Annotated in this window: 50 protein-coding genes and 1 tRNA gene (2 of these 51 only partly in view); 26 read left to right on the forward strand and 25 right to left on the reverse strand. The window is 63.6% G+C overall.

Features of this window, described 5'->3' with window-relative positions; translation table 11 throughout:
* Together KO538_RS08095 and KO538_RS08100 are read right to left on the reverse strand one after the other, a co-directional pair.
* Positions 1–460, reverse strand: partial view of an MFS transporter gene (locus KO538_RS08095; protein ID WP_219327987.1) — the 5' end (the start) only. 881 nt of this gene lie to the left of the window's left edge; the window shows 460 of its 1,341 coding nt (coding positions 1–460); the start codon lies at positions 458–460; its stop codon lies beyond the left edge, outside the window.
* A 2-nt stretch (positions 461–462) separates the two neighbouring features.
* Positions 463–1,827 carry a KamA family radical SAM protein gene (locus tag KO538_RS08100; RefSeq protein ID WP_374106834.1) on the reverse strand — a complete coding sequence of 455 codons (1,365 nt, stop codon included), beginning with the start codon at positions 1,825–1,827 and terminating at the stop codon, positions 463–465.
* Positions 1,828–2,109: 282 nt separating this feature from the next.
* Here KO538_RS08100 and KO538_RS08105 point away from each other — a divergent pair, with 282 nt between their 5' ends.
* Positions 2,110–2,568: a cache domain-containing protein gene (locus tag KO538_RS08105; protein ID WP_034746316.1), complete on the forward strand. Its 459-nt coding sequence runs from the start codon at positions 2,110–2,112 to the stop codon at positions 2,566–2,568.
* A 68-nt stretch (positions 2,569–2,636) separates the two neighbouring features.
* Positions 2,637–4,331: a methyl-accepting chemotaxis protein gene (locus KO538_RS08110; RefSeq protein ID WP_219327988.1), complete on the forward strand. Its 1,695-nt coding sequence runs from the start codon at positions 2,637–2,639 to the stop codon at positions 4,329–4,331.
* On the opposite strand, the gene KO538_RS08115 is transcribed toward KO538_RS08110, so the two are convergent.
* On the reverse strand, positions 4,328–4,906 hold the full coding sequence (locus tag KO538_RS08115; RefSeq protein WP_219327989.1) for a DNA-3-methyladenine glycosylase: 579 nt from the start codon (positions 4,904–4,906) through the stop codon (positions 4,328–4,330). The two genes, KO538_RS08110 and KO538_RS08115, sit on opposite strands and share 4 nt — an antisense overlap.
* A gap of 289 nt (positions 4,907–5,195) precedes the next feature.
* Here KO538_RS08115 and KO538_RS08120 point away from each other — a divergent pair, with 289 nt between their 5' ends.
* Together KO538_RS08120 and KO538_RS08125 are read left to right on the forward strand one after the other, a co-directional pair.
* On the forward strand, positions 5,196–6,062 hold the full coding sequence (locus KO538_RS08120; protein ID WP_034746307.1) for an HDOD domain-containing protein: 867 nt from the start codon (positions 5,196–5,198) through the stop codon (positions 6,060–6,062).
* A gap of 107 nt (positions 6,063–6,169) precedes the next feature.
* Positions 6,170–7,378: a hypothetical protein gene (locus KO538_RS08125; protein ID WP_034747750.1), complete on the forward strand. Its 1,209-nt coding sequence runs from the start codon at positions 6,170–6,172 to the stop codon at positions 7,376–7,378.
* Positions 7,379–7,381: 3 nt separating this feature from the next.
* Here KO538_RS08125 and KO538_RS08130 read toward each other — a convergent pair whose 3' ends face one another.
* Positions 7,382–7,918: a DNA-deoxyinosine glycosylase gene (locus tag KO538_RS08130; RefSeq protein WP_257620222.1), complete on the reverse strand. Its 537-nt coding sequence runs from the start codon at positions 7,916–7,918 to the stop codon at positions 7,382–7,384.
* 93 nt (positions 7,919–8,011) lie between these two features.
* Here KO538_RS08130 and KO538_RS08135 point away from each other — a divergent pair, with 93 nt between their 5' ends.
* The 5 genes from KO538_RS08135 to KO538_RS08155 all read left to right on the forward strand — a co-directional run bounded on the left by KO538_RS08135 (position 8,012) and on the right by KO538_RS08155 (position 11,562).
* Positions 8,012–8,440, forward strand: coding sequence for a DUF962 domain-containing protein (locus tag KO538_RS08135; RefSeq protein WP_034746303.1), 429 nt, complete (start codon positions 8,012–8,014; stop codon positions 8,438–8,440).
* Between the two features lie 145 nt (positions 8,441–8,585).
* Positions 8,586–9,035, forward strand: coding sequence for a glycine zipper 2TM domain-containing protein (locus KO538_RS08140; protein ID WP_034780449.1), 450 nt, complete (start codon positions 8,586–8,588; stop codon positions 9,033–9,035).
* Positions 9,036–9,353: 318 nt separating this feature from the next.
* On the forward strand, positions 9,354–10,298 hold the full coding sequence (locus KO538_RS08145) for a DMT family transporter (RefSeq protein ID WP_219327990.1): 945 nt from the start codon (positions 9,354–9,356) through the stop codon (positions 10,296–10,298).
* Complete coding sequence (locus KO538_RS08150; RefSeq protein WP_219327991.1) at positions 10,295–10,801, forward strand: GNAT family N-acetyltransferase; 507 nt, start codon at positions 10,295–10,297, stop codon at positions 10,799–10,801. Before KO538_RS08145 ends, KO538_RS08150 begins: the two co-directional genes overlap by 4 nt.
* Before the next feature lie 581 nt (positions 10,802–11,382).
* Entirely contained in the window at positions 11,383–11,562 is a 180-nt protein-coding gene (locus KO538_RS08155; protein WP_034746290.1) for a hypothetical protein, read from the forward strand.
* A gap of 11 nt (positions 11,563–11,573) precedes the next feature.
* Here the strand turns inward: KO538_RS08155 and KO538_RS08160 are convergent, their stop codons facing one another.
* From KO538_RS08160 to ada, 12 genes are all read right to left on the reverse strand, one after another.
* Positions 11,574–13,073, reverse strand: coding sequence for a glycine betaine ABC transporter substrate-binding protein (locus KO538_RS08160; RefSeq protein WP_374106835.1), 1,500 nt, complete (start codon positions 13,071–13,073; stop codon positions 11,574–11,576).
* A 21-nt stretch (positions 13,074–13,094) separates the two neighbouring features.
* Positions 13,095–14,321 (reverse strand): imidazolonepropionase, encoded by a 1,227-nt coding sequence (gene hutI / locus KO538_RS08165; RefSeq protein ID WP_219327992.1) that lies wholly within the window; start codon positions 14,319–14,321, stop codon positions 13,095–13,097.
* A gap of 13 nt (positions 14,322–14,334) precedes the next feature.
* Positions 14,335–14,910 carry a HutD family protein gene (locus KO538_RS08170; RefSeq protein ID WP_219327993.1) on the reverse strand — a complete coding sequence of 192 codons (576 nt, stop codon included), beginning with the start codon at positions 14,908–14,910 and terminating at the stop codon, positions 14,335–14,337.
* The gene (locus KO538_RS08175) at positions 14,910–16,286 is read right to left on the reverse strand and encodes a formimidoylglutamate deiminase (RefSeq protein ID WP_219327994.1); all 1,377 of its coding nucleotides are present in this window, start codon (positions 16,284–16,286) and stop codon (positions 14,910–14,912) included. Before KO538_RS08175 ends, KO538_RS08170 begins: the two co-directional genes overlap by 1 nt.
* Complete coding sequence (gene hutG / locus KO538_RS08180) at positions 16,271–17,059, reverse strand: N-formylglutamate deformylase (RefSeq protein WP_219327995.1); 789 nt, start codon at positions 17,057–17,059, stop codon at positions 16,271–16,273. Before hutG ends, KO538_RS08175 begins: the two co-directional genes overlap by 16 nt.
* 20 nt (positions 17,060–17,079) lie before the next feature.
* A complete protein-coding gene (gene hutH / locus KO538_RS08185; RefSeq protein WP_219327996.1) occupies positions 17,080–18,639 on the reverse strand; it encodes a histidine ammonia-lyase in 1,560 nt (519 codons plus the stop codon).
* Positions 18,640–18,647: 8 nt separating this feature from the next.
* Positions 18,648–20,357: a urocanate hydratase gene (gene hutU / locus KO538_RS08190; RefSeq protein ID WP_034746271.1), complete on the reverse strand. Its 1,710-nt coding sequence runs from the start codon at positions 20,355–20,357 to the stop codon at positions 18,648–18,650.
* 112 nt (positions 20,358–20,469) lie between these two features.
* Positions 20,470–22,149 (reverse strand): amidohydrolase, encoded by a 1,680-nt coding sequence (locus KO538_RS08195; protein WP_219327997.1) that lies wholly within the window; start codon positions 22,147–22,149, stop codon positions 20,470–20,472.
* 52 nt (positions 22,150–22,201) lie between these two features.
* Entirely contained in the window at positions 22,202–22,828 is a 627-nt protein-coding gene (locus tag KO538_RS08200) for an N-acetyltransferase (RefSeq protein WP_219327998.1), read from the reverse strand.
* A 134-nt stretch (positions 22,829–22,962) separates the two neighbouring features.
* A complete protein-coding gene (locus KO538_RS08205) occupies positions 22,963–24,618 on the reverse strand; it encodes a mechanosensitive ion channel family protein (RefSeq protein WP_219327999.1) in 1,656 nt (551 codons plus the stop codon).
* A gap of 75 nt (positions 24,619–24,693) precedes the next feature.
* Positions 24,694–25,383 (reverse strand): 2OG-Fe(II) oxygenase, encoded by a 690-nt coding sequence (locus KO538_RS08210; RefSeq protein WP_219328000.1) that lies wholly within the window; start codon positions 25,381–25,383, stop codon positions 24,694–24,696.
* Positions 25,380–26,435, reverse strand: coding sequence for a bifunctional DNA-binding transcriptional regulator/O6-methylguanine-DNA methyltransferase Ada (gene ada / locus KO538_RS08215; protein WP_219328001.1), 1,056 nt, complete (start codon positions 26,433–26,435; stop codon positions 25,380–25,382). The genes KO538_RS08210 and ada overlap by 4 nt, the downstream gene beginning before the upstream one ends.
* Positions 26,436–26,664: 229 nt before the next feature.
* Here ada and hutC point away from each other — a divergent pair, with 229 nt between their 5' ends.
* The 8 genes from hutC to KO538_RS08255 all read left to right on the forward strand — a co-directional run bounded on the left by hutC (position 26,665) and on the right by KO538_RS08255 (position 37,259).
* Positions 26,665–27,384 carry a histidine utilization repressor gene (hutC, locus tag KO538_RS08220; RefSeq protein WP_070301100.1) on the forward strand — a complete coding sequence of 240 codons (720 nt, stop codon included), beginning with the start codon at positions 26,665–26,667 and terminating at the stop codon, positions 27,382–27,384.
* A 331-nt stretch (positions 27,385–27,715) separates the two neighbouring features.
* Positions 27,716–31,039 carry a PAS domain S-box protein gene (locus KO538_RS08225; RefSeq protein WP_219328002.1) on the forward strand — a complete coding sequence of 1,108 codons (3,324 nt, stop codon included), beginning with the start codon at positions 27,716–27,718 and terminating at the stop codon, positions 31,037–31,039.
* A 70-nt stretch (positions 31,040–31,109) separates the two neighbouring features.
* Positions 31,110–31,568 carry a response regulator gene (locus tag KO538_RS08230; RefSeq protein ID WP_051990864.1) on the forward strand — a complete coding sequence of 153 codons (459 nt, stop codon included), beginning with the start codon at positions 31,110–31,112 and terminating at the stop codon, positions 31,566–31,568.
* A gap of 314 nt (positions 31,569–31,882) precedes the next feature.
* Positions 31,883–32,209 (forward strand): thioredoxin TrxA, encoded by a 327-nt coding sequence (gene trxA, locus KO538_RS08235; RefSeq protein ID WP_034746251.1) that lies wholly within the window; start codon positions 31,883–31,885, stop codon positions 32,207–32,209.
* Between the two features lie 155 nt (positions 32,210–32,364).
* The gene (gene rho, locus KO538_RS08240) at positions 32,365–33,627 is read left to right on the forward strand and encodes a transcription termination factor Rho (protein ID WP_034746249.1); all 1,263 of its coding nucleotides are present in this window, start codon (positions 32,365–32,367) and stop codon (positions 33,625–33,627) included.
* A 306-nt stretch (positions 33,628–33,933) separates the two neighbouring features.
* The gene (locus KO538_RS08245) at positions 33,934–34,203 is read left to right on the forward strand and encodes a type B 50S ribosomal protein L31 (RefSeq protein ID WP_034746247.1); all 270 of its coding nucleotides are present in this window, start codon (positions 33,934–33,936) and stop codon (positions 34,201–34,203) included.
* Positions 34,204–34,354: 151 nt separating this feature from the next.
* A complete protein-coding gene (locus tag KO538_RS08250; protein ID WP_034746242.1) occupies positions 34,355–36,079 on the forward strand; it encodes a glycosyltransferase family 39 protein in 1,725 nt (574 codons plus the stop codon).
* Between the two features lie 199 nt (positions 36,080–36,278).
* The gene (locus tag KO538_RS08255) at positions 36,279–37,259 is read left to right on the forward strand and encodes a choice-of-anchor A family protein (RefSeq protein WP_034746239.1); all 981 of its coding nucleotides are present in this window, start codon (positions 36,279–36,281) and stop codon (positions 37,257–37,259) included.
* A gap of 75 nt (positions 37,260–37,334) precedes the next feature.
* Here the strand turns inward: KO538_RS08255 and KO538_RS08260 are convergent, their stop codons facing one another.
* On the reverse strand, positions 37,335–39,014 hold the full coding sequence (locus KO538_RS08260) for an AMP-binding protein (protein WP_219328003.1): 1,680 nt from the start codon (positions 39,012–39,014) through the stop codon (positions 37,335–37,337).
* 133 nt (positions 39,015–39,147) lie between these two features.
* Between KO538_RS08260 and KO538_RS08265 the strand changes: the two genes are divergently transcribed.
* Positions 39,148–41,505: a DNA polymerase II gene (locus KO538_RS08265; RefSeq protein ID WP_219328004.1), complete on the forward strand. Its 2,358-nt coding sequence runs from the start codon at positions 39,148–39,150 to the stop codon at positions 41,503–41,505.
* A 273-nt stretch (positions 41,506–41,778) separates the two neighbouring features.
* Positions 41,779–43,095: a hypothetical protein gene (locus KO538_RS08270; RefSeq protein WP_219328005.1), complete on the forward strand. Its 1,317-nt coding sequence runs from the start codon at positions 41,779–41,781 to the stop codon at positions 43,093–43,095.
* A 68-nt stretch (positions 43,096–43,163) separates the two neighbouring features.
* Here KO538_RS08270 and KO538_RS08275 read toward each other — a convergent pair whose 3' ends face one another.
* Entirely contained in the window at positions 43,164–43,928 is a 765-nt protein-coding gene (locus KO538_RS08275; protein WP_219328006.1) for an SDR family oxidoreductase, read from the reverse strand.
* A gap of 173 nt (positions 43,929–44,101) precedes the next feature.
* Here KO538_RS08275 and KO538_RS08280 point away from each other — a divergent pair.
* Positions 44,102–44,188, forward strand: a tRNA-Leu gene (locus tag KO538_RS08280).
* Between the two features lie 117 nt (positions 44,189–44,305).
* Here the strand turns inward: KO538_RS08280 and KO538_RS08285 are convergent.
* Entirely contained in the window at positions 44,306–44,698 is a 393-nt protein-coding gene (locus KO538_RS08285) for an Imm10 family immunity protein (RefSeq protein WP_219328007.1), read from the reverse strand.
* Between the two features lie 128 nt (positions 44,699–44,826).
* Here KO538_RS08285 and KO538_RS08290 point away from each other — a divergent pair, with 128 nt between their 5' ends.
* The 3 genes from KO538_RS08290 (at position 44,827) to KO538_RS08300 (ending at position 46,554) form a co-directional block, all read left to right on the forward strand.
* Positions 44,827–45,243, forward strand: coding sequence for a GNAT family N-acetyltransferase (locus tag KO538_RS08290; RefSeq protein WP_051990762.1), 417 nt, complete (start codon positions 44,827–44,829; stop codon positions 45,241–45,243).
* Positions 45,243–45,989, forward strand: a complete 747-nt coding sequence (locus KO538_RS08295) for a M56 family metallopeptidase (RefSeq protein ID WP_219328008.1) — start codon at positions 45,243–45,245, stop codon at positions 45,987–45,989. Before KO538_RS08290 ends, KO538_RS08295 begins: the two co-directional genes overlap by 1 nt.
* Positions 45,990–46,053: 64 nt before the next feature.
* Entirely contained in the window at positions 46,054–46,554 is a 501-nt protein-coding gene (locus KO538_RS08300; protein WP_219328009.1) for a hypothetical protein, read from the forward strand.
* Here the strand turns inward: KO538_RS08300 and KO538_RS08305 are convergent.
* Complete coding sequence (locus KO538_RS08305; RefSeq protein WP_219328010.1) at positions 46,551–47,354, reverse strand: class I SAM-dependent methyltransferase; 804 nt, start codon at positions 47,352–47,354, stop codon at positions 46,551–46,553. The two genes, KO538_RS08300 and KO538_RS08305, sit on opposite strands and share 4 nt — an antisense overlap.
* A 295-nt stretch (positions 47,355–47,649) precedes the next feature.
* On the opposite strand from KO538_RS08305, the gene KO538_RS08310 reads away from it, so the two are divergent.
* Positions 47,650–50,997, forward strand: a complete 3,348-nt coding sequence (locus KO538_RS08310) for an MHYT domain-containing protein (protein WP_219328156.1) — start codon at positions 47,650–47,652, stop codon at positions 50,995–50,997.
* Positions 50,994–52,007: a two-component system response regulator gene (locus KO538_RS08315; protein WP_219328011.1), complete on the forward strand. Its 1,014-nt coding sequence runs from the start codon at positions 50,994–50,996 to the stop codon at positions 52,005–52,007. Before KO538_RS08310 ends, KO538_RS08315 begins: the two co-directional genes overlap by 4 nt.
* A gap of 250 nt (positions 52,008–52,257) precedes the next feature.
* On the opposite strand, the gene KO538_RS08320 is transcribed toward KO538_RS08315, so the two are convergent.
* The 4 genes from KO538_RS08320 to KO538_RS08335 all read right to left on the reverse strand — a co-directional run bounded on the left by KO538_RS08320 (position 52,258) and on the right by KO538_RS08335 (position 56,948).
* Positions 52,258–54,576 (reverse strand): NADP-dependent malic enzyme, encoded by a 2,319-nt coding sequence (locus KO538_RS08320; RefSeq protein ID WP_034746204.1) that lies wholly within the window; start codon positions 54,574–54,576, stop codon positions 52,258–52,260.
* Positions 54,577–54,768: 192 nt separating this feature from the next.
* Entirely contained in the window at positions 54,769–55,128 is a 360-nt protein-coding gene (locus KO538_RS08325) for a hypothetical protein (RefSeq protein ID WP_200872972.1), read from the reverse strand.
* The gene (locus tag KO538_RS08330; protein WP_034746200.1) at positions 55,121–55,714 is read right to left on the reverse strand and encodes an SMI1/KNR4 family protein; all 594 of its coding nucleotides are present in this window, start codon (positions 55,712–55,714) and stop codon (positions 55,121–55,123) included. Before KO538_RS08330 ends, KO538_RS08325 begins: the two co-directional genes overlap by 8 nt.
* Before the next feature lie 40 nt (positions 55,715–55,754).
* Positions 55,755–56,948, reverse strand: coding sequence for an MFS transporter (locus KO538_RS08335; protein ID WP_219328012.1), 1,194 nt, complete (start codon positions 56,946–56,948; stop codon positions 55,755–55,757).
* A gap of 120 nt (positions 56,949–57,068) precedes the next feature.
* Here KO538_RS08335 and KO538_RS08340 point away from each other — a divergent pair, with 120 nt between their 5' ends.
* Positions 57,069–57,590, forward strand: coding sequence for a MarR family winged helix-turn-helix transcriptional regulator (locus tag KO538_RS08340; RefSeq protein ID WP_219328013.1), 522 nt, complete (start codon positions 57,069–57,071; stop codon positions 57,588–57,590).
* Here the strand turns inward: KO538_RS08340 and KO538_RS08345 are convergent.
* Positions 57,587–57,671, reverse strand: the 3' end of a protein-coding gene (locus tag KO538_RS08345; protein ID WP_219328014.1) for a hypothetical protein. Its footprint extends 521 nt past the window's final position; only the last 85 of its 606 coding nucleotides appear in the window; its start codon lies beyond the right edge, outside the window — the gene reads right to left on this strand; it ends in the stop codon at positions 57,587–57,589. The genes KO538_RS08340 and KO538_RS08345 overlap by 4 nt on opposite strands.

Raw genomic sequence — 57,671 nt, forward strand, 5'->3', positions numbered from 1 at the left:
CACCGAGGCCGCCCACGGCGATCAGATAGCCGTGCACGGACGGCAGGCGCGATGGGGCGATGGCGCACGAGACCGCTTTCACGGCGGCCATGAAACAGCCGCCCAAGCCCGCGCCCATCAAGGCACGCGCCCACATCAGCTCGGCAAAGCTGTGACCCCGGCTGAACAGCCACACGCCCAGGGCCGCCAGCGCCAGCAGCCACAGTTGCACCGTGCGGGGACCGTAGCGGTCGAGCGCCATACCGATCGGCAGTTGCACCAGCGCAAAGGCGAGAAAAAAAGCGCTGGTCAGCAGGCCCAGCTGGGCTGGTGTCAGGGCGATGGCGCCCAGCAACTCGGCCGTCAGCACGGCATTGACGCCGCGCAGCAGACACGACAGGTAATGCCCGAGCGCGAACGGCAGGAACACCAGGCAAAACACGGCCACGCCGGAGCGGGCAGGCGCAACGGCCGCGTGCATGCTCAGGCGGCCTGTGCCAGGCGGATGATTTTATGCGGCAACTGCGGCACGGGCTCATCCATTTCAAAGAAAAACTTGTCGTGGCCAAATGCGGGTTTCAAATGGTCCAGCCACGTCGCTTCCGCGTCGAACTTGGCATAAAACGGCCGGCGCACCCAGTCCGGGTTACGTGCCTGCAAAAATTGCAGGGCAAACAGTTTTTCGCCATTGATGGTGACGATGCCGTCGATGACGACCTTGCCGGGGAAGGCGCTCATGGACGGTCCGCGCACCGTGCGCGACAGGCCCGACACCATCTGGTAGGCGGCCTGGAAAATCTCGTGCGCCTTTGCCAAAGGCAACTCGAAATAGCCGCGCGGACCCGTGTCCCGTTCGACAAACATGTAATAGGGAATCGCCCCCAGACGCGTGCCCGTCTGCCACAGCTCGGCCCAGCTTGCCGGGTCTTCGTTGATGTGACGGATCAGCGGCCCCTGCATGCGCAAGGTGGCGCCCGTGGAGACGATGCGTTTTACGGCTTGCTGGGCAATGTTCTGGCGCAACTCGACGGCATGGCTGTAATGGCCCATCACGGCCAGGTTCTTGCCCGCCTTGACGATGCGCTCGAACAGGCGCATCAAGTCATCCGCATCGCGGTCGGACACGAAGCGCTGCGGCCAATACGCCACCGCCTTGGTGCCGATGCGAATGTTCTGGATATGTTCCAGGCCCGGCGCCAGCAGCGGCTCCAAGTAGGCGGCCAGTTGCCGCGTGTTCATGATCATCGGGTCGCCGCCCGTGATCAGCACGTCCGTCACTTCCGGATGCAGTTTCAGGTAAGCAACCAGCTCATGCGACTCGCGCGCATCGAACTTCATGTCGTCCATGCCGACGAACTGGGGCCAGCGGAAGCAGAAAGTGCAATACGCATGGCAGGTCTGCCCCGCGCTGGGGAAGAACAGCACCGTTTGTGCATATTTATGCTGCAGGCCGCGCACGGGCGCGTCGTTGACCCGGGGCACGTTATGCGTCATCTGTCCGGCAGGATGAGGATTCATGCCCAGGCGCAAGCCATGCACATAGGCATCAATGGCCGCCTTGTCGCGCTGCACCAGCACCAGGTCGCGCAGGTGCGCGTACTGCTCGGGTGGCAGCATGTCGCGGTGGGGAAAGACGAGACGGTAGATGGGGTCGTCAGGGATGTTGTTCCAGTCGATCAGTTGATCAAGCACATATTCATTGGTGCGAAACGGCAAGACGTGCGACACCACTTGCACGGCTTCGCGCTGCTCTTCCGGCAGCCATTCCCACTGCCGCGCCTGCTGAATGGTTTGCCGCGTATACGGCTTGAACTTGGGTGAAAACGGCTCGGTAATGAGTGCGGACACGATCGGCTCCTTGCCTGTAAATAGCGATAACTTTCATGAAATTGACCGTATATCGGCCAATCCCAGCCTTTTTCTCCCGCATGCCAGATCACCCAGGCATGCTGCAAAAGTCATCATAATTCTTGCCATTCGGAACCAAATTGCTGCATATCAACAAGCCGTCGAGACGTTGCATGCTGCCTACAAGCAACACCTTAGTTTGTTCCAACGCAAGCTGAGACGAACTTCGGCGACGTAAATTACGTCTTGGCAACACTTCCCTCGATATCACAAGGAGCTTTCATGAAACGCTTATTCACGGGCAGCCTGCTGTGCCTGGCATTTGCCGGCGGCAACGTCAGTGCCGCGGTCGAACCAACGGAAAAAGATGCGATCGCCATGGCCGAACGGGGCGCCGTCTTCATGAAGGCGCATGGCAAGGAAGAAATGATGAAGAAAATCACGGCGAAAGACCCGGACTTCGTGCAGGGTTCGCTGTATGTGGACATGCGCGACATCAAGACGGGCATCGTGCTGGCCCACCCCATCAATCCTTCCATCGTGGGCAAGGATTTGACGGATGTGCCCGATGCGAACGGCAAGAAATATCGCCGTGAAATCATTGAGCTGGCACAAAAGCAGGGCAAGGGCTGGGTCGATTACCAGTACAAGAATCCCGTCAGCGGCAAGATCGAGCCGAAGACCACCTACATTCTGCGCGTCAACGATGTGGTACTGGAAGCGGGCATCTACAAAAAATAAGACGGGGGCGGCGCGCACGCACGCCGTGCGCCGCCTGCGGTTTGAACAGCCATCGCCAGGAGTCAAGCATGCTCAATCAATTACGCATCGGACCAAAATTATTGCTGGCGCCCACCCTGGTCTTGCTGCTGCTGATACTCAGCTCGAGCGGCGCCTGGTATGGCATGGTGCGGCAAAATGCCTCGCTGGAAAACATGGTGCGGGTGCGCATCACGCATTTGAAGGCGGCCGCCGACGTACTAGGAGAGGCCAGGCAAGTACACGGCAATATGTACCAGTTGCTGTCGTGGACGAATGGCAGCTTCGCCAAGGCCCGCCTCGATACGCTGGAGCAACAGATCAAGGCGCGCCATGCAGCCATCGGCACCCAGCTGGCCACGCTGCGCACCACAGCCACGGGTGCCGAGCGCACCTTGGTCGATGCGGCCATCACGGCGCTGGCCGGCTATCGCAAGGCTGTGCTGGAAACCATGGAAATGGCGCAGATGGACCAGTCGATCGCCACCAATTCCATGCTCAAGGCGGAAACCCAATTCGTCCAGTTCAATACGCAGCTGGCGCAACTGTCGGCCCTGGAAACAAGCCTCAGCAGCGAGGCCCATGCGACGGCCAGCGCCGAGTTCCGCAGCCTGGGCTGGAGCTTGCTGCTGACGGTGCTGCTGTCTATCCTCGTTTCCATCGTCGCGACCATGCTGGTGCGGCGCGCCATGCTGCTGGAAATTCGCGGCATTGCCGACGCCGTGCAAGACCTGGCTGCGGGCAAGCTGACGGCCGGCGCGCCCAAGCAGGGCAATGACGAAATCGCCGCCACGTCGCGCGTGCTGGACCAGACCATCGCCCACCTGAACCAGACCTTGCGCACCATCATGAACGCCGTGCAATCGATCGACACGGCCTCGCGCGAAATTGCCACCGGCAATCTGGACTTATCGGCGCGCACGGAAATGCAGGCCAGTTCGCTGGAAGAAACGTCGAGCGCCATGGAAGCGCTGACGCAAGCCGTCAATGACAATGCCGACAACGCCCAGCTGGCCTGCGAGCTGGCGGGGCAAGCATCGACCCTGGCCGTGCAAGGAGGTGCGTCGATGCAGCAAGCGGTAACGACGATGGCGACAATACGCGCCAATTCGCGTCAGATCGTGGATATTATCGGCGTGATCGACGGCATCTCCTTCCAGACCAATATCCTCGCGCTGAACGCGGCCGTGGAAGCGGCGCGCGCGGGCGAACAGGGCCGCGGCTTTGCCGTCGTGGCGTCCGAAGTGCGCACCCTGGCGCAGCGCTCGGCCCAGGCGGCCAAAGAAATCAAGACCCTGATCGCCACCTCGGTCACCACCATCGACGGCGGCAGCGTGGCCGTGCAGCAAGCGGGCGACAACATGGGCGCCATCGTGGCCTCGGTGCAGCAAGTCAATGAAATCATCCAGCGCGTGAAAGAGGCCAGTGCGGAGCAGGCGTCGGGCATCACGGAAGTGAATCAGGCTGTCACGCAAATGGATGACGTCACCCAGCAAAATGCGGCCCTCGTGGAACAGGCGGCGGCAGCGGCGGCCAGTTTGCAGGACCAGGCCGTCAAATTGTCGGCGGCCGTGGCTGTGTTCACCCTCGACCCGCTGGCGCCCGCGCAGCCCGCCTCGCCGGACGAGGAAGCGTTCCGGCATCCAGCCAGTACGCAGCAGGAGCGGCGCGCACTGCATAGCCCGCTACGCGGCATGCCCGGCTTGCACGGCGCAAACACGACGCCACAGCGCCGGCGCAGCTAGCTGGCCGGCGCGCGCATCGGTTTGCTCAAGTGAGGCGAACCGGCCAGCACGAAACGCCACGGCGTCTCCATCGCCTTGGAAATGCCGATGCGCGGGCCAGCGTGTACCGTCACCTCTTCCTCGCGCGCCAGCAGGGTGAATGGCGGCGCATCGAGCGCCAGCCGGTTATGCATATGCGTGACACCGAGCGCCTGGCACACCTTGCCCGGCCCCGAGCACAGCAGCCGCGCATCCTCGACGCCGCGCCGCTCGCGCATGACGTCGAGTCCCACGAGCGGCTCGATGGCGCGGATCAGCACGCCCGCGCCATGGCCCGCTTCGCGGCACACAAAGTTCAGGCACCAGTGGATGCCGTATGAGCGGTAGACATAGGCGTGCGCGGGCGGGCCGAACATGGCCGCATTGCGCGGCGTCATGCCGCCATACGTGTGCGAGGCCGGGTCCAGCCGGTCATACGCTTCCGTTTCCACGATGCGCCCGCCCACGCCGTCGACCAGCACGCTCACGCCGATCAGCTGGCGCGCCACGCTGCTGGAATCGTCCGCAAAATCGATACCCGCGAGGATTTTTTTCATCGGGCAATTGTACCGCCGCGCATCGCGCCACACGCCTCGCCTCGTCTTGAAAACAAATAAAACTTGACCTTTCCATCACAAATATCGCGATGGGCAGCGTCGTAAAATGACGAAAATCGCAGCTGGAGCAGGCCAAAACGGGGATTTTTGCGACAAAATATTGCAGAGATGAACTATTGCCGTGCATAAACAGCGATAATCGTCGGGCACTGCGCCAGACGCTCATGCAGCGGGCAGCGGCAGCGCGCACAGAATAAGCACCGGGCACAAAAATGATGATGAAAGCGTGATGATGAGAGCGGCAGCGCAAAAGCAGGTAGTGCAGGAAGATCCGGTTGACGCCCTGATGCGTTCCATCCGTATCCCGCCGCGTCCCAGCCTGCTGGTCGACTTGCAGCGCGAACTGGCGGAACAGGATCCGTCGCCGCGCCGCATCGCGCGCATCATCGCCGATGACGTCGGCATGTCCGGCGCCCTGCTGAAATTGGCCAACTCGCCGTTCTATGGCGCCGCGCGCAAGGCCAAGTCCGTCGAGCAAGGCATCAACTTTCTTGGCATTAACCAGTGTAGCGCCATGATGACGGGCTTGCTGGCACGCCAGGCGCTGGAAGCGGAAGGCGTGGAACTGACCAACTTCTGGGATGTGTCGGCCAAGCGCGCGCGCGCCCTGGTATTTACTTCGCGCAAGCTGCGCATCGCCCCGCCCGACATCGCCCACACCTTCGGCCTGTTCTGCGATATCGGCGTGCCCCTGCTGATGAACCGCTTCCCCGACTACGTCAACACGTACGCGGCGGCGGCCAACGATGCGCACAATTGCTTTACGGCACTGGAAGATGCGCGCCACCAGACCAACCACGCGGCCATCGGCTGCCTGCTGGCGCGCAACTGGGGCCTGTCCTCCGATGTCTCCTGGGCGATTTTGCACCACCACGACTACACAGTGCTGGCCGACCCGTCCACGGACGACGCCATCCGCTCGCTCGTCGCCCTGTCGCTGCTGGCCGAAAAGGGCATTCAGCGCTACCATGGCAACAGTACCTCGCTCGAGTGGGACAAGGGCGGCGAACTTGCCTGCCAGCATCTCGGCCTGTCGCAGGAAGAAGCCGCCGACCTGCTCGACGAATTGCACGAGATGTTCGATACCGACCATTGAGGTGTCAGGCGGCCGCGTCCGCCTGTATGATCTGTCCCGGCGCCTGGCCTGAGCCATGGCGCCCGTTTCCGTTTGCCTGACCCGTATTTCTTAACCTGTTGATCGCCATGCCCAAAAATAAGCGCCCTGTCCCCCGTAAATCCGCCAACACGCCTGAAGACAAGGATGAATCCGTCACGCGCATGCTGTGCACGATGGCCCTGAACCTGGCGGAGCAGGAAGACAGCGAATCGCAGGGCACGGTGCTGGCCGAGCAAGCCGTCGAGTTCGGCCGCCTGATCCGCAAGGCCTTGAATCAAAAGAAGGATGAAATCCTGTACGACGCCATCGAGCGTTCGAAATACGAAGACGTGGGCGCCTACCAGTACTTGCGCAGCCACATCGAGGAAGCGGCATCCATTTCCGTGATCCGCCGCGACAACGCGCCGGCCATGGAAATCAACGCCTTCGTCGTGCCCCTGCTGGTGCAAAGCACGGGCGGCTTGAAGGAAGCGGACAGCTTCCAGGACCAGGACGCTTTCGAAGCGCTGGTGAAAAGTTTCCAACAGGCAGAACTGGAAAGCGCCAAGGCCAAGGTGGTCTTGATGAGCCATGCCTACGACCTCGATGAAATCGACCGCATCACCTACAGCCATTTGCACGAGATGGTGCGCGATGCCTATAGCTCGATGACGGACAAGAAGATCGTCGCCACGCCGGGCCTGGAAAGCAGCATCGTCGGCTGGAGCGAGACGGCCTTCGGCCCGCAGGACACGGCCGTCGAACTGCGCTTCCTGCTGGGCTTTGCCTTGAAACGCGTGGACGACCCGTTCTATGCGGAACCGAAGGACGAAGCGGCGCTCGACGCCTGGTTCGATGCGCGCATGGCCCGCTACCAGCAGTGGACAACGGAAGTGGGCGAGCTCGTCAAGCGTTGCCTGGCGCCAGCCGGCAGCGCCCTGGAAGTAAGCTTCCTCTACCAGGATCTGTTCCACGGCGGCAAGGAACAAGGCATGAGCGAGTACGCGATGCTGCAGATGATGTCCGGCATCAACCATGCACTGGCGGAAAACAAGGTGGACGCCGGCGACGTCTCGGTGGTCGTCGGCCCCGCCGATGAACATGGCGAAATGCTGTTGCGCGTCAATGTCAGCACGGCGAACGGCCAACTATTGCACAGCGCCGACAAGCCGCTGGACCTGGCCGCCGACTTGCAGGACGAAGTCGACGACATCTGCGACGCGCTGGCCACCATCGGCGTGACGCAATTGTCCGTGGCGCTGAAATTCGATGCCAAGGGACAGCCGCTGGAAGCGCAGCCGTACGCGCCGGCGTAAGCTTTACAAGGGCTGTAGTGTTTTCCACTGCAGCAACTTGGCGCCATATGCCAAGGTGTAGGCGGGGCTGCTCGACGGCAAGCTGACGATGCGGTAGCGCTGCGCGTGTTCGCCCAGCACCTTGATGCCCAGCTTTGCCGCCGTGCCGCCGTTGAAGGCGATCGTGTGCAACTTCGGCAGGCTGGCGGCCAGGGCCACGAGGTCGTTGTCGTCGCGCGCACGGATATTGCTGTCCAGGCTGCCCGTGCGCTGCGCCTGCGCCACCACATCCCACAGGCCCACGCCGTGCGCCAGCAAGGTCGCCAGCCGTTCCTCATAGGGCTGGCTCTTCAAATCCACGCCCAGCACCTCGCCCAGCAGCATCCAGAACCTGTTTTGCGGATGCGCATAGTACTGGCTGTGCGCCAGCGATTTTTCGCCGGGCAGGCTGCCCAGTATCAGCAAGCGCGTGCTGGCGTCGACGACGGGATCGAAGCAGCGCTTGCGCGCATCTGCGGCTTGCTCTGGCAGGATGACTGGGCTATTGACTGGGCTATTCAATGGGCGGTCCGGAAGGGAAAACGAAGGACCATTTTACCCGGCCACGCGACGGTGTAGAATTCCCGCACAACCTTCCTGCACAAGAGACCGCCCATGCGCACCATCGACACCCTGCTGGCCCAGTATGGCGAAAGCCACCGCAACCATGTCAATGAATGGGTGCACATCGTGTGCGTGCCGCTAATCGTTTTCAGCTTGCTGGGGCTGCTGTGGAGCGTGCATCCCAGCGTGGCGCTGCTCGGCAGTATTCTCGCCTTATACTATTATTACAAGCTGTCGCGCCCGTTTGCGGTGGGCATGCTGGCGATGCTGGCCGCCATGCTGGGTCTGCTGTTGCTTATGCCGCCGCTGACCATCCTGCCCGTGTCGCTGGCGCTGTTCGTGCTGGCCTGGATAGGCCAGTTCATCGGCCACCAGATCGAAGGCAAGAAACCGTCGTTTTTGGACGACTTGCGCTTTTTACTGGTGGGGCCGCTGTTCGTGCTGGGATTTTTATACCGGCGCCTGCGGCTGGCGTATTGAGCGGCAAGTGCTCACCTGGTCACGCGAAGCCGGTAACAGATTTTTACTATTCGCAACTAGTTATCTGAGGCAAGTGTCCTTATGATAAGTCATCATCTGCCGGTCGACGCAATCGGCAGCCAACTTTTGTCCAAGGGAGTCCCACATGAAAGCACCAATTATTGCAGTGGCATTGCTCGCCACCCTGGCCGGCTGCGCCGTACAACCGAACTCGGCAAATGTCTACAACGCGCGCCAGGCGCAAAATGAACAATCGGTCCGCATGGGTACGGTTGAATCCGTACGCCAGGTAACCATCGACAAGGGCGAAACGGGCACGGGCGTGCTGGCTGGCGCGGCGCTGGGCGGCGTGGCAGGCTCGACAGTCGGTGGCGGCAAGGGCGCCATCGCGGCCAGCATCCTCGGTGCCGTCGCTGGCGGCATGGCCGGCAAGAGCATCGAAGCGAATGCCTCGAACAAGCCCGGTCTGGAAATCACCGTGCGCCTGGACAATGGCGACATGCGCGCCATCGTGCAAGACGCCGACGAGCTGTTCCGCCCGGGGGAGCGTGTGCGCCTGCTGTCGGACGGCCGCAAGACCCGCGTCACGCACTGATCCGCTTGCCGGCGCACGCGCTCAGCCAAATGCGCCGGCAGCGAGCAAGACTGAAGGGTGCAGCCAGATGGCAATCACCGCCGTCACGACGACATACACAAGCACGCTCCATACTTTGATCTGCAGTGAGGCTGGCATGGCGGTCCCCTTCAAAGATGCAATCGGGAAAATATTTACTTGATAATAAAGTAAATATTTTCATAAATTCAACATTTTCCAGAAGCACTGCGCTGGCTCAATCCTGGCTGTCTCCTGACGCCACATTGAGCAAACTCGACCGCACTCGCCATCCCCGCGCGATGCCCGTATACTTGCGCGATGTCATCTCCTCTCCTGTTCATCATTGCCTGCCTGATCTGGGGCTCCACTTTCTGGGCCATCACCTTGCAGCTGGGCGATGTCGCCCCCGCCGTTTCCGTGGTCTACCGCTTCGGCCTCGCGTCCGCCACCCTGTTTGCCTGGTGCGCCGTGCGCGGCGACCGCTTGCGCCTGCCCTGGCGCGCGCAAAAATGGATGTTGCTGCAGGGACTGGCCTCGTTTGCCCTCAGCTATGTGTGCACGTATAGTTCCGAACAGTATCTGGTGTCGGCCCTCGTCAGCGTGCTGTTTGCGCTGATGGTCTTCTGGACGCCGTTGCTCAACCGCATCGCCTTCGGCACACCGATCACCTTGAGCACCTGCTGCGCGGCATTCGTCGCTATCTGCGGCATCGTGCTGCTGTTTTACCAGTCCATCGGTGCGGCGCTGCAAGATATTCTGGGCGGCGGCAATGGCCATTTTCTGCTCGGTTTTATCCTGGCGCTGGTGGCTACCGTGTCGAGCACGGCAGGCAACGCCCTCGTCATGAAAGTGCGCGAACATTCGGGCAACGTGATGCTGACCATGGCCTGGACCATGCTGTGGGGCACCTTGATGGTGGCCACCTGGGCCATCGCCACGGGCCAGTCCTGGCAGCTGCCCACGCGCCCCAGTTACTGGATGGGATTGGTGTACCTGGCCATCTTCGGTTCGGTGATCGCATTCAGCGCGTATTTCACGTTAATCGCCCGCATCGGCACGCAAAAGACCGTGTATATCGGCGTCGTCACGCCCGTCATTTCCGTGCTGCTGTCGGTGCAGTTCGAACACTACCGGCCTGCCGCCATCGAATGGGTGGGCATGGTGCTGTGCCTGTCCAGCGTGGCCTGGGCCTTGACGTCGGGCGCGCGCAAGACGAGTACCATCGCTTCCCTTTCCACCACTCCATCAACAAAGGCAACATGAGCACCTCTTCCTCCCTCGCCATCCGTCCCGCGGCCGCATCCGACGTGGCCGCCATCTTCGGCATGATCCATGAGTTGGCCGTGTTTGAAAAACTCGAACACATGATGATCGCCAAGGAATCCATGCTGCACGACAGCCTGTTCGGCGCCCATCCCGCGTGCGAAGCGCTGGTCGGCGAGGAAAATGGTGCAGTCGTGACCTTCGCCCTGTTCTTCCATAATTTTTCCACCTTCCTGTGCCGCAAGGGCTTGTACCTGGAAGACCTGTACGTGAAGCAATCGGTGCGCGGCAAAGGCTATGGCAAGCAGATGCTGGTGGCGCTGGCGCAACTGGCCGTCGAACGCGATTGCGGCCGCTTCGAATGGTCGGTGCTGGACTGGAATGAAAACGCGATCAACTTCTACAAGGGCATGGGTGCGGACGTGATGCCGGACTGGCGCATCTGCAGGGTCGCTGGCGATGCCTTGACGCAATTGTCGGCGGGCACGCCAACATCGGCCTGATGGGGGAACTGTAAGCGTAAGTTCCAAAAAAAATCCCCGCGGGCTAGCGGCACCGCGGGGCAGAACCCATTGTCAAGTGGGAGGGGGAGAATGCAATCAACGGTTATCAATATAAACGCTGCCGCTTGCGATGGCGCAGACCTTTACATTTGCTTACCGGGCCTTACATTTGACTTAAATCCGCTAACCAAGTGTCACCCAGTGTCGCTCGGATGCCACTGATTATTTCCGTGGCTCAATCAATGTGCCGTGCAAGCCAATATGTTGTTGCGCAACCCCACTGCCACCCTGCGATTTTCTATAGATTTGGTACACTGTCAGGCAGGCGATGCAGCCAGCAACCACGGCAAAAATGACCATGCGACGCTCCTTGAGTATGCTTGAGGGAATCAGGCCTGCGGCTGATGATGACCAGGCGAACAGGGAAAATTCAGTGTGGCATCTTCGGCCTGGGAGACATTGCGGAAGATCAAACGCGCCAAAGTGACGGCACGCTGGCGTTTGATGCGACGCAAAATGGCGGCAATGCGCTCACACACAATGAACGAATCAATGAACGAATCGCATACGGGAGCCACATCATGAATGTTTCTGCCAAACCGCTCGTCATGAAAATCTACCGCGCCTACCTGCGCTCCCGCCTGGAGCGCTACACGCGCGACTTGCAAGCCATCGCCGAACAGCGCGAAAACGACTTCCAGGCCGAACGCATCCTGCACCAGGCCGTCGTCTCGGTGCGCTCGAAACTGCACTCGCTGTAACCGTGATACCGTCAGCGCTGCCGGCCGGCAACGGCCCAGCGCTCCACCAGCTCGAACAAGCCCTGCGTCAGCAAGGCCAGCACGGCTGCGGGGATCGCGCCGGCCAGCAGCATGTCGTTGTCATTGAGCGCCAGGCCGATGGTGATGCGTTCGCCGTAGCCGCCCGCACCGATGAAGGCGGCGATGGTGGCCGTGCCCACGCTCATCACGGCCGCCGTTTTCACGCCCGCCAGCATCACGGGCAAGGCCAGCGGCAAGTCCACGTGCAGCAGGCGGTCGCGCCGGCTCAAGCCCAGCGCCAGCGCCGCCATGCGCAAGCCTTGCGGCACCTGCAAGATGCCCGTGCACGTGTTGCGCACGATGGGCAGCAGCGCGTACACGAATAGAGCCACCAGCGCCGGCACGGTGCCGATCATGCCCAGCACGGGGATCAATATCGCCAGCAGGGCCAGCGAGGGCACCGTCTGCAGCACGCCGACGAAGGCCAGCACCGTCTGGCGCAGCGGCGCCGAAAACGCCGCCAGCACGCCCAGTGGAATGCCGATCAGACATGCCAAAGCCACCGACAACAGCACCAGGGTCAGATGCTGGCGCGTCAGGGTCCACAGATCGTCGCCGATGATTTTATCGAGCAGCTTGCCGCGCGCGGCGGCCGGTTTGTTCGCCTGCGTGCCGGAAGCCAGCCACTGCCGCGCCACGTCGGAAAAACGCTTGCCATCGATTTCCACGGCCGCATTCATGGCGATCATGTCGCTCTCGCTGATGCGTCCCTGCAACCCTTGCAACGCCAGCCATGCTGCGGGAAAGCGCTGCGGCACGTCGAGCCGGTACAACAGCATGGCGTCGTAGCGGGGAAAGTACTGCTGCGTGTCGGCCAGCACGCGCAAACCGTACTGGCGGATCTTCGCATCCGTCGAGTAAATATCGATCACGTCCACCTGGCGCTGCGCCAGCGCTTCATAAGCGATGCCGTGATCGAGTCCGCGCGGGCGCTGCGGCAAGCCATAACGCGTGGCCAGGCCTGGCCAGCCGTCGACCCGGCCGATGAATTCATGCGACAGGCCGAATTTCAGGGCCGGGTATTGGGCCAGTTGCGCCAGGCTGGCGATCGATTTTTCATCATGGCGCACTGCCAGCGCATAGGTATTGTTAAAGCCCAGCGGCACGGCCACGCCCAGGCCCAGCGCCGCCAGCTCGCGCCGCATCTGTTCCAGGCCGATGGCCTTGTCGTGCTTGAGGATTTCGCTGCCGATGGTGCCCATGTATTCGGCATACACGTCGATGCTGCCCGCCTGCAGCGCGGCCAGCACGATGGCCGTGTTGCCCAGGCCCTGGCGGTGCTGCGCCTGGACGTGCGGCGCGGCGCTCTGCTGGATGATTTCGCCGAGGATGTACGATTCCGTGAAGCGCTTCGAGCCCACCTTCAAGGTGCCGCCATCCTGGGCATGTGCAGGGGCGGCGGCAAAAACAAGCAACAACAGCAGGGAAGACAACGAGTAAACAACACGCACGCGGCGCTCCAGGGCGGATGATCAATCCGGCAAGCTTACCACCGGCGCGCGCCAGGCACCGCCATGCACCACGCCCGCGCACGGGTTCAGGCCCAGCGCATACGCCAGGTCGGCCGGGCGCGCGATGCGCCACAGGGCGAAATCGGCGCGCTTGCCCACCGCCAGGCTGCCCGTCCGATCCTGCAAACCCAGCGCGCGCGCCGCATGGATCGTGCAGCCGGCCAGTGCTTCCTGCGGCGTCAAGCGCCACAAGGTGCACGCCATGTTCATCGCCAGCAGCAAGGACGTCATCGGCGACGTGCCCGGGTTGCAATCGGTGGACACGGCCATCGGCACGCCGGCCGCGCGCAATGCCGCGACAGGCGGCGGCTGCGTCTCACGCAAAAAGTAATACGCGCCCGGCAGCAGCACGGCCACCGTGCCGTGTTGCGCCATGGCGGCGACGCCCTCTTCCGACAGGAATTCCAGGTGATCGGCCGACAGGCCATCGTAGCGCGCCACCAGCGCCGCGCCGCCCAGGTCCGACAACTGTTCCGCATGCAGTTTCACGGGCAGGCCCAGCGCCTGCGCCGCCTCGAACACCCGCTGCGTTTGCGCCGGCGTAAAGCCGATGCGTTCGCAAAACGCGTCGACGGCGTCGACCAGTCCATCGTTCGCCAACTGGGGCAGCATCTGCGCGCACAGCAGCTCGATATAAGAGTCGGCCTGGCCCGCATACTCGGGCGACAGCGCGTGCGCACCGAGGAAGGTGGTGCGCACAGTGACCGGCAGCTGTTCCCCTATCCTGCGCGCCACGCGCAGCATCTTCGCCTCGCTGTCCGCGTCGAGGCCATAGCCGGACTTGATCTCCAGGGTCGTTACGCCCTCGGCCAGCAGCGCCAGCACGCGGGGCAGGCTTTGCCGCAGCAATTCGTCGTCGCTGGCCGCACGCGTGGCACGCACGGTGGACATGATGCCGCCGCCGGCGCGGCTGATGTCTTCATAGCTGGCACCATTCAGGCGTGCCTCGAATTCGTCGCTGCGGTTGCCCGCGTGGACGATGTGCGTATGGCAGTCGATCAGCCCGGGCGTCAGCCAGCAGCCCTGGCCGTCGTGCAGCACCGCGCCGCTGGCCGGCAGCTCGTCGCCGGGGCCGAACCACGCGATGCGGCCATCCTTGACGGCGATGGCCGCGTCCAGCAGCTCGCCATAGCCATGCTCCATGGTGGCCAGGTGAACGTTGTGGATGACCATATCCCAGTCTTGCATGGCGGTTTCCTTCCTAGATGAACAGGTCGACGCGGAACACGGCCGTGCGCTGCAAGGCGTCGAGCCGCCAGTCCGGCGCATCGTCGGCGTCGAGCAGCAGCGCGTCGTGGCGGGCCAGCGCGAACTGCTGCTCGCCACCGCGTGCCAGCACGTGGCCTTCGCCGGCGACGAACAGCAGGGTCGCCGCGCTGCGCCGCGCCAGCTTGCCCGGCGCCATGATTTTTTCCAGCTGGTGGCGGCAGCGGTCGCGCCGCGTCATCACATTGAAATCCGTCGTCGGCCCCTTGACCTGCGCAACCACGGCCGCTTCGCCGGGAAACCACAGCATCGGTTGCGCCGCGCTCAAGGTCACCTTGCGCGCGCCATCGAGCGTCAGCTGCACACTGTCGCCATCGACCAGCATCAGACTGCGGTCGATGCCGGGAAAGCTGGAAAATGGCCCGCTGGCCGTGATCGTCGCCAGGCTGATGCGCCAGTCGAAATCGTCGAAGCCGGCGCCCGGGGGAGCAATCGCGATTTCCGTCGTGCTGCCGCCGCCGTTTTTCCACGGCGCGGCGCACAGGTATTCCTGCGGGATGAAGGTTGCCATCAGAGCGCCCTCAGTTGCGCCAGGGTGCGCTTGTAGGCTGTGGCGATGGCGTCCTGCGCCACGTGGCGCCCATCGCGCACCTGCCACTGGCCGCCGCACAGCACGTCGCGTACCAGGTTGTCGTTGCCGCAGAAAAGTACGCTGCCCAGCACATCGGCGATGGCCACGCCGCACAGGTTCACATGCGCGTCGTCGAGCACCAGCAAGTCGGCACGGCAGCCCGGCGCCAGCGCACCGAGCTTGCGCCCGGATGCCTGCGCGCCGCCCTGCAAGACCGTTTGCCACAGATAGTCGCCCACATGGCGTTCATCCGGCGTGGCGGCCACATTGCGCTGCTGGCGCTGCAAGCGCTGGCCATATTCGAGCCAGCGCAATTCCTCCACGGGCGACTGCGACACGTGGCTGTCGCTGCCGACGCCGAAACGCCCGCCGGCGGCGATGAATTCGGCCAGCGGGAACAGGCCGTCGCCCAAGTTCGCTTCCGTCGTCGGGCACAGGCCCGCGACGGCGCCGCTGGCGGCCATCAACGCGACTTCATCGGGCTGCACGTGCGTGGCATGCACGAGGCACCAGCGCGCATCGACGCCGACCTGATCGTACAAATACTGCACCGGGCGCAGGCCGGTGACATCGAGACTCTGGCGCACTTCGCCCTGCTGCTCGGCGATGTGGATGTGAATGGGACGGTCCGCAGGCAGCGCTTGCGCCACTGCGCGGATCTGCGCCACGCCGGCCGCGCGCAGGGAATGGGGCGCAAAGCCCACCTCCACCTGCCCGCCGCGCTGCGGCGCCAGCGCTTCGACGATGCGCAGCACGTCATCCGCACCGGTGCGAAAGCGCGCCTGCTCGGGCTTGAGGGGTTGTGCGCCGAAACCCGCATGGCTGTACAGCACGGGCAGCATGGTCACGCCGATGCCGCTGAGGCGCGCCGCGGCCAGCACCCGTTCCGCCGTTTCGGCGGGGCGCGCATACAGCGCGCCGGCCGCATCGCGCTGCAGGTAGTGAAATTCACAGACGGCCGTGTAGCCGTGGCGCAGGCATTCGGCAAACAGCTGTGCGGCGATGGTTTCCATCTGCTGCGGTGTGATGTGGTGCGCGAAACGGTACATCAGGTCGCGCCAGGTCCAGAAGCTGTCCAAGCCATCCCCGGCGACTTCCGTCATGCCGCCCAGCGCCCGCTGGAACGCATGCGAATGCAGGTTGACCATGCCGGGCAAGACATATTCGGCCACTTCCGCGCCAGGCGGCGCTGCGGTGTTGTCCGCCACCGCCGTCAGATCGCCGGCCGCATCCCATTCCAGCAGCACGTCGCGGCGCCAGCCTTGCGGCAGCAGCGCGTGGCGGGCAAACAAACAGCCGCTCAACGCGCCACCCATGCCACGGCCGCTTTCATCATCTGACGCAGCAGCGGCTGCACCTGCGCCGCCAGGTCGGGCCGGTAGCCAAACGGCGCCGTCTCGTCCATGTACAGACACTGGCACATCTCCAGCTGGATCGCATGCACGCGGCTGTCCGGCTGGCCGTAATGGCGCGTGATGTGGCCGCCCTTGAAGCGGCCATTCAAGGCCACGGTAAATGTATCCTGCGCGCGCGCGATATCGACCACGGCCGACGTCAGGCCACTATCGCAGCTGGCGCCATCGGCCGTGCCGAAGTTCAGGTCCGGCAGCTTGCCGTCAAAGAAGCGCGGCACATGCGAGGCGATGGAATGGGCATCCCACAGCACCACGGCGCCATGCACGCGCAGCAGCCGGTCCAGTTCCGCGCGCAGCTGCGCGTGATACGGCGCCCAGTAGCGCTGCAGCCGGCGCTGCACATCGGCCGCATCGGGTTCCTTGCCGGCCAGGTACAGCGGCTCACGGTGGAAGGTATCGCTGGGCAGCAAGCCCGTCGTATCCTGGCCCGGATACAGATTCGTGTCTTCCTGCGGGCGATTCAAGTCGATGGTGTAGCGTGACCAGCGCGCCGACAGCACGGACGCATCCATCTCCTGCAAAAAGCCATACAGTTCGCGCAAATGCCAGTCCGTATCGGCCTTGACCAAGGCCTGGGGCGTCATGCGCGCGGCGATATCGTCGGGTATGTCGGTGCCCACGTGGGGCATCGACACGAGCAGCGGGATGCTGCCTTCGTTGAAGCGGAAATCCATGCTTGTCTCCTTGCGCCCGCTCAGGCGTACAGCGGGGCGAACAAATTCTTGCACTTGCTGCTCAACTCACCCTGCAGCACCATCTGCTTGGCCGCTTCGATATCGGGCGCGAAGAAGCGGTCGGCGTCGAAGAACGGCACTTTCTGGCGCAGCTGCTGGTGTACATGTTCGAGGTGCGGCGAGGTTTTCAGCGGACGGTGGAAATCGATGCCCTGGGCGGCGGCCAGCAGCTCGATGCCGACGATGACGGCCGTGTTGTGCGCCATGTCGTCCAGGCGGCGCCCGGCGAACGTGGCCATGCTCACATGGTCTTCCTGGTTGGCGGAAGTGGGCAGGCTGTCGACGCTGGCCGGATGGGCGAGCGACTTGTTTTCCGACGCCAGCGCGGCAGCCGTCACGTGGGCGATCATGAAGCCGGAATTGACGCCCGGGTCGCGCACGAGAAACGGCGGCAAGCCGGAAAGCGTGGCGTCGATCAGCAGCGCGATGCGGCGCTCAGCCAGCGCGCCGATTTCAGCAATCGCCAGCGCCAGCGTGTCGGCCGCAAAGGCCACCGGCTCGGCGTGGAAATTCCCGCCCGAGACGATCTCCGCCTGCCCGTTCGGGCCATCCTGGAAGATCAGCGGATTGTCCGTGACGGCATTGGCTTCGATCAGCAGGGTGCGGCCGACGTTACCGATCAGGTCCAGGCAGGCGCCCATGACTTGCGGCTGGCAGCGCAGGCTGTACGGATCCTGCACGCGCTCGTCGCCTTCCAGGTGCGAGGCGCGGATGGCGCTGTGCGCCACCAGTTGGCGGTACATCTGCGCGGCCAGGATCTGCCCCGGCTGCCCGCGCACGGCATGCACACGCGCGTCGAAAGGCGAGTCGCTGCCCTTGGCCGCATCGAGCGACAGTGCGCCCGTGACCATGGCCGCTTCCAGCAGGCGCTCGGCCATGAACAAGCCATGCAGCGCCAGCGCGTTCGACACCTGCGTACCGTTGATCAGCGCCAGGCCCTCTTTTGCCGCCAGCACGACGGGTGCGATGCCGGCCTGCGCCAGCGCTTCGGGCGCCGCCATCAATTCACCGTTGACGCGCACCTCACCCACGCCCAGCATGGCCAGGGTCATGTGCGACAGCGGCGCCAGGTCGCCCGAGGCGCCGACGGAACCCTTGGCGGGAATGGCCGGCATGATGCCCGCGTTGTACAGGGCGATCAGGGTGTCGACGATCAGCGGGCGCACGCCGGAATAGCCGCGCGCCAGGCTGCCGATCTTCATCAGCATGATCAGGCGCACGACGGCGTCCGACAGCAGTTCGCCCGTGCCAACGGAGTGCGACAGGATCAGGTTGCGCTGCAATTGCTCGAGTTTTTCATCGGGGATGCGCGTCTTGGCCAGCAAGCCGAAGCCCGTGTTGATGCCATACGCCGCATCGCCCTTGGCGACGATGGCTTGCACGGCGGCGGCCGACGCCTCGATGACGGGATAGGCTTCGGCGGCGAGAATCAGTTTCGCGGGGGCGGCCCACACGGCGCGCAGGTCGCCCAGGGTCATCGCGCCCGGTTTCAGGGTCCAACTTTTGGAGTGCTGTGTCATGTTTGCTTTCACTTCGTATTAAGCATCGGCAGGTTCAGATTGTTGCGCTTGGCGCAGGCGGCCGCTGTTTCGTAGCCGGCATCGGCATGGCGCATCACGCCCGAACCGCTGTCGTTGACCAGCACCCTGGCCAGGCGTTTCGCCGCGCTTTCCGTGCCGTCGGCCACGATGACCATGCCCGCATGCTGAGAATACCCCATTCCCACGCCGCCGCCATGGTGCAGCGAGACCCAGGTGGCGCCGCCGGCCGTGTTGAGCATGGCGTTGAGCAGCGGCCAGTCGGAAACGGCGTCCGTGCCGTCCTTCATGCTTTCCGTCTCGCGGTTCGGGCTGGCGACGGAGCCCGTATCGAGGTGGTCGCGGCCGATGACGATGGGGGCCTTCAGCTCGCCCGTGCGCACCATCTCGTTGAAGGCCAGGCCGGCGATGTGGCGCTCGCCCAGTCCCAGCCAGCAGATGCGCGCCGGCAGGCCCTGGAAGGCGATGCGCTCGCGCGCCATGTCCAGCCAGTGGTGCACCTGCTTGTGGTGCGGGAACAGCTCCTTGATCTTCGCATCCGTTTTATAGATGTCTTCCGGGTCGCCCGACAGCGCCACCCAGCGGAACGGCCCGCGCCCTTCGCAAAATTGCGGGCGGATGTAGGCGGGCACGAAGCCGGGGAAGTCGAAGGCGTTCTGCACGCCCTGGTCGAACGCCACCTGGCGGATGTTGTTGCCATAGTCGACAGTGTGCACGCCCATGGCGTGGAAATCGAGCATCGCTTGCACGTGGGCGGCGCAGGAATCGGCGGCCGCCACCGTCAGGCGCGCGTGGCGCTGCGGATCCTGCTGCGCCGCCTTCCAGTCCGACACGCTCCAGCCGCGCGGCAGATAGCCGTTGACCAGGTCATGCGCGGACGTCTGGTCCGTCACCAGGTCCGGTACCAGGCCGCCCGCTTTCGCGCGGCGCACCAGTTCCGGCAGCACTTCGGCCGCGTTGCCCAAGAGGCCAATGGAGATCGCTTCCTTGCGTTCGGTATGATATTTGACCAGTTCCAGCGCTTCGTCCAGGCTGGCCGCCTGCTTGTCCAGGTAGCGCGTGCGCAGACGGAAGTCGATGCTGCTTTGCTGACATTCGATATTGAGCGAGACGGCGCCCGCCATGGTGGCGGCCAGCGGCTGCGCGCCGCCCATGCCGCCCAGGCCCGCCGTCAGGATCCAGCGCCCGCCCCAGTCGCCGCCGAAATGCTGGCGGCCCGCTTCGGCGAAGGTTTCATACGTGCCTTGCACGATGCCCTGCGTGCCGATGTAGATCCAGCTGCCGGCCGTCATCTGGCCGTACATGAACAGGCCTTGCCGATCGAGTTCGTTGAAGTGTTCCCAGTTTGCCCATTTCGGCACCAGGTTGGAGTTCGCGATCAGCACGCGCGGCGCATCCGCGTGGGTCTGGAACACGCCCACCGGCTTGCCGGACTGGATCAGCAAGGTCTGGTCGTCTTCCAGTTCGCGCAAGGAGGCGAGGATCTGATCGAAACAGGCCCAGTTGCGGGCCGCGCGGCCGATGCCGCCGTAGACGACCAGGTGCTGCGGATTTTCCGCCACTTCCGGGTCCAGGTTGTTTTGCAACATGCGGTAGGCCGCCTCGGCCTGCCAACTCTTGCAAGCCATGACCGTGCCGCGCGGGGCGCGGATGGTACGGCTGGCATCAAAGCGTGGATCGGTGTCCATTGTGCTGTTCATGCTGTCTCCTCGTAGGGTGCGAGCGGACATGCGTGGTCCGCTCTGGTACTTCCAGCATAGGTTGTCTATACAACCAAGTCAACAGGTTTTCTTTGGGGTCAGACCCCAGCCTTTATTTTTTCTCGTACACGCGCTTGCCCGCCACCCACGTCTGCAGCACCTGCATCTTGCCAATCGCGGTTGGCGCCACGGTGAACAGGTCCTGGTCGACGACGATGAAATCGGCCCATTTGCCCGCTTCCAGGGTGCCGATGACCTTTTCCTGGTGCGCCGCCCAGGCCGCGTCCAAGGTGAAGCAGCGCAGCGCTTCCGTCACCGTCATCGCTTGCTGCGGATACCAGCCGCCAGCCGGAACTCCTTCGCTGTTTTGCCGCGTGACGGCCGCGTGGATGCCCTCGAACGGGTTCGGCGACTCGATGGGGAAGTCCGATCCGCAGGCGATGCGCGAACCCTGTTTGAGGAAGGTGCGCCACGCATACGCGCCCTTGATGCGCTCGTGGCCCACGCGCTGCTCCGCCATGTTCTGGTCGGACGTGGCGTGCGTCGGCTGCATCGACGGCACGATGCCCAGCGCCTTGAAACGGGGGATGTCGCTCAACTGCACCACCTGCGCGTGCTCCATGCGGTGGCGCAGGCCCACGCTGCGGTATTGCGCGGTCAAGGCTGCATAGCCGTCGAGGATTTGATGGTTGCCCGCGTCGCCGATGGCGTGCACGTTCACCTGGTAGCCGGCGCGCATGGCTTTTTCCATCTTCGCGCGCATGGCGGCGTCCGGGTAGAACAGCAGGCCGCTGGTAGAGGGATCGTCGCTGTACGGCGCCAGCAAGGCAGCGCCGCGGCTGCCCAGGGCGCCATCGGACAGCAGTTTCACGGCGCGCAAGGCGTACATATCGCGCGCATAGCTGGTCAAGGGACCATTTTTCGCCAGCGCGTCGAAGTCTTCCGTCGTGTCGGCAATCATGCCGTACACGCGCACCGTCAGCTTGCCGTGGTCCGCATAATCGCGGAACAGCCGGTCCTGCATCTGGCCGATGCCCGCATCGTGCACGCTGGTCAGGCCCACTCGCGACAGCTGCGCCAGCGCGCCATCGAGGGCGGCACGGTTTTCCACGTCGCCCGGCTTGGGCAGTACGGCATCCATCAAGTCCATGGCACTGTCGACCAGAACGCCGGTGGCGTTGCCCTGTGCATCGCGTTCGATCTTGCCGCCCGCCGGATCCGGCGTATCGCGCGTGATGCCGGCCAGTGCCAGCGCACGGCTGTTGGCCCAGCCCGCGTGACCATCGACCCTGCGCAGCCACACGGGCCGCGCGCTTTCCGCCGCATCAAGTTCCGCCGCCGTGGGGAAGCGCCCCAGCTTCCATATTTCCTGATTCCAGCCATTGCCGACGACCCAGCTGCGTTCCGGATGTGTGCGCGCGAAGTCGCCCACGGCCTGCACGGCGGCCGGCAGCGACGCGGAACCGTACAGCATGACGCCGCTGGCAATCGTCCCCAGGCCGAACACGTGGCCATGTGCGTCGATCAGGCCAGGCAGCACGGTTTTTCCCTGCACGTCGACGTGGGTCGCGCCCTTGGCCGCCTTGCGTTTCACCTGCGCGGCGCTGCCGACGGCGAGCAGCTTGCCCGCATCGTCAAAGGCCAGCGCCGTGAAGCGCACCACCTTGCCATGTGCATCGAGCGTGTAGCCGTTGGCGTTATCGATGACGGTATCGGCGTGGGCGTAAACGTGGGTCAGGGCGCCCAGGCAGGCGAGAACGAGCAAGGTACGGCGCGGGATCGGCATTTTCATCTCCAAGTCTTGAATGAAAAGACGAGTGTATAGAAATTGGCAAAATGGTCAATCAGGCAGCGTGAGGTTCCCGTACCATCAGCCAGTAACCGCAGCCCGTGACGGCTTCCTCATACCGCCCCGCCACCACGAAGCCCAGACGGGCGTAGAACGGCAGGCTGCGTTCGTTGTACGTCTCCAGGAAGCACGCGGCACCGGCCGCATCGACGGCCGCCAGGCCAGGCGCCAGCACGGATGCGCCCAGTCCCCGGCCCTGTGCGGCGGGATCGATGCCGGCGATCGACAGATACCACGCATCCTGCAGACCATGCGGCGCCAGCGCGTGTTCCATATTCTCGACGATGGCAGTGAAATGCGCGAAGCCGCACTCCCCCAGCAGCGCGCGCAACGCTGCTTCGCGCTGCGCATACGCGGCCTGGCGCAGGGCCGTAGGCGTGTCCGTCGTCCAGATCGCGGCACCATTGCCGACCTCATTGCACACATCGCCAGCCAGGTCTACACGGCCCGCCTGCTCCCCCTCGGCCAGCGCCAGCGCGAAGTACGCTTCCAGCATCGCCAGCCGCGCCGCTTCGTCCTCGCCGCACGCCACCGTGACGGTGCGGTAGAAAGGGTCGCCGATCAGGGCGGCGGCCAGGCTGCGGGCGGTGCGGGAGGTTTCGGCGGAAAATGGGCTGGACATGGTTCTCTTTCTTTTTTTGGAAACGCCCGGCATCTTAGCGCAAGCGCGCAGGCCTTGCGCCTGGCCAATATCACCACAGGCCTGCACTGGTATTTCATGTGGAGCACCATGGCCGAGCACCATGTCACGCGACCTTACCTGGCCCCGTCCTCCGGCTTTTGCGCCGGCGCCCTGAACCATTCCTCCGGCGGCACCACCTGCGATTCTTTCGGATCATCGATGTAGTGCGGCGAGGTGATCTGCACGTCGAATTCGTTGAAGACGTCGATGATGTTCTGGTGCAAGCGGTTCAGCACTTCGGCGCGCTGGCGGGGGACTTCGGCGCTGGCGTAGGCGACAAGGCGGTATTGCACATAATAGTCTTGCAGGGCCAGTTGCATCACGTACGGTTTTGGCGAAGTGGACAGTTCCGGCGTGCGCGAGGCCGCCAGTTCCAGCATGGCGTGCACTTGCCGCCACGGCGTGGCATAGCCGATGGTGACGGTGGAGTCGAGCACGAAGCCGCCGCCGGGCTGGGCGCGCGAATAGTTCTTTGTCGTTTGCGACATCACCCACGCGTTCGGCAAGGCGACCTCTTCGCCCAGGCCCGTGCGCAGGCGCGTCTCGAACATGCCCACATCGACCACCGTGCCTTCGCTGTCGCCCACGCGCACATATTCACCCTTGCGCAGGGCGCGCGTGTACATCAGGATCAGGCCGCTGGCGCCCTGCCCCACGATGCTCGACGCGCCGATCGACACCATCAGGCCGACCAGCACGGACAGGCCCTGGAAGGCCGCCGTGTGCGAGCCGGGCAGATATGGATACGCCATGGCCAGCGCGAACAGCCAGATCACCACGCTGGCGATGCGGCGCGTCGGCAGGGCCGTGTCCTTGTCCAGCCAGCCGATTTGCAGTTCGCCGCTTTCCACGCGCTTGAACAGCGAGGCGGCCGTGGCGGCGATCAGGCGCGCGATGGCAAAGATCACGCAGACCAGCACCAGCCCCGGCAAGGCGCCAATGATGGCGTGGAAGACGTCGGCGGCCACGTCGAACAGATAGCCGCTCAGGCTTTCGCCCCAGGAGCGCGTGTAGGGCAAGCGGCCCAGCACGAAGGCGGCCCACAGATACGTGGCCATCAGGCGCAAGCCCCACAGCACGGCGCTCAGCAGTTGATACGCAAAGGCGATGTAGTGTTCGGCATCGAGCACGCGCACGTTTTTCAGGCGCACGTCGCGCAGGCGCGAGGCCAGCAGGATGCCGCTGCGGCGCTTGGCCCAGCGATAGAAGCGCGTCAAGCCCATCCACACGAGCCAGAATACGAGGGTGGCGGCCGCGCACACGGCGGCGGCGATCGCCAGGTAGCGCCAGCTGCTCTGCTCGCGGTAGTCAAACACAGCCTTGCTCAGTTCGCCGGCCGCCGCTTTCGCCACGCTTTCCGTGGTGTCGCCCGCCAGCAGGTTGACGTCGCCGGGCACGACGACGAACAGCTGCACGCCATCGAGCAGCACTTGCGTGCCTTCGGGAATCATGCGCGTGCTCGCCTGCAACGGGCCGTTTTTCGCCAGCACGCTTTCCAGACGGCGCTGCGCTCCGATGGCCCGCTCATCGGGCGGATAGCCGGCCAGCGCGGCGCGGAAGACGAATACCTTGCGGTTGGCAAACATCAGCGGCGCCGTCCTGGCTGCGGCTTGCGACGGCGCCACGACGGTCCCGGCCTCCGCAACGAGCGCGGGCACGCCATCGTCCGCATGGGCTGAGGGCAGCAGGAAAATGGTCAACAGGCACAACAGGCGGAGCAACGCGGACATGGCGGAAATGAAAGAGTGACAAGGAGTAGCCATCATGCCATGTAATCCTGGAAACTCAAGGATCACACGTACTGCTCAGCTCGCATCATGGAAAATGATGCCCAGGGTGTGGCGCAAGCCCGAACGCAGGCGCGACACGCCGTGGCGCATGTTGACGCGGTAGGTGCCCCGCGTGCCGTTCACGGGGCGCAGCGCGACGGGAAAGAGGACGGCGTCGCCCTGCGCCAGCGGCACCACTTCGGCGCGCGACTGCATGCGCGGGCGCTGCTCCGTCAGCACGAACTCGCCGCCTGTGAAATCGTCTTGCGGGCGCGACAGCAGCACGGCCAGTTGCAGCGGAAACACGTGCTCGCCATACAAGTCCTGGTGCAAACAGTTGTAATCGCCTTCGCGGTAGCGCAGCAGCAGAGGCGTGGGCAGGGTTTGTCCGGCCGCATGGCAGCGCGCGAGGAAATCGGCGTGGCTGGATGGAAAGCGCGTCCCGATGCCCAGGGCGGCGTGCCAGCGGTTGGCAATCGCCGCCAAGGGGGAATACAAGCCCGTGCGCAAGGCGGCCACCACGTCCGGCAGCGGATGCGCCCAATACTGGTACTCGCCCTGTCCAAAGCCATGGCGCTGCATCACGACCTTGCTGCGAAAGCGCGACGCGTCGTCGTACTGTGCCGCCAGCGCCGCGCACTGCGCGGGATCGAGCAAGCCCGGCACGACGGCGCAGCCATGCGCATTCAGCTCATCTTCGATCCGCTGCCAATCGAGCGCCCTCACCGCTCGCCCTCGCGCTCGAGCAATGCCTGCTTGCGCTCCAGGCCCCAGCGGTAGCCGGACAAGGCGCCATCGTTGCGCACCACCCGGTGGCAGGGGATGGCGACGGCCAGCGCATTCGCGGCGCAGGCACCGGCCACGGCGCGCGCGCCTTGCGGGGCGCCGATGCGGCGGGCCAGCTCGGCATAGCTGACCGTGCTGCCGGCGGGAATCTCGCGCAAGGCTTGCCAGACGCGCTGCTGAAACACGGTGCCGCGCACGTCGAGCGGCAAGTCCAGGCCGATAGCTGGCGCCTCGACCAGGCCGACCACCTGCGCCACCGTCTGTTCATAGTCGGCTTCCGCGCCGCGCAGCTCGGCTTGCGGGAAGCGGTCCTGCAAGTCGCGCAGCAGCACTTCCGGATCGTCATCGATAAGGATGGCGCAAATGCCCTTGTCCGTGCTGGCCACGAGGATGGCGCCCAGCGAGCAGGCGCCGATGGCAAAGCGGATCACGGCGCCGCTGCCGCCAGCGCGAAAGGCGCCCGGCGTCATGCCCAGCAAACCGGGCGTGGCCGCATACAGGCGGCCGCTGGAATTGAAGCCGGCCGCATACAAGGTTTCCGTGACGTTCGCTTCGCCCTGCAAGCCGGCCTTGAGGCGCTCGCCGCGCCGCGCCGCCGCATACGCTTTCGGCGTGATGCCCGTGTGCGCCTTGAAGACGCGGTGGAAGTGAAAGCGGCTCATGCCGGCGGCCTGTGCCAGGCTGTCCAGATCGGGCAGCTCGTCGCTGGCGTCGATCAAACGGCAGATGTCGGCCACGATGGCCGCCTGGCGCTGGGCCAGCGGCGGCAAATTCGGCTTGCAGCGCAAACAGGGGCGAAAGCCGGCCGCCTCCGCTTGTTCGCAACTGGCGTGGAAAGCCACGTTGCGGCGCAAGGCGGGACGCGCGGCGCAGGAAGGCCGGCAATACACGCCCGTCGTGCGTACCGAGTAATAAAAGACGCCGTCGGCATCAAGCGCGCGCCGCTGCAGGGCATCCCAGCGTTCATCGTCAGTCAGGTAAGCGTGTTCCATGGCGAACTCCGTGCAAGTCAATATTAAGAGCCTATCCCAGTAGATGAATACATCTCCTACTGGGATAGTCTCCAAGTCACCAGCATAGCCAGCACCCGCGCGCGCCACACTCCGGCGCTTGCTTTTGAATTCAAAAAAAGGCTGGCGGCAGGCATCGTGCTCGGTGCTAAAATCGGCCATCGCGCCTCCAGCCGGCGGCGTGCCCTGCCCGCGCCCCGGAGAAACCGCATTGGACGATCACAATACACAAGAAAATACGCCCATTTTCCAGCGCATCAAGGATTTTCTGCTGGCCGGTATCGCCGCCGGACGCTGGAAGGAAGGCGACGTGATTCCATCCGAGCAAGCACTGGTAAAACAATTCGGCGTCTCGCGCATGACGGTCAATCGCGCCGTGCGCGAACTGACGAGCGAACAGGTGCTGACGCGGCGCCAGGGTTCCGGCACCTATGTGGCGCAGCAAAAATACCAGGCGACCTTGTTGGAAATCAAGAGTATCGCCGATGAAGTGCGCGCGCGTGGACATATCCACCGCAGCAGCTTGCAGTTGCTGGAACGCACCAAGGCGTCCGACTTGCTGGCCAAGCAATTCGGCCTGTTGCCCGAGCACCCGCTGTTCCACTCGCTGATCGTGCATTTTGAAAACGGCGTACCGATCCAGGTGGAAGACCGCTGGGTCAATCCCGAGTGCGCGCCCGATTACATGACACAGGATTTTTCCAGCATCACGCCGAACGAATACCTGATGGCGGCCGCGCCCCTGCAAGGCGCCACCTACAGCATCGAAGCGCTGTCGGCGCCGCGCGACATCGCCGAAATGCTGGCCATCGACACGAAACAGCCATGCCTGGTGCTGCGCCGCCAGACGCGCTCGGGCGGCAAGATCGCCTCGATCGCCACCATGTGGCATCCCGGACACCGATATCAGTTCGCCGGCAGTTTTACCTGAGGTCATACAACGCCATTCCGTAGCACGATTTCGCGCCAACTTTCTCTCAGATTCTCACCAAACCGCAAAAAAAACAGCCATTCCGGGGCAAAAAAAATCCCGTTTTGGCTGTTTCAGAACTTAACTACTGCGAGCAAATATTCGATGCTATAGTTGCCGCCAGAAAGCGCCGCAGGCGTTTATTTGAGCGCGCATCATGCACTGTCAGCCCAGTTCCATCATGCCCCAGAAAGGGATGCATTTGTCGTATTGCAGCCACACGAGTTTCAGCGCATCACGCCCCCGGCGCCCTGCGCTGCACCGGCTCGCTCATACGATGCTGGCAGCAGGCATGGCGCTTTCGTTGCCGGTGCAGGCGGCGGTACACGGCATGGCGCCAACAGTGCTGTGGCCGTACGCTGCCGCCAGCGCCACCGCCCTGGCGGGAGTGGCTTGTTGGCAAGCATGGCGGCTGCGGCAACAGTTGCGCCGCCTGCTCTTGCCCGCGCATGCCCTGGCGGAACAGGATGCGGGGCAAGCCTTGCGCGGTGCGGCCCTGGCTGGCTGGACCTGGCGGCGCCAGTCCGGGCGGCTGCAGTTCGCGCCCCAGTACCAGGACGTGCTGGGCGACAAGAGCGCCAAGCTCGACCATACACTGGACGAGTGGCTGGCCGAAGTGCACCGCGACGACCGCGCGCGCCTGAGCCTGGCATTTCGCCAGCATCTGGACGGCCAGGCGCCCGGCACCTTCAATTGCGAATTCCGTTTGCGCCACAGCGACGGCCACTGGCGCTGGCTGCTGGCGCGCGGCGCTGTGCTGACACGCGCTTCGGATGGCGCCGCCACGCAGGCCAGCGGCATCATCTGCGATATCAGCGAACGCAAGCAGGACGAGCAATCGCGCATGCGCTCGATGCTGGAAGCGGCGCCCGAAGCCATGCTGGTGGCCGACGTCGAGGGTAAGGTGCATTACGCCAACCAGATCGGCGCGCGCTGCTTCGGCTATCCGCTGGCCGAATTGACGGGTATGTCGCTGGAGCAATTGGTACCGGAAAGCACGGCCAGCCATTCCGTGGGCGACCCGCAAGCGCGGCACAGCCTGCCGGGCCGGGTAATGATGGCGCGCCGCCGCGACGGCACGCATTTTCCTGCCAAGGTCAGCCTGTCGCCGCTGCGCATGGCCGGCCAGGTGTTTTCCATCGTCTCGCTGCGCGACATGACGCAGCGGCAACGCGCCGAGGAAGCGCTGCACGCGAGTTCGGAACGCTACCGCCTGATCGTGCAGACGGCCGCCGAAGGCATCTGGATGACGGGTGCGGACGGCAAGACCACCTTCGTCAACCCGAAGATGGCGCACATGCTCGGCTACACGGTGCAGGAAATGCTGGGCCGTCCCCTGCTCGACTTCATGGACCGCGACAGCCAGCTGCTGATGCAGCGCCGCCTGGCCAGCCACGGCAGCTTCGCCAGTCAGCCGGACCAGGTCGATTTCCGCTTCTTCCGCAAGGATCAGTCCAGCCTGTGGGGCTTGCTGTCGAGCACCAGCATCCAGTCGGACAACGGCGAGCCGGGCGGCACCCTGGCGATGATCACCGACATCACGGAACGGCGCCAGGCGTCGATCGCGCTGTCGAACTCGAGCCAGCGCATGGCGTCCGTGTTTGGCGCCGTGACGAATGGCCTGGTGGTGCAGGACAGCCACGGCCACATCCTGGAAAGCAACGCCGCCGCCGAGCGCATGCTGGCGGCCAGTCCTGCCGGCAACACCCTGTGGCAAGCCATCCACGAGGACGGTTCCCCCTTCGACCAGCGCAGCCATCCCGTGCACATTACCCTGTCGACGGGTGTCGCCATGCGCGACGTGCTGATGGGCGTGCAGCAGCCGGACGGCAGCCTGTCGTGGTTGTCCGTAAATACCGAGGCCATCCGCGATGAATACGGCAAGGTGGGCATGGTGGTGGCCAGCCTGACGGACATCACGTATCACAAGCGCAGCGAAAGCGCCTTGCGCGAACTCAATGAACATCTGGAAGAGCGCGTGGCGCAGCGTACCGAACAGCTCGACCAGGCCAAGCAGGTGGCCGAGGAAGCGAGCCTGGCAAAGGGACAATTCCTGGCCAACATGAGTCATGAAATCCGCACGCCGATGAATGGCGTGATCGGCATGGCGTATCTGGCCCTCAAAACGGATCTGGAACCGCGCCAGCGCGACTACCTGGAAAAAATCCGTTTTGCCGGAGAACACTTGCTGGGCATCATAGACGACATCCTCGACATCTCGAAAATCGAGGCGGGCAAGCTGGAGATCGAGCGCGTCAACTTCAGTTTCGACCACGTCGTGCAAACCCTGATGACGGTGGTGGCGCCGCGCGCCGCCGGCAAGAACCTGGAACTGCTGTTCGAAATCGACCCGCAATTGCCAGCCGTGCTCGTGGGCGACCCGTTGCGCCTGGGGCAAGTGCTGATCAACTACGCCAATAACGCCATCAAGTTCAGCGAACAGGGCAGCATTACCGTGAAAGTGCGCAAGGTCGTGGCGGACGCGAAGCACTGCCTGGTGCGCTTTGAAGTGTGCGACCACGGCATCGGCCTGTCGCAAGATGAAATGAGCAAGCTTTTCCAGTCCTTCCAGCAAGCCGACACGTCCACCACGCGCGAATATGGCGGCACGGGTCTGGGCCTGGCCATCTGCAAGCAGCTAGCGCAGCTGATGGGCGGCGATGTCGGCGTCGATAGCCGCCCCGGCGCCGGCAGCACCTTCTGGTTCACGGCCAACCTGGGCATTTCCGACCAGGCGGCACCGGCCATGCTCGACAGCATGGTGCAGACGGCGGCGGCCATGCGCGCCAGCGCCGACGCGGCCCTGGTGATGCGCACGCTCAAGCATGCGCGCATCCTGCTGGTGGAAGACAATACGTTCAACCAGCAAGTGGCGCTGGAATTGCTGGAAGAAGCGGGCGCTTCCGTCTGCCTGGCCAACAATGGCGAAGAAGCGCTCGATTTGCTGCGCCAGACGCAGTTCGACTGCGTGCTGATGGACGTGCAGATGCCGCTGATGGATGGCTTGCAAGCGACGCGCCACATCCGCGCCGACCCGCAGCTGGCGCATTTGCGCGTGCTGGCCATGACGGCCACGGCCACCAGCGAAGACCGCGTGCGCTGCCTGGACGCGGGCATGGACGATTTCATTTCCAAGCCCATCCAGCCGGCCATGATGTACCAGACCATCGCCAGCTGGCTGCCGGCCCGCGAGACGCCGCCGCCACCGGCGCGCAGCCGCGCCGCGCCCGCCTTCAAGACCACCCTGGCCGGCGACCCGCAAGTGATCGACCTGTCCATCCTGGCCAAGTTGCTGGGCTACAACCCGGAAAAGGTGCGCAAGTTCGCCTTCAAGTTCCTGCAGACGACGCAGGATGGCTTTGGCGACATCGATGCGGCCCTGGCGCGCGGCGACGTGCACCAGGTGCGCGAACTGGGGCACCGCATCAAGTCGTCGGCGCGCACCGTGGGCGCCCTGGGATTGGCAGAACTGTGCCACAACCTGGAAACCCTGGCACCGGGCGAACCGGCCGACGAGGCGGAGCGGGCACGGCGCATCGTCGCGCGCCTGTGGCCCCTGCTGGAACAGATTACCGAACAAATCATGAATAACACCAGCTTTGCCAATGACGATTAGCTACCGCCAAATTACGCTATGGCAAGGTATCGGCATCGACAGCGATGCATATCAACAGAAAGACATGACGATGAACACTGTATCAAACCAAGCAAGCCAGGAGCACAATGAAGCAGGCCTGGCACCGTTGCGCGTGCTGCTGCTGGACGACGACGTTTTCATGCTCGACGTGCTCAGCGACATGCTCGAGCAGATGGGCCCGTTCGACATCCGCTGCGAGTCGCACAGCGAACAGGCGCTGTCGACCCTGAAGCAGCACCAGCCCGACCTGCTGATCTGCGACCTGTCGATGCCCGATATCGACGGCATCGAATTCTTGCGCATGGCGGCTGAAAACGGCTTCCGCGGCGGTGTGGTCCTGCTGTCGGGCCTGCATTCGGCCGTGCGCCTGGCGGCAGAACGCCTGGCCATGGCCAACGGCCTGCATATATTGGGCACCTTCCGCAAGCCGATGGAAAGCGCGGAATTGCAGCTGATGGTGAACTTGCAATTGCAACACACGGCGCGTCAAGCCAACGCGCAAGCCTGATCTCAAGGCCTGGCCGGAGGGGCGGGCACGGCGCTGCAGGCCAGCAGGCATGCGGCTTTGCCGCCCTGCAGGCGCTTGCGGAAGCGATATGCTGGCGATATGCCTCAAGTTTTTCTGCAATAATCGCCACGCTTTGAAAAAATGGGTTATTATTTCAGCCATCCCCGCCTGCATACCTCTGGTCGCACCTTCCAAGAACATTGAATTCGTGCCCATTGTCCCCATCTTCTCATTGCATTCCAGGAAGCATGGATGGCGAACCAGCGTATGGTTAATTCCAGGCATTATTGATCCCACCCTCATTTGAGGAAAATATGAGCGAAAATATCAAACACATTAGCGATGCATCTTTTGAAGCAGACGTCCTGCAATCCGAGTTGCCAGTACTGGTCGACTTCTGGGCAGAATGGTGCGGTCCCTGCAAGGCCATCGCTCCGATCCTGGAAGAAGTGGCCAAGGAATACGCCGGCCGCATCCAGATCGCCAAGATGGACGTGGACGCCAACCAGGCAGTGCCTGCCAAGTTCGGCATCCGCGGCATCCCGACCCTGATCCTGTTCAAGGATGGTGTTGCAGCTGCTCAAAAAGTAGGCGCCATGGCCAAGGGCCAGTTGACCGCTTTCGTCGACAGCAACATTTAATGTATGATGGGCAGCGCTGCGCCCGCAGCGCCGCCTGACTGAACAACCGGGAAGCGGCTTTGCCCTCATTCGTGCACAGCCTTCCCCAATAATTAATCAACGCCACGCAGTCCCCTCCCCTACCTTTACATCCCGTCTCGGGACACTCAACACATATGCATTTATCCGAACTAAAGGCCCTACACGTATCCGCCCTGCTTGAGATGGCGATCGGTCTTGACATTGACAACGCAGCCCGCTTGCGCAAACAGGAGCTGATGTTCGCTATCCTGAAAAAACGCGCCAAGTCCGGCGAACAGATTTTTGGCGATGGCGCCCTGGAAGTGCTGCCTGACGGCTTCGGCTTCCTGCGCTCGCCCGACGCCAGCTACATGGCGTCCACCGACGACATTTACATCTCCCCTTCGCAAATCCGCCGCTTCAATCTGCACACCGGCGATTCGATCGAAGGCGAGGTACGGACCCCGAAAGATGGCGAACGCTATTTCGCATTGGTCAAAGTCGACAAGGTCAACGGCGAATCGCCGGAGATGTCGAAACACCGCATCCTGTTTGAAAACCTGACGCCGCTGCACCCGAACGAGCCGCTGCGCCTGGAACGTGAAATGAATGGCCAGGAAAACATCACCGGCCGCATCATCGACCTGATCGCCCCGATCGGCAAAGGCCAGCGCGGCTTGCTGGTGGCGTCGCCGAAATCCGGTAAATCCGTGATCCTGCAGCACATCGCGCATGCGATCACGGCCAATCACCCGGACATCACGCTGATCGTGCTGCTGATCGACGAACGTCCGGAAGAAGTGACCGAAATGCAACGCTCCGTGCGCGGCGAAGTCGTCGCCTCGACCTTCGACGAGCCGGCCACGCGCCACGTGCAAGTGGCCGAGATGGTGCTGGAAAAAGCCAAGCGCCTGGTCGAAATGAAAAAAGACGTGGTCATCCTGCTCGACTCGATCACCCGTCTGGCCCGTGCCTACAACACCGTCATCCCTGCCTCGGGCAAGGTCCTGACCGGTGGTGTCGACGCGAACGCGCTGCAACGTCCAAAACGCTTCTTCGGCGCCGCGCGCAATATCGAAGAAGGCGGCTCGCTGACCATCATCGCCACGGCGCTGATCGAAACGGGTTCGCGCATGGATGACGTGATCTTTGAAGAATTCAAGGGTACCGGCAACATGGAAGTGCATCTGGAACGCCGTCTGGCCGAAAAACGCGTCTACCCGGCAATCAACCTGAACAAATCGGGTACCCGCCGCGAAGAACTGCTGATCAAGCCGAACGAACTGCAAAAAATCTGGATCCTGCGCAAGTTGCTGTACTCGATGGACGAGATCGAGGCGATGGAGTTCATTCTGGACAAGATGAAGGCGACGAAAAACAACGCCGAGTTCTTCGACATGATGCGCCGGGGCGGGTAAATTCGCCTGTCATGTATCGTAGGTCGGATTAGGCCCGCAGGGCCGTAATCCGACAACATTGTTGGCGAAGGCGGTGGTGTTGTCGGATTACGCGCTCGCGCGCTAATCCGACCTACGTTGCGCCCCGCGTAAGCACACGCGATCATGCAAAGCCGCCTTCGGGCGGCTTTTTTATTGCCGCCGGCCCGAAAGCGCTATATAATCGACGGTTGCATTATTTTAAACCCTGGCAAGTGATCGGCAATCGGGTCAAGAAGCAAGACGACCGACGAAGTGCTGTTTGGCTACCTACTTAGAGAGAATCCCATGAAAGTCGATACCCATCCAGAATACCGCGAAGTTGTTTTCCACGATCTGTCGTGCGATTTCAAATTCGTTACCCGCTCGACCATCCAAACCCGCGAAAAAATCACCCACGACGGTAAAGAATACCCACTGGTGAAGATCGAGGTTTCGGCTGAATCGCACCCATTCTTCACGGGCAAGCACAAAATCGTCGATACCGCTGGTCGCGTCGAGAAATTCCGTCAGAAGTTCGGTTCGGTTGGTTCGAAAACCGCAGTCGCAGCAGGCTAATTTTTGCCGCTTTGCGGCAAAAAAGGGCAGCTTCGGCTCCCAGAGAAAAGGCAGCCACGGCTGCCTTTTTTGTCTTTGGCCGCTTTACTTTATACTCGCGCATACCCGACGCCATTCGTCGCGTCTTGCCACTATTCTGATACAACTATCGATGAAGCCAGTCCGCCTTCCCGCCGCTGCCACACTCGCGCTGCCACGATGGGCCTTGTTTGCACTTGGCCTGCTGTACATCCTGCCTGGCCTGATCGGCCGCGAACCGTGGAAGAACGATGACGCCGCCAGTTTCGGCATCATGTGGACCATGGCGCATGGCGGCCTGAACGACTGGCTGTGGCCCAACATCGCCGGCCTGTCGCTGCCCGATGAAGGCCCGCTGGCCTTCTGGCTGGGCGCCATCTTCATCAAGCTGTTCGGCTGGATCGACGGCGACGTCTTCGGCGCGCGCATGTCGACCATCGGCATCTTTGTCGTCAGCACCCTGTCCGTCTGGTACACGGCCTTCAACCTGGGCCGCCGCAACGACGCCCAGCCGCTGCGCCTGGCCTTCGGCGGCCAGCCCGAGCCGGACGACTTCGGCCGCACCCTGGCCGATGCCGCCGTCCTCATCTATCTGGGCTGCCTGGGTCTGCTGCAGCACAGCCACGACATCACGGCCGAAGCGCTGTACGTGTCCCTGATGGCCTATCTGCTGTACCGCGCCGTGCGCTACGTGGAAGGCCCGTCCGTGCGCAATGCGGCCCTGCTGGGCCTGGCGCTGGGCGGCCTGACCCTTGCGCGCGGCTGGATCACGCCGGCGGCGCTGAGCATCGCCTTGCTGCTGTGCACCGTCTTCCTGCGCCTGCCGCTGCTGCGCAGCGTGCGCCACCTGGCGCTGGCCATCGTGATCGGCGCCGCGCTGACCCTCGTCTGGCTGCTGCCGGGCGAATGGCTGCGTCCGTACGGCCATTCGCCGCTGCAGGCATGGATGGAATGGAATTGCCGCCAGTTCAGCGCCCCGAGCCTGAAAAGCCTCCAGTACTTCTTGCGTGTCGGCATCTGGTTCTTCTGGCCCGCCTGGCCGTTCGCCGCCTGGGCCGTGTATGCCTGGCGCCGCCAGCACCACGTGCTGCACATCGTCGTGCCGCTGACCTTTGTCGCCATGCTGGCCATACTGGGCCTGTGCCATCCCGATCCGGACCCGAGCCAGCTGCTGCCGCTGCTGCCGCCGCTGGCCGTGATGGCCGCGTTCGGCCTGCTGACCATGAAACGGGGCGCCATCAACGCCATCGACTGGTTCTCCGTGATGGTGCTGACCATCTGCGCCCTCGCGCTGTGGCTGTTCTGGTTCGCCATCCTGACGGGCTGGCCGCCGAAACTGTCGCATAACGCCCTGAAACTCATGCCAGGCTTCAAGCCCGAGCTGGACTTGCTGGCCTTCTTTGTCGCCGCCTGCGCCAGCGCGGGCTGGGTGGCGCTCGTGCACTGGCGCATCTCGCGCCAGCCGGCCGTGCTGTGGCGCGCCGTGGTGCTGTCGTCCGGCGGCCTGATCCTGATCTGGGTGCTGATCATGACCTTGTTCCTGCCGCCGCTGAACTACAGCAAGAGCTACGCCAGCGTGGCGCACCAGATTTCCGTCCACCTGCCGCCAGGCAGCAAGTGCATCAACAGCAACGTCGGCGCCGCCCAGCGCGCCTCGTTCGCCTACTTCGGCCACCTGCCGTTTGCCAGCGTAGGGCAGCAGCAATGCGATGTGTTCTTGTTGCAAGACAGCATCAAGGTTCCCGACAACAAGGAACAACTGCCAGAACATCACGGCGCGGACTGGATCAAGCTATGGGAAGGGCGCCGCCCCACGGATGACGTGGAACGTTTCCGCCTGTACCAGCGCGTCAAGTAAGCAGTAAAAAAAAACCGGGCCAGCCCGGTTTTTTTATGTCCGCCAGACAATTGCTGCCCGTAGGAAAAGTGTTGCCTTAAAATATAGTTAATTACCTAAATTGAACTAGAATTGTTTTTTATATTATAATAGCGGACTGCGCGATGGCGGTGTCTTGCTTTCCCGCCCTAATCGTCCCCAATTTACTATGAGATTGTCCATGAAATTATTTGCTACCCGCACCTTGCCGCTCATCAGCGCCGCCCTGTTCGCTTTCTCCTTCAGCGCGTCGGCCCAGGCCACCGTGGTTGACCTTGGCGTCGCCAATGGCTACTCGGCCTTCATCTTCGGCAACATCGGCAGCAGCGGCGCCAGCGGCTTTACCAGCGTCGGTGGCAGCATTGCCGCTGGCGGCAATATCTACCTGGACAACTACAACGTTGGCACGAACAAAAAGCCAGGCAGCGCGGTCAATTCCGTCGTTGCTGGCGGCAACCTGAACACTGGCTGGGGCACGCTCGGCGGTTCGGCCGTGTACGGCGTCAGCAACCCCAACGCCACGCTGACGGCGCCACAATGGTTCCCAACCAACAACATCAGCAAAGGCAACGCGTCCACCCTGGACTTCGCGGGCGCCAAGCAACAATTGACGACCCTGTCGGGCGACGTGGCCAAGTTGCAGTCGAACGGCACCGTGATCTCGCAATACGGCAACATGACCCTGGTGGGCAACGTCAACGCCGATGTGAACATTTTCAACATCGATGCGTCGAACCTGCATAACCTGACCCTGGACTTGTCCTCGCTGAAAAGCACGGCCAGCATCATCATCAACGGCACGGCCAGCAACATCACCCTGAGCGGCGGCTTCGACAATTTCGCCAGCTTCGCCAACCGCACGCTGTTCAACTTCGCCAACGCCACCACCACCAACCTGCAGAACGTCGGCATCAACGGCAGCATCCTGGCGCCGAACAGCGCGTTCTCGGGTTCGGGCGACATGAACGGCACCCTGATCGCCAATTCCGTCAGCTCGATCAATTATGGCCACGTGGCGATGAACGGCGCCGGCTTCAACACGGTCAACGTGTCGGCCGTGCCGGAACCAGGCACCTACGCCATGCTGCTGGCCGGCCTGGGCTTGCTGGCCTTCATGCGCCGCCGTACGCCAGCGCGCGCACCGCAAGCCGCGATGGCCTGAGCTTTACGCTGAATCAATGCAAAACACCGGGCCGCGCGAGCGTCCCGGTGTTTTTTTATGAGCTGGGCGAAAACCCTATTCCGTGCTCAAACCCAGATCCGTCGCCACCTGCTTACGCAAGACATATTTCTGGATCTTGCCCGTCACCGTCATGGGAAATTCCTCGACGAAACGCACGTAGCGGGGAATCTTGTAATAGGCGATCTGCCCATCGCAAAAGGCGCGGATGTCGTCGCTGGTGGCCTGCGTGCCGGGCCGCAAGATGATGCAGGCGCATAACTCTTCGCCATACTTGGCATCGGGTACGCCCACGCATTGCACGTCGAGCACGCTCGGGTGGCGGTACAGGAATTCCTCGACTTCGCGCGGGTAGATGTTTTCGCCGCCGCGTATCACCATATCCTTCGAGCGCCCGACGATGCTGCAAAAGCCGTTGTCATCGATCACGGCCAGGTCGCCCGTGTGCATCCAGCGCGCCGCGTCGATGGCTTCGCTGGTTTTTTCAGGGTCGCCCCAGTAGCCCTGCATCACGGAATAGCCGCGCGTGAGCAATTCGCCCTTTTCGCCGCGCGGCACGATCCGGCCTTCCGCATCGATGATTTTCACTTCCAGGTGCGGGTGGACACGGCCGATGGACGACACGCGCATTTCGCGCGGATCGTCGATCGACGTCTGGAAGCTGACGGGCGACGTTTCCGTCATGCCATAGGCAATCGTGATCTCCGCCATGTGCATCAATTCGATGACCCGCGTCATGACTTCCATCGGGCACGGCGAGCCGGCCATGATGCCGGTGCGCAAGTTCGACAGATCGTATTGCTTGAAGTCGGGATGGTCGAGGATGGCGATGAACATCGTCGGCACGCCGTGCAAGCCCGTGCAGCGCTCGGCTTGCACGGTTTCCAGCACGGCTTTCGGATCGAAGCCTTCGCCGGGAAACACCATGGCTGCGCCATGCGTGACGCAGGCCAAGTTGCCCAGCACCATGCCGAAGCAGTGGTACAGGGGCACGGGAATGCACAACCGGTCCCGTTCAGTGAGGCGCATGGCTTCGCCAATGAAAAAGCCGTTGTTCAGGATATTGTGGTGCGTCAAGGTGGCGCCTTTCGGCGCGCCTGTCGTACCGGACGTGAACTGAATGTTGACGGCGTCGTCAAACTGCAAGCCAGCGCTCACTTCTTCCAGGTGCGCCAAGTCGGCATCCATAATGCCGTCCATCAAGGTGTCGAAGTTGTGCATGCCCGGCGTGGCCGCCGCGCCCAGGCGGATGACGTGGCGCAATTGCGGCAGGCGTGGCGACTGCAGCGCGCCGGCCCGCGAACGGGCGATGTCCGGCACCACGTCTTGCACGATGGCCAGATAGTCGCTGGACTTGAAGCTGGGCGACAGGATCAGCGCGCTGCATTGCACCTTGTCGAGCACGTATTCGAGTTCCGAGCGCCGGTAGGCGGGGTTGATGTTGACCATAATCAAGCCGGCTTTCGCCGTGGCAAACTGGGTCAATACCCATTCGGCGCAGTTCTGCGACCAGATGCCGACCCGGTCACCCGGTTGCAAGCCCAGTTTCAGCAAGCCGGCGGCCAGCCGATGCACGCGCTGCTGGAACTCAAGATAGGTCCAGCGCACGTTCTGGTGCGCCACGATGAGGGCGTCATGCTGGCCGTAGCGGGCGGCAATGCCGTCCAGGTAGGCGCCGATGGTAGCACCGATCAACGGCGTCTCGTGGGCGCCGTGTACATAACTGATTGCTTGCATGCTGTCTCCGGGGTGGGTGGCGCGGCGCGCTCTTGTTATCGTCTTCGATGCAGAAAATTATAGCCGCAACCGCCCCCGCCCTGCGTCAGCTTGCTGTAATGTGCAGGCCAGCACATCCGACACTCACGGCACCATGACAGGCAACACCGAGCACACGCCCGAACAGGGCTTCATCCTGACCCGCCACTGGCGCGATACCAGCGCCGGCACGGAAGTCGATTTCTGGCTGGCAACGGATGCCGGGCCCCGCCACGTGCGCCTGCCCGTGCAGACGGCCGTCGCCTTCCTTCCCATGGAGCAGCAGGAACAGGCGCAACAGCTGCTGCGCGGCGAGCGCCATGCGGAGCTGCGTCCCCTGTCGCTGTGCGATTTTCACCACCGCCCCGTGCTGGGTCTGTACTGCAAGCAATACCGGCATTTGCTGAAGCTGGAAAAGCAGCTGCGCGCGCAAGGCGTCGACGTGTACGAAGCCGACATCCGCCCGCCCGAGCGCTACCTGATGGAGCGTTTCATCACGGCACCGGTATCATTCAGTGGAGAAACGGAAGTACAGCTGAAACCGGCGCCCGGCTACCGCCCCACATTAAAACTGGTGTCGCTCGATATCGAGACGACGGCCCATGGCGAGCTGTATTCGCTGGCCCTGGAAGGCTGCGGCCAGCGCCAGGTCTACATGCTGGGGCCGCCAAACGGCGGCGATGACGCCTTGGACTTCGACCTCGAATACTGCGACACGCGCGCACAGATCCTCGAACGCCTGAACACCTGGATGGAGCGCCACGACCCGGACGCCATCATCGGCTGGAACCTGGTGCAATTCGACTTGCGCGTACTGCGCCAACACGCCGAGCGCTACCAGGTACCGTTGAAGCTGGGACGCGGCGGCGCCGTCATGGAATGGCGCGAACACGGCGGCAAGCAGGAACACTATTTTGCGGCCGCGGCGGGGCGTCTGATCATCGACGGCATCGAAGCCTTGAAATCGGCGACATGGAATTTTTCCTCGTTCAGCCTGGAAAACGTGGCGCAGACGCTCCTGGGCGAAGGCAAGTCCATCGACAATCCCTACCAGCGCATGGCCGAGATCGACCGGCGTTTCCGAGAAGACAAACCGGCGCTGGCCCGCTACAACCTCAAGGATTGCGAACTGGTCACGCGCATCTTCGCCAAGACCGAGCTGCTGACCTTCTTGCTGGAACGGGCCAGCGTGACGGGCCTGGCGGCCGACCGCAGCGGCGGCTCCGTGGCCGCCTTCGAACATTTGTACTTGCCGCTGATGCACCGGCAGGGTTACGTGGCGCCCAACCTGGGCGACGTCTCCGGCGAAAACAGCCCGGGCGGCTTCGTCATGGATTCCCAGTCGGGCCTGTACGATTCCGTGCTCGTGCTCGACTACAAAAGCCTGTATCCGTCCATCATCCGCACCTTCCTCATCGATCCCGTGGGCCTGGTGGTGGGCACGGGCGGCGACGAGGCCGATACCGTGCCCGGCTACCGGGGCGCGCAGTTTTCACGCATCAAACATTGCTTGCCGGCCATCGTGAAGCAGGTGTGGCAGGGGCGCGAAACGGCCAAGCGCGAGCGCAATGCACCGCTGTCGCAAGCGTTAAAAATCATCATGAACGCGTTCTATGGCGTGCTGGGCTCGAGCGGCTGCCGCTTTTTCGACCCGCGCCTGGCGTCGTCGATCACCCTGCGCGGCCACGACATCATGCACCGCACGCGCGAGCTGATCACCGAGCAGGGCTATCAAGTGATCTACGGCGACACGGATTCCACCTTCGTGTGGCTGAAAACGGCGCATACGGATGAAGAGGCGGGCAAGATCGGCCGCGCCCTGGTGGCGCATGTGAATGCCTGGTGGAATACCTATCTGCGCGAAGAGTTCGGCCTCGAGAATGCGCTGGAACTCGAATTCGAGACGCATTACCGGCGTTTCCTGATGCCCACCATCCGCGGCTCGGAAGAAGGCAGCAAGAAGCGCTATGCGGGCCTGGTCGGCAAACCCGATGGCAGCGAGGACATGGTCTACAAGGGCCTGGAAACCGTTCGCAGCGACTGGACGCCGCTGGCGCAGCAATTCCAGCAGGATTTGTACCGGCGCATCTTCCAGCGCGCCGCCTACCAGGACTATGTGCGCGACTACGTGGCGCGCACCGTGCACGGCGAGTTCGACGCCTTGCTGGTCTACCGCAAGCGATTGCGCCGTCCGCTCGACGATTACCAGCGCAACGTGCCGCCCCACGTGCGCGCGGCGCGCACGGCCGACGCCTATAACCTGGCGCAGGGCCGGCCGCTGCAGTACCAGAACGGCGGCTGGATCAGCTATGTGATCACGGTGGCGGGGCCGGAACCGCTGGAAACGCAGCGCTCGCCCATCGACTACCACCATTACCTGACGCGCCAGCTGCAGCCGGTGGCCGACGCGATCCTGCCGTTCCTCGGCGACGATTTTTCGCGCCTCGTGTCGGGCCAGCAGGATTTGTTTTAGATCAATTCTGCTTACCTGTGAGGCCAAGCTGAGGTAATATCGGCGCCTTCCGGGCTTATCTGACCCTGTCCGCGGGCGCTGTGCGCCGTGGCAGCGTAAAATACGCCATGGCGAAAGAATAAGAGCTGCATGCAGAAGAAGATGCCATTCCAGACGAGAATCGTTCGCAACAGAATTTTCCTCGCTGAAATGGCGCATAATTTACAACTATGTTGAACCAGCGGGCAGTCGCACCAGCCATCTGCCCTGCTAATTTTAGAATGAATTGACACCATGACCGAGATCACGTCCTTAAGAGACATCCCGCAAAAAAATATCTTCCGCAAGGGCGACACCTTTGTGCTGTTCGGCGAGCTGTTCGGCCGCGGCTATGTAAATGGCTTGCTGGACGAAGCGCGCAAGGCGGGCATGAATATCGTCGGCATGACGGTCGGCCGCCGCGATGAAAACATGGCGCTGCGCCCGCTGAACGCGGAAGAGCTGGCCGAAGCGGAAGCCAACCTGGGCGGCCGCATCATCAATGTGCCGCTGATGGCCGGTTTCGACCTCGACGCGCCAGCCGGCGAACCGACGCCGACGGCCCTGCTGGCCGACATGACCCTGAAGAGCTGGCAGGAAGACAAGCTGGACTGGGCGCAGATCGAACGCTGCCGCGAAGCCGGCATCGCCCGCTTCACCGCTTCCGTGGCCAAAGCCATGGCCGAGCTGGACAGCCTGATTCCTGACGGCAGCAATGTGTATTTCGCCCACACCATGGCTGGCGGCATTCCGAAAGTCAAAGTCTTCCTGGCCATTGCCAACCGCATCTACAAAGGCCGCGGCGAGCGCTTCATGTCCTCGCGCGCCCTGCTCGACAGCGACCTGGGCAAGCTGATCCTGATGAACTTCGACGAAGTCACGGCCAACACCCTGCAGCACCTGATCGACGGCAGCGCCGCCATCCGCGCCCGCATCGAGCAAACGGGCGGCCAGGTGCGCTACAGCGCCTACGGCTACCACGGCACCGAGATCCTGATCGACGGCAAGTACCAGTGGCAAACCTACAGCAACTACACGCAAGGCCTGGCGAAGATGCGCCTGGAAAACGTGGCCAAGGCCGCGTGGGACAAAGGCATCAAGGCCACCGTCTTCAATTGCCCGGAAATCCGCACGAACTCGTCCGACATCTTCGTCGGCGTGGAACTGTCCCTGTTCCCGCTGCTCGACGCGCTGAAAAAAGAAGGCGGCAGCGCCTGGGCCGAAGAGCAATGGAAAATCTGCCAGGGCTTGCTGGAAGATGGCGTTTCGCTGCAAGACTTGCTCGACCGTATCGCCGCCTACAATGGCGACGCGACCAGCGTGCAATTCCGCAACTTCGCCGCCTGGCCGATGGACAACACGCCGGAACTGGCCGACGTCATGATCGGTACATCGGACGACATCACCAAGCTGCACAAGGACCGCAAGGAACTGATCACCGACCACCTGAGCTCGCTGGTACTGGAAGGCACGGGCCCGCTGATGTTCCACACCATGTCGGAACCGCCGGCACCGGTCGTCTGGCTCAACCACGACATCATCGCGCGCCAGCTGAACTCGGCTCACAACTGAGCTTGATCTAGCAGTACAGCACCGACGGCCCGGCTCACTCCCGGGCCGTCGGCGTTTTCGGCGCCCCGTTATGCCCGTACGATGGATACGCCACCGTCGGCCAGCAGCGCCGTGCCCGTGGTAAAGCTCGATGCATCGGACGCCAAGTACAGCGCCGAGCGGGCGATCTCGTCCGGCGTGGCCAGGCGTTTCAATGCGTGCAGTCCGGCCACGAAGGCCTGCGCCTCGGGCGTATTGGCCACTTGCCGCCCCAACGGTGTATCGGTACCGCCCGGCAACAAGGCATTCACGCGGATGCCCGCCGCGCCATACTCGGCCGCCAGGGCCTTCGTCAAGCCGATCACGCCCGCCTTGCTGGCCGCATACGCCGCCATGCCGGGCATGCCCAAGGTATGGCCGACGAAGGTCGAGGTAAAAATCAGCGAGCCGCCGCCACGCGCCGCCATGGCTGGCAACTGGTATTTTACCGCCAGGAAGACGCTCGTGAGATTGGTATCGACCGTCGCCCGCCAGTCTTCCAGGGCAACTTCGTGCGTGGGCCCCATGGGCCCCAGGGTGCCCGCATTATTAAAAGCGATATCGAGGCCACCAAAGCGTTGCAGCGCCAGCGCCACGGCCCCTTGCGCGCACGCGGCGTCGCCCACATCGCCGGCACAGGCCACGGCTTGCGCGCCACCGTCCGCCAGTTGCGCCACGAGCGCATCGAGCTCCGTCCGCCGCCGCGCCACCAGCACCAGCCGCGCACCATGGCGGGCAAACAGCCGCGCCGCCGCATGACCGATGCCCGAGCTGGCGCCCGTGATGATGGCGACCTTGTTTTCCAGTTGCTTCATGGGATATCCCTCCAGGTGAATGAAGGGACACGATAGGACGACTGGACAAGCGCGGCACTCCGCTTCTTGCGCTGGAATCGGCGCGTTCAAAGACTTTCAACGCTTGTGCAAAACACGCGCCAAGCATAAAACTTGCCAGATTGTGACAAATCAGTGATAATGCGTCTCGCGTTGCCGGGATGGCGGAATAGGTAGACGCACGGGACTCAAAATCCCGCGCTGGAAACAGCGTGCCGGTTCGATTCCGGCTCCCGGCACCACAGAACACTTTAGTCGCACCTGATCAAACCCGCCCATCGCCAGATGCTGCGGGTTTTTTTACGTCAGCGCCCGCATGGGCAGCAAGCCGGCCAGCTGGCCGGCGCCTTCCCCGCAGATCAGCGTTCCTCGCGATAATAATCGCAGCCCTCGAACGTGGTGCGCAGCGCCTGCTGCAGCTGGGCGTAGCGCTCTGGCGTCAAATTGAAACGCACGTCGATCTGGCCGTCGTCATCCATTTGCATGGCGGCCTCGGCATCCATCTGCACGGACAATCGGTTCGGATGCAAAATCACGGCGTGCATATGGCCATACCAGGCGAATTCCTGGCCGCCGTATTCGATGTAGGGCTCGTCCATGCCCATGGCCACGTCCTGCTCGTCGTATTCGTTGGCGCGCTGCAGCATCAGGTAGACGGGCTCGCCTTTGCCGGCTGGCGCGGCCAGGGTGGTGATCAGGGCATCGTCTTCATTAATGACGGACAACTCGGTGGCGGTAAATCCTGCGGACATGGCGTGCTTTCAACAAATGGATGGATGACGCCACCATAGCGCAAAAGCGCTGCGGACAACATAGCGCGCGGCGAATAAAGCGTGCCGCCTATAATGGCCATTCCATCCATATTGCACAGGAGACCGCCTTGACCGCAGCATCGTCCTACACCACCCGCCTGGCCATTCCCTCCATCGCCACCTACCAGCACCTGCGCGTTGCCGCCGGCATGAGCCCAAAAGGCGCGGCGGCGGCGGCCAAGGGCTTGCCGAACTCGCTGTTTGCCGTGCAAATCCTGCATGGCGACGAGGTGGTGGGCATCGGCCGCGTCATCGGCGATGGCGGCTGCTTCTTCCAGGTCACCGATATCGCCGTGCTGCCGGCCCACCAGGGCAAGGGCCTGGGCAAACGCATCATGGGCGAGATCATGCAATTCATCGAGACGGAGGTGCCGGAAAGCGCGTACGTCAGCCTGATCGCCGACGGCCAGGCGCAAGACTTGTACGCGCAATTCGGTTTCAAGCACACGGCGCCCGCCTCCGTCGGCATGGCGTTGACACGCTAGTGCCGGTCTGGCTGGTTTGCAGCATGGCGCTGGCGCTGCTGTTGAGCGCTGCCGCCTGGGGCGCCGAGCGCCTGCTGCAGCGGCGCGGCCGCACGACGCGCTGGCTGTGGCTGGCGGCCATCGCCGCGTCCGTCCTCTTGCCCCTGGCATGGCTGCCCGGCGTGCTGGCGGCCATGCCGGCGGAACAGGCGCAGCTGAAGCTGGGCTGGTTTGTCTTGTCGATGGGCATGCTGTTGATATTGCTGCTGCGCAGCGTCTGGCTGCTGTCGCACCAGCGCCGCTGGCAAAAGAGCACCTTGCTGGGCACGCCCGTCTTCCTGAGCGGCGGCATCGGTCCCTGCGTGGCGGGACTGCTGCGGCCCCGCATCGTGATGCCGGTCTGGCTGCGATTGATTCTGCCGCAGCAACAGGCGCTGCTGCTGGCGCACGAGCAATGCCGGCTGGCCGCGCGCGATCCGCTGCTGCTGGCCGTGGCGTACGCCTTGATCGTGCTCATGCCCTGGAACCTGCCCCTGTGGTGGCAACTGCACCGGCTGCGCTTTGCCATCGAGGTCGATTGCGACGCGCGCATGCTGGCGCACGGCCACGCGCTGCGTGCCTACGCCATCGTGCTGCGCCAGCACGGCCAGTATTATTCGGGGCTGACTGGCGCCTCGCCCATCGTGCTGAGCGACCCGCTGGCACTGCGGCGCCGGCGGCAAATCATGGGCAGATTTACGCGGGACCAGGCGGCGAACTTGCTATAGTAGCGGCAACGCCGCGCGGCGCGCCCGCGAGCCCGGCTCCCCCCTTAGAAATCAGAGAGATACCATGCTTTACCTGCTTGCCATCGTGATCGTCACCGCCCTGCTGTACTACGTCTTCAGTGGCCGCACGCCCGTCAAACCGCTGCACAAGCCGCTCGTCTCGGTGCGCCAGTACGTGCCGGCGATTCCTCCCGGCGCCCCTGCGCACCACTGGAGCGATGAGGGACGCTTTGCGTCGGAAGTGGAAAACGAATCGATGTACCAGCCCGCCATCGCCAAGCTGGCCGGCGAGCACGGTCCCGGCAATGCGGAAGAAAAATGCCTGGCCCTGCTCGTCTGCGACGATGCCAACCCGTTCCAGGACAAGGCCATCGCCGTCTTCATCGATGGCCTGCTGGTCGGCTACCTGTCGCACAACGACGCCCTGCGCCTGCGCCGCAACCTGGGCCGCATGGACCTGGTGGGCCAGCTGACCTCGTGCGACGCCGTCATCCGCGGCGGCGGCCTGTGGAATGGCAAGCGCCTGTCGTACGCCGTATGGCTCGATCTGCAGCCCTACAATTAAGCTAACGCGCGCGCCAGCCTGACGGCGCGCGTGGCGATAAAGCTGGGCAGGTATTTTTCAATTTCAAAGCGCGGCTGGGGATGCATTTCCTCGTGGTAGCCTGCCAGCACGAACCCCGCCGCCAGCTGGCCGCCGATCTGGCTGTCCAGGCCGTGGCCGAAGATCAGCGCCTCGCCCCTGTCCATGCGCGCCGCCAGCGCATCGGCTGGCATATCCTCCACATCCGAATACGGCAGCACAAAACGGGGACGTATCAAGCCCTGTTTTGCCCATTGCGGATCGCGGTCGCCGATGAACACGGCCGGATTGAAGAAACTGCTCAGCAGCACGCCGCCGTCCGCCAGCACGCGTGCGCATTCGCGCCACACGGGAGCAATGTCGGGCACGTACTGGTTCGACACGGGGTGCACGATGAGGTCGAAACTGGCGTCGGCAAAATGGCGCAGGTCGCGCATGTCACCCTGCACGGTGGCCAGGTACAAGCCGTCGCGTTCAGCCACCATGCGGTCTTTCGCCAGTTGCTGCCCAGATAAATCGAAGACGGTCACGTGCGCGCCGGCAGCGGCCAGCACGGGCGCCTGCTGCCCGCCGGCACCGGCCAGGCACAGGATACGCTTGCCTTGCACATCGCCCAGCCAGCCGGCCGGCAAGGGGCCGGGCGTCAAATGGATTTGCCACTGCCCGGCGCGCGCCGCGGCGATGGTGGCGCAGTCGACAGGCTGCGACCATGGGCTGTTCTGTACAGCCTGGGCATCCCAGGCTTGCTGATTATGCCGCAAGAAGTTGTCACTTGAAGGCATCCTCATCCTTTCAGAAAAAACAGGACGCGAATGTAGCATGACACCAGGCAAGGCGTCGCACCTTGCAAAAAAACCACACAATTCTTGATGGCAACTTCCTCGCCAGTATCGCCATTCCACGGGCACGACAAGTCCGCGGCCCACCTATCCCGCTCGGGAATGGCTTGTACGACAGGGAAAATAATTACAATTAAGATATTTGTTTCCCGAAATCTGGTAAGGTAATTCGCATCGATCACCCGCAGTGGCGGCAGGCTCCGGTGCCGGCGCCAAGCGCGTCACCTGTTTGCCTACGATGATACCTGCCAGCATCCAGCATCTGTTCCACCTTCCCGCCGATCCGGCCCAGCTGCACCACGGCCAGCATGCGCCGGGCCTCGTGCTGCTATCGCTCGTGATCGCCATTTTCACGTCGTGGATGGCTTTCCAGATGACGGCGTACAGCCGTGCACAGGCGAGCATCAGCCGCCGCTTGCACTTGCTGTGCCTGCTGGCCGGCAGCCTGGCGCTGGGCTGCGGCGTGTGGGCCATGCATTTCATCGGCATGCTGGCCTTCGAGTTGGGCACTAACGTCGATTACGATCCGGGCCTGACCTTGCTGTCCATCGTGCCCAGCGTGGCGGCCTCGTTCGTGGCCCTGGCCACCATCAGCCGGCGCGCCGTCACGGCGCCGCTGCTGCTGCGCAGCGGCTTGCTGGTGGGCCTGGGCATCGGCGCCATGCATTACACGGGCATGCAGGCGATGCGCATGGGCCTGTCGCTGCGCTACGATCCGCTGCTGTTCGCACTGTCGCTCGTCGTTGCCGTGGCGCTGGCCACCCTGGCCCTGTGGATACGTTTCGGCTTGCGCGGCTGGAGTAGCCGCGTGCCCTCGTCGCAGCGCACGCTGATCAGCGCCTGCGTCATGGGTTGCGCGATTACCGGGATGCATTACATGGGCATGCAGGCGGCGCGCTTCGTGGGGACGATTCCCCCGGGCAATGATGCCGATGCCAACCGGCCCATGCTGGTGATCAGCGTGACCCTGCTGACCATTGCCCTGACGATCCTGGTCGCCTCGGCCGTGGGCATCTTGCGCTACCGCGAACTGTTTCGCCACCTGAACCAGAGCGAACACTGGACCCGTTCGCTGCTGACAAGCACGGTCGACGGCGTCATCACCATCGACCGGCACGGCAGCATCATCGACTTCAACGGCGCCGCCGAGCGCATCCTCGGCTGGCGGGCGGTGGAAATTGTCGGCCGCCATGTCAGCGTGCTGGTCAGCGACGTGCGCCAGTCGGAACAGCACGGCCTGCTGCATTACCTGCGCACGGGCGAGGCTGGCGCTTTCCAGTCCAGCGAGGAAATCGTCTACCTGCGCAAGGATGGCATACCGGTCGCCGTGCAGCGTTCGGTGGCCAGCGCGCGTCTGGCCGACCAGGATTTGTATGTACTGTTCATTACGGACATCAGCGAACGGCGCGCCATGCTGGCCGCCCTGCGCGAAAGCGAGCAACAATTGCGCTCGCTGATCGGCAATATTCCCGGCATCGCCTTTCGCTGCACCACGGCGGAAAACCAGCCCATGCTGTTCATCAGCGATGGTGTGGAAGCCGTCACCGGCTATCCGCCCGCCGACTTTCTCGGCGCCGCACCGCGCCGCAGCATCACGGGACTGATTGCCAGCGAAGAGCGCACCTACGTCGTCGACGTCTTCAACCGCAGCGTGGCCAGCGGCGAGCCCTACCTGCTGGAATACCGGCTGCTGCATGCCGACGGCACGGCCCGCTGGCTGTGGGAGCGGGGCACCGTCGTGCACGATGCGGCAGGCGCCGTGCGCTGGGTCGACGGCGTCATCCTCGATATCAGCGAACGGCGGCAAATGGAGGAGGACTTGCGCAAGGCCAAGGAAAAAGCGGAGCTGGCGGCCGCCACGCGGGCCAGCTTTGTCGCCAACATGAGCCATGAAATCCGCACGCCGATGAACTCCATCCTCGGCTTCACCGATGTGCTGCTCGACTCGCCGCTGGCGCCGGAGCAGCGGCGCCACCTCAACACCGTGCGCCAGTCCGGCCGCTCGCTGTTGCGCCTGCTCAACGAAGTGCTCGATACGGCCAAGCTGGACAAGGGCGCCGTGGCGCTGGAAATGCGCGACTACAGCCTGCTGGCGCTGGTCGATGAACTGGCGTCCACGTATGGCATCCATGCGCGCAACAAGGGTTTGCGCATGGAGGTGCAGTACGACCCGCAACTGCCGGCCGTGCTGCATGGCGACGAATTGCGCATGCGGCAAGTGCTGGGCAACCTGCTCGACAACGCCATCAAGTTCACGCCCAGCGGCGCTGTCAGCCTGACGGCGCGCCGCGACGACGGCCAGCTGCACCTGCTGGTACGGGACAGCGGCATCGGCATCCCTGCGGAACGGCGCGACGCCATTTTTGATCCCTTCGTGCAGGCGGACGCTTCGACCACGCGGCGCTTTGGCGGCACGGGCCTGGGTACCACCATCAGCAGGCAGCTGGTGACCCTGATGCAGGGGCGCATCTGGGCCGACGCCAGCGTGCCGCACGGCAGCGTATTCCACGTCATGCTGCCCTTGCTGCCGGCACGCCAGGCGGCGCTGCCCGCCAGCGAACGCCGCAGCGTGCGCCTGCCGCCCCTGCGCGTGCTGGCCGCCGACGACGTGCCGCAAAACCTAGAACTGCTGAGCCTGCTGCTGGGCAAGCGCGGCCACACGGTGATCACGGCAGGCGATGGCGTGGAAGCCTTGCAGCTGACGCAGCAGGACGACTTCGACATTCTGCTGCTGGACTTGCAAATGCCGCGCATGGATGGCCTGGCCGCCACGCAAGCCATCCGCGCCGCCGCCCTGCGCGATGGCCGCCCGCGCGTGCCCGTGATCGCCATGACGGCCAGCGTGCTCGATGCGCACCGCAAGGCGGCGCGGGCGGCCGGCATGGACGGTTTCGCCACCAAGCCCGTCGAGTGGCAGGCGCTGTCGCGGGAAATCGCCCGCGTGCTGGGCCTGGCGGCGGAGCCGGCCGATGACAGCCCCGCGCCCGCTGGAGGAAGAGTGCTGCACCATGCGGGCGCCCTGCAGCGCTGGGCCGGCAACGACAGCGCCTACCGCGCGGCGCTGGCCCGCTTTGGACACGAGCATCCGCGCGTGCCGCCTGCCCTGCAGGCCGCCATCGAAGCACGCGACCACGCGGCGCTCCTGCCGCAAAGTCACCGGCTGCGCGGCGCGGCGGCCAACCTCGGCCTGGAACAGCTGGCCGCCAGCCTGGCGGCACTGGAACAAGCGTGCGCCAGTCCCACCCTCGCCACGGCGCCGCAGCTCGATGAGACGCTGGGCAAGCTGCTGACGCAATGGCCAGCGGCCCTGGCCGCCATCGCCCGGCTGGCACCGCCTGCATTGCCGGCGGCAACGACGACGAGCGCCATCGACGCGCCCGCCGCCCGGCAAGCGGCCAGCGCCCTGCTGCAGGCCTTGCAGCGCGGCGAACTCGATGACGCGGCGCAAGCCCAATTGCAGCACGCCATGGGCGCGCAAGCGGATGCGCTGGCGCCGCTGCTGCACGCCATCGACGACTTTGATTTTCCCCTGGCACAGTCGCTCCTGCACGGCCTGCTGCCCACCTTCGCCCCGGAGTCCCCATGAATGCACAAGCCAGGCCCGTGATTCTCGTCGTCGACGATGAAGCGGCCAATTTGCAATTGCTGCGCCAGATCTTGCAGAACGACTACGCGCTGCTGTTCGCCAAGGATGGCGCGCGGGCCCTGGAACTGGCGCAGCAGGAACGCCCGGCCCTGATCCTGCTCGACGTGATGATGCCGGGCATGAGCGGCCACGACACCTGCCGCCAGCTGAAAGCAGCGCCGCTGACGGCCGCCATCCCCGTCATTTTCGTCACGGCCCTGAACGACATGCGCGATGAACTGAGCGGTTTTGAAGCGGGCGCCGTCGATTACATCACCAAGCCGCTCAGCCCCGCCATCGTGCGGGCCCGTGTGCGCACGCATCTGTCGCTGGTGCGCATCGACGAACTGAAGGAAACGCGGCTGCAGATCGTCCAGCGCCTGGGCCTGGCGGCCGAGTACAAGGACAATGAAACGGGCTTGCACGTGATCCGCATGAGCCATTACGCGCGCCTGCTGGGCGTGGCCGCCGGCATGGACGAGGCCGCCGCGGACGACCTGCTGCACGCGGCGCCCATGCACGACGTGGGCAAGATCGGCATCCCCGACCGCATCCTGCAAAAGCCGGGCAAGCTCGACGCGGACGAATGGGCCATCATGCAGACGCACGCGCGCATCGGCGCCGACATCATCGGCGAACATGCCGCAGGCGGCATGCTGGCGCTGGCGCGCGAGATCGCCCTGTCGCACCATGAAAAATGGGATGGCAGCGGCTACCCGAACGGCTTGGCGGGCGAGGCGATCCCGCTGGCGGGACGCATCATCGCCGTGGCCGACGTCTTCGACGCACTGACCTCGGTGCGCCCGTACAAGCGCGCGTGGTCGGTGACGGACGCCGTGGGCTATTTACAAGCGCAACAAGGCAGCCATTTCGATGCGCGGCTGGTCGATCTGTTTGTCAAGGAACTGCCCGCCATCGACGCCATCCGGCTGCGCTGGGCAGAGAAAGAGGAAAGCCATGCGGCCGCTTGAAAAGTGAACTCCCGCCACGGCCAGCGTTGTTGCGTCACACAAAACAGTGCCGGACAGATGGCGCCGGCGCCGATGCAGACCACTGGAAGGGCAAGGAGCTCGATGCCATTATGGCCGGCAGCGGGCCAAGCATTTTGATGCACATCAAATAACTTTCACTTTCCTGGCGATAGCCTTGCCGATGGCGCACTGACGTAAAAAGCCGCGCCACCCTTGCGGATGGCGCGGCTTTTAACTGACAGCGACAGCCTTAGACTTTGCGCTGGGCGACAGCGTCAACAACACACAGCGCCGTCATGTTGACGATGCGGCGCACGGTGGCCGATGGCGTCAGAATGTGCACGGGCTTGGCGCAGCCGAGCAGGATCGGGCCCACGGCGATGCCGTTGCCGGCCGCCGTTTTCACCAGATTGTAGGCGATGTTGGCCGACTCGATGTTCGGCATGACGAGCAGGTTGGCGTCGTTTTTCAGTGCCGAATTGGGCATCAGTTTTTGACGCAGCTTGCTGTCGAGGGCCGTATCGCCGTGCATTTCGCCGTCGATTTCCAGGTCCGGCGCGCGTTCCTTGACGATGGCCAGGGCGGCGCGCATCTTTTGCGCCGAGGCGCTGTCGCTGGAACCGAAGTTCGAGTGCGACAGCAGGGCCGCGCGCGGCGACAGGCCGAAACGGGTCATCTCTTCGGCGGCCATGATGGTGATCTCGGCCAGCTGCTCGGCGTCCGGGTTTTCATTGACGTGCGTGTCGACCATCACCAGCTGGCGCTCCGGCATGATCAGCACGTTCATGGCGGCGTAGACATTGCTGCCGGCGCGCTTGCCCAGCACCTGGTCGATGTATTTCAGGTGCAGCTGGGTGGTGCCGAAGGTGCCGCAGATCATGCCGTCGGCGTCGCCCTTGTGGATCATCATCGAACCGATCAAGGTGTGGCGGCGGCGCATTTCCAGCTTCGCGTATTCCTCGGTGACGCCCTTGCGGCTCGTCATCGCGTAATACGTGTTCCAGTAATCGCGATAGCGCTCGTCGAAGTCCGGGTTGATGACGTCGAAGTCGACGCCTTGCTTGAGGCGCAGGCCGAACTTCTGGATGCGCGCTTCGAGCACCGGTGGACGGCCGACCAGGATAGGACGCGCCAGTTTTTCATCGACCACCACTTGCACGGCGCGCAGCACGCGCTCTTCTTCGCCTTCGGCGTAGACGATGCGTTTGAGTTCGGCCGGCGTGGATTTGGCCATCAGGAACAGCGGCTTCATGAAGGTGCCGCTGCGGTAGACGAATTGCTGCAGGCTGTCCGCGTACGCTTGCAAGTCCTTGATCGGACGCGTGGCGACGCCGGAATCCTCGGCCGCCTTGGCCACCGCTGGCGCGATCTTGATCAGCAGACGCGGATCGAACGGCATCGGGATCAGGTATTCAGGACCGAACGACAGGTTGCTGATGCCATACGTGGTGGCCACGATGTCGGACTGCTCGGCATGCGCCAGGTCGGCGATCGCGTGCACGACGGCGATTTCCATTTCGCGCGTGATCGTCGTCGCGCCGCAATCGAGGGCGCCACGGAAGATGTACGGGAAGCACAGCACGTTGTTGACCTGGTTCGGATAGTCCGAACGGCCCGTGGCGATGATGGCGTCGCTGCGCACGGCCTTGACTTCTTCCGGCAGGATTTCCGGATTCGGATTGGCCAGCGCCAGGATCAACGGATTCGGCGCCATCTTGCGCACCATGTCTTGCTTCAGCACGCCGCCGGCGGAGACGCCGAGGAAAATGTCGGCGTCCGGGATGATCTCGGCCAGGGTACGCAGCGGCGTGTCTTGCGCGAAGCGTTCCTTGTCCGGGTCCATCAGTTCCGTGCGGCCCTTGTAGACGACGCCGGCCAGGTCGGTGACGTAGATGTTTTTCAGCGGGAAGCCCAGGTCGACGATCAGGTCCAGGCAGGCCAGCGCCGCGGCGCCCGCGCCCGACACGACCAGTTTGCAGTCCTCGATTTTCTTGCCGACGGCTTTCAGGCCGTTCAGGATGGCCGCGCCGACGATGATGGCGGTGCCGTGCTGGTCGTCATGGAAGACGGGAATCTTCATGCGGTCGCGCAGCTGGCGCTCGATGTAGAAGCACTCGGGCGCCTTGATGTCTTCCAGGTTCACGCCGCCGAAGGTCGGTTCCAGCGAGGCGATGATGTCGACCAGTTTATCGGGATCCATCTCGTTGATCTCGATGTCGAAGACGTCGATGCCGGCGAATTTCTTGAACAGCACGCCCTTGCCTTCCATCACCGGCTTGGCGGCCAGCGGGCCGATATTACCCAGTCCCAGCACGGCCGTGCCGTTGGTGATGACGGCCACCAGGTTGCCGCGCGCCGTATATTTATAGGCATTGGCCGGATCGATGACGATTTCTTCGCACGGTGCCGCCACGCCTGGCGAGTAGGCCAGTGCCAGGTCGCGCTGGTTGGTCAGTTGTTTGGTCGGCGTCACGCTGATTTTGCCGGGGCGCGGGCACTCGTGATACTCGAGTGCGGCCAAGCGCAATTGTTGACGCAATTCTTCTTTTTTATCAGATGACGAATCCATGCTGTGCTGCCTTCCTGTTTGGTCGATCGGGTGTTCCGGATTTTATCAGACCGATTCTTTCAATTAGCTAGGTATTTTCCGCTAGCCACAGTCTGATATCACGAAAACGCATAACCTAGCATTGTAAGGCCGTCCGGCGGCACAAACGTCCTCAACAGGAAAAACTATCAAATTTTAGATTTCAATTAGTTTTTATGATCGCTGACCGGGAGCACGCCACAGCGGCAGCGCGGCGACGGCGCGCTCGATATCGTCCATCTCGTCGTCCCCGAGAGTGGTGTCGAATGGGGCGGACAGGATGCGGCGCATCAGCGCCAGGCGCGTCGTCGCCTGCTGCACGTCGATGAAGCGCGTCGTCTCGGCGCAATACTGCGCACGGCGCTGGGCATCGGCGCCGTCATCGTCGCCGTCGGGATAATAATGGCGGCCGATGTTATTGAGCGACATTAACAAAAATTCGATCTCGCGCAGGATGCGCAGCGCATCCTCGCCGGACAGCACGATGCGGCGGTTGGCGGGCTGCAGGGATGGCGGCGTGGCGCAACTATTCAAAATAGTCCTCGATCAGGAATGCATAGCCGCCATCGATCAGCATTTGCAGATAAGCGTCGAAGCTGTCGGCGATGACCTGGTAATTGTCGGGGTCATGCAGGAAGCGCACGACCTGTCCGACCTTGCCCGACGCCGCGGGCGTGAAATCGATATACAGCCGCGAGGAGCCGCCATTGTTCATGCAATGCGAAAAACACAGGCGCTGGCCTTGCTGGATACCGGCGTCGATGCGGGCGTCGACGATGCCGGGATCTTCCTCCAGGTAATGGCCATAGATATCGGCGATGCTGCGCTGGTTCGCTTGCCCGTCCTGCAGGATCTGCTCGACGGAACTCAGGTAATACGGATACTCAAACACGTCCGAGCCCAGCATGTACACCAGCACCATGCCGCCCGCGTACTCCTGATAATAGGTGCCGTTGTACTGGCCCAGCAAGCGCAGCAGGCTGTCCGGGCACAGCGGATACGCGTGGCGCAAGCTGGCCAGTTGTGCCGCGCTGGCGCCGCTGGCCAGCGCCAGCTCCGCCAGCGGCTCCGGTGGCAAGGCCTGGCGCAATCCTGCCAAATAGTGGTCGACGATGTGCATGGGCGAAATATATCAGCTGCCGGCGCACGGCACGCGCACCTTAGCGGGCATTGGCCAGCCGCGCCCCGGGCGCGAAGCGCACGGCGATCAGCAGCAGCACCACGACGCCGGCCGCCATCACCATCCACGCCTGGGCCAGGCTGGACGAGTGCTGGCGTATCAGGCCGGCGATGAACGGCATGCTGCTGGCGATGATGTAGCCGCCGCCCTGCACGAAACCGAGCAGTGCGCCGGCGCCGGCCGGCTCAACCACGTGGTCCATGCTGACGATCAGCGACAAGGGGAACAAAGCGCCGATGCCGCAGCCCAGCAATATCACGGCGGGCAACGCCAGTTGCGCGGGCGCCACAATCAGGCAGGCCAGGCCGCCCAGCACGGCCAGCAGGACGGCCAGCAACAGGATGCGGCGGTCGGGGAAACGGTGGATGACGCTGGAAATCACCAGTCCCGCCAGCACTTCCACCAAAGTCAGGCCACCGAGCAGCAAGCCGCTGTCGGCCGCGCTCCAGCCCAGCTCCGTGTAAAACGGCGGCAGCCAGGCCAGCACCAGGGTGTAGGCGCCCGTGCCGATGCCAAAGAACACCATCAGCAGCCAGGCGCGGCCACTGCCCACGGGCAGGCTGGCGCCCGCGCCGCCGGACACCTCCACGCGCGCGGCCGATGCGCGGCGCCACAGCAGCGCGGCGGCCACGGCCGGCAGCGCCCACAGGGCCAGCAGCGCCTGCCAGCCCAGCGATTGCGCCAACGGTGAAGCGGACGCGGCGGCAATAGCGGCGCCGCCCATGATGCCCGTCGTATAAAAGCCCATCAGCTGGCCTGCCCGCTCGGGGAAATGGCGCTTGATGAAGGCGGGCAGCAAGGCTTGCACCAGCGCGATGCCCAGGCCGCCCAGGGCCGCCGTAGCGATCAGGCCGCCGCTGCCATGCAAGGGCCAGCGCAGCGCGCAGGCGGCAGCGATGATGGCGATGCCCAGCGAGATGCCGCGCGCCACGCCCAGCCGGCGCTGCAGCTGCGCGCCCGCCAGCGCGCACAGGCCCATGGCGAACACGGGCACGGTGGTCAGCAAGCCCGCATCGGCATTGCTGAGGCCCGTGCCGGCCTGGATGCTGTCGAGCAAGGGGCCGATGGCGGCCAGGATGGGCCGCAGGTTCAAGCCCAGCAGGATGATGGCAGCCACCAGCAGGGCCGAAGAAGCTGAAGCAGAAAGGGATGCGGCAGGTCGGGCGGAAGGCATGGGATAGTCCTTGCCTCGCTGGGAGGCACATGGTTTAATGCGTCATCAAATATGACTCGATGAAAAGTATCTTAACATAAAGATAGAAATCTATCTTGAGGTCAAGATAAATGGATGCCCATGACAACTACCCCGCAAGAACACACGCGCGCGCAATTTGCCGCCGCACAATGGCAGCGCGAGCTGCCGCAGATGGACACGCGCGCCATGCAGCTGGTAGGCCAGCTGGGCACGGTGGCGCAACTGATGGCGCGCGACTGGCTCAATCCGCTGTTCGCCGAACACGGCTTGCAGCCGGGCGAATTCGACGTGCTGGCGACCTTGCGCCGCTCGGGCGCGCCCTACAGCCTGACGCCGACGGCCCTGTACGAGGCGGCCATGCTGTCTTCGGGCGGCATGACCAACCGCATCGACCGGCTGGAAGCGGCCGGCTGGATCGAGCGACAGAAGCACCCGACGGACCGGCGCGGCGTGCTGGTGGCCCTGACACAAAAGGGATTGGAATTGATAGAAAAGCTGGTGCTGCTGCACGTGGAGAACGAGCGCGCCATGCTGTCGGCGCTCAGCGCGGACGAGCAGCGCCAGCTCGACCAGTTGCTGGCCAAGCTGCTGCACGGCATGGCGCAGGCGAAGAAAGCTTAGGCGAGCAGACTCGCCAGTTCGCGCAGCGCCGCATTGCCGCGCCGGGCCAGGCGCCGCAGTTCGGCAGGGTCGCGGCTGCCG

The organism is Janthinobacterium sp. NKUCC08_JDC (assembly GCF_019345575.1).
Classification (GTDB): domain Bacteria; phylum Pseudomonadota; class Gammaproteobacteria; order Burkholderiales; family Burkholderiaceae_D; genus Janthinobacterium; species Janthinobacterium aestuarii.

Coding starts and splice junctions, on each gene's coding strand:
- hutG (WP_219327995.1), bottom strand. CDS start 17,059: ATGGATTTCCGCTTCAACGAAGGCAGCATCCCGCTGCTCGTGTCGATG.
- KO538_RS08110 (WP_219327988.1), top strand. CDS start 2,637: ATGCTCAATCAATTACGCATCGGACCAAAATTATTGCTGGCGCCCACC.
- KO538_RS08265 (WP_219328004.1), top strand. CDS start 39,148: ATGACAGGCAACACCGAGCACACGCCCGAACAGGGCTTCATCCTGACC.
- KO538_RS08230 (WP_051990864.1), top strand. CDS start 31,110: ATGAACACTGTATCAAACCAAGCAAGCCAGGAGCACAATGAAGCAGGC.
- KO538_RS08150 (WP_219327991.1), top strand. CDS start 10,295: ATGAGCACCTCTTCCTCCCTCGCCATCCGTCCCGCGGCCGCATCCGAC.
- KO538_RS08200 (WP_219327998.1), bottom strand. CDS start 22,828: ATGTCCAGCCCATTTTCCGCCGAAACCTCCCGCACCGCCCGCAGCCTG.
- KO538_RS08105 (WP_034746316.1), top strand. CDS start 2,110: ATGAAACGCTTATTCACGGGCAGCCTGCTGTGCCTGGCATTTGCCGGC.
- KO538_RS08275 (WP_219328006.1), bottom strand. CDS start 43,928: ATGAAGCAACTGGAAAACAAGGTCGCCATCATCACGGGCGCCAGCTCG.
- KO538_RS08175 (WP_219327994.1), bottom strand. CDS start 16,286: ATGGGTGGCGCGTTGAGCGGCTGTTTGTTTGCCCGCCACGCGCTGCTG.
- hutH (WP_219327996.1), bottom strand. CDS start 18,639: ATGACACAGCACTCCAAAAGTTGGACCCTGAAACCGGGCGCGATGACC.
- KO538_RS08205 (WP_219327999.1), bottom strand. CDS start 24,618: ATGTCCGCGTTGCTCCGCCTGTTGTGCCTGTTGACCATTTTCCTGCTG.
- KO538_RS08120 (WP_034746307.1), top strand. CDS start 5,196: ATGATGAGAGCGGCAGCGCAAAAGCAGGTAGTGCAGGAAGATCCGGTT.
- KO538_RS08115 (WP_219327989.1), bottom strand. CDS start 4,906: ATGAAAAAAATCCTCGCGGGTATCGATTTTGCGGACGATTCCAGCAGC.
- KO538_RS08330 (WP_034746200.1), bottom strand. CDS start 55,714: ATGCACATCGTCGACCACTATTTGGCAGGATTGCGCCAGGCCTTGCCA.
- KO538_RS08155 (WP_034746290.1), top strand. CDS start 11,383: ATGAATGTTTCTGCCAAACCGCTCGTCATGAAAATCTACCGCGCCTAC.
- KO538_RS08145 (WP_219327990.1), top strand. CDS start 9,354: ATGTCATCTCCTCTCCTGTTCATCATTGCCTGCCTGATCTGGGGCTCC.
- KO538_RS08270 (WP_219328005.1), top strand. CDS start 41,779: ATGACCGAGATCACGTCCTTAAGAGACATCCCGCAAAAAAATATCTTC.
- KO538_RS08255 (WP_034746239.1), top strand. CDS start 36,279: ATGAAATTATTTGCTACCCGCACCTTGCCGCTCATCAGCGCCGCCCTG.
- KO538_RS08135 (WP_034746303.1), top strand. CDS start 8,012: ATGCGCACCATCGACACCCTGCTGGCCCAGTATGGCGAAAGCCACCGC.
- KO538_RS08140 (WP_034780449.1), top strand. CDS start 8,586: ATGAAAGCACCAATTATTGCAGTGGCATTGCTCGCCACCCTGGCCGGC.
- ada (WP_219328001.1), bottom strand. CDS start 26,435: ATGGAACACGCTTACCTGACTGACGATGAACGCTGGGATGCCCTGCAG.
- KO538_RS08300 (WP_219328009.1), top strand. CDS start 46,054: ATGCTTTACCTGCTTGCCATCGTGATCGTCACCGCCCTGCTGTACTAC.
- trxA (WP_034746251.1), top strand. CDS start 31,883: ATGAGCGAAAATATCAAACACATTAGCGATGCATCTTTTGAAGCAGAC.
- KO538_RS08335 (WP_219328012.1), bottom strand. CDS start 56,948: ATGCCTTCCGCCCGACCTGCCGCATCCCTTTCTGCTTCAGCTTCTTCG.
- KO538_RS08195 (WP_219327997.1), bottom strand. CDS start 22,149: ATGAAAATGCCGATCCCGCGCCGTACCTTGCTCGTTCTCGCCTGCCTG.
- KO538_RS08225 (WP_219328002.1), top strand. CDS start 27,716: ATGGCGCTTTCGTTGCCGGTGCAGGCGGCGGTACACGGCATGGCGCCA.
- KO538_RS08320 (WP_034746204.1), bottom strand. CDS start 54,576: ATGGATTCGTCATCTGATAAAAAAGAAGAATTGCGTCAACAATTGCGC.
- KO538_RS08260 (WP_219328003.1), bottom strand. CDS start 39,014: ATGCAAGCAATCAGTTATGTACACGGCGCCCACGAGACGCCGTTGATC.
- KO538_RS08245 (WP_034746247.1), top strand. CDS start 33,934: ATGAAAGTCGATACCCATCCAGAATACCGCGAAGTTGTTTTCCACGAT.
- hutI (WP_219327992.1), bottom strand. CDS start 14,321: ATGCAAGACTGGGATATGGTCATCCACAACGTTCACCTGGCCACCATG.
- KO538_RS08315 (WP_219328011.1), top strand. CDS start 50,994: ATGAATGCACAAGCCAGGCCCGTGATTCTCGTCGTCGACGATGAAGCG.
- KO538_RS08310 (WP_219328156.1), top strand. CDS start 47,650: ATGATACCTGCCAGCATCCAGCATCTGTTCCACCTTCCCGCCGATCCG.
- hutU (WP_034746271.1), bottom strand. CDS start 20,357: ATGAACAGCACAATGGACACCGATCCACGCTTTGATGCCAGCCGTACC.
- rho (WP_034746249.1), top strand. CDS start 32,365: ATGCATTTATCCGAACTAAAGGCCCTACACGTATCCGCCCTGCTTGAG.
- KO538_RS08340 (WP_219328013.1), top strand. CDS start 57,069: ATGACAACTACCCCGCAAGAACACACGCGCGCGCAATTTGCCGCCGCA.
- KO538_RS08170 (WP_219327993.1), bottom strand. CDS start 14,910: ATGGCAACCTTCATCCCGCAGGAATACCTGTGCGCCGCGCCGTGGAAA.
- KO538_RS08305 (WP_219328010.1), bottom strand. CDS start 47,354: ATGCCTTCAAGTGACAACTTCTTGCGGCATAATCAGCAAGCCTGGGAT.
- KO538_RS08250 (WP_034746242.1), top strand. CDS start 34,355: ATGAAGCCAGTCCGCCTTCCCGCCGCTGCCACACTCGCGCTGCCACGA.
- KO538_RS08285 (WP_219328007.1), bottom strand. CDS start 44,698: ATGTCCGCAGGATTTACCGCCACCGAGTTGTCCGTCATTAATGAAGAC.
- KO538_RS08125 (WP_034747750.1), top strand. CDS start 6,170: ATGCCCAAAAATAAGCGCCCTGTCCCCCGTAAATCCGCCAACACGCCT.